We start from the raw sequence: 57671 nt of genomic DNA, 5'->3' as shown, positions 1-57671 counted from the left end.
GCGGGTGTACTCGACGAACACCACCGCGGCGCCGACGCCGGTCGCGAGCTCGCGCACGAGCCGGTCGTGGGTGCCGGCGTTGCCGAGGATCCAGCCGCCGCCGTGCACGTAGAGGACCACCGGCAGCGTGCCCGTGGTGCCCGCGGGTTTCACGATCCGCACCGGCACGTCACCGACGTCGGCGGCCACCGTGATCCACTCGTCGTCGACGGCGGGTTTGGTCACGTCGCCGGACTGCAGGTCGTCGAGCACCTTGCGGGCAGCCTCGGTACCGATCTCGTAGAGGAACGGCGGGTTCGCCGTGGCTTCGGCCAGCTCCTGAGCCGCCGCTTCGAGGATCACGTCCGGCTTTTCGTTCGCGGCCACGGGCTTCTCCTTCGGCTGGGTTTCTGCGGATTGGGTTTCTGCGGCTGGGTTTCCGTGTCTGGGGTTCGTGCGTCCAGCCTGACGCGCCGGGCGCCGCGGAGCCATCGAGCAGTCACCAGAACCGCGTGGTCACCGGTGTGGGGTAAACCCCACGGGGTGTGGAATAGGGGCGCGCGGCGGTGCCTTGCACGAGACATGAGAGCAGTCAGCTACACCCGCCACGGCGGACCCGAAGTGTTGTCGCTGACCGAGCGGGACGTCCCTTCCCCGGGCGCCGGCGAGGTGCGCGTGCGGATCGTCGTGTCGGCGGTGAACCCCACGGACTGGAAGTCCCGGCGCGGCCCCGGCTCGCCGGAGGGTGCGGCCGTGCCCAACCAGGACGGCGCGGGAGTCGTCGACGCCGTCGGGCCGGACGTCACGGACTTCGCCGCGGGTGACCGCGTGTGGGTGCTGCTGGCGGCCGCCCACTCCCCCGGGTCGGGCACGGCGCAGGAGTACACCGTGCTGCCCGCCTCGCGGCTGGTGCACCTGCCCGACGCCGTCGGCTTCGACGCGGCCGCCGCGTTCGCCATCCCCGCGCTCACGGCCCACCGTGCCCTGACGGTCGCCGAGGACGGCCCCACCCGCCTCTCGCCGGGTGCCCTGGCCGGCCGCACCGTGCTGGTCACGGGCGGCGCCGGAGCCGTCGGCAACGCCACCACCCAGCTCGCCCGCTGGGCCGGCGCCACGGTGATCACGACCGTGAGCACCCCGGCGAAGGCCGATCTCGCCCGCGCGGCCGGCGCACACCACGTCGTGCTCTACACCTCGGCCGACGTCGCCGCCGAGATCCGCGCGATCGCCCCCGACGGCGTCGACCTGATCGTCGAGGTCGCCGCCGGGGTGAACGCCGGGCTGCACGCCGACGTCCTGCGCACCCGCGGCACCGTCGCGGTGTATGGCGACGACCGCGGCACCGGCACGATCACCCTCGAGTTCGGGCGCAACCTGTGGCTCAACTCGCGCTACCAGTTCCTGGTCCTCTACACCGTCGGTCTGGACCGCCTGCGCGCCGCCGCGGCCGACGTCACCACCGCCCTGCTCGACGGTGCCCTGCGCCTGGGCGAGGACCGCGGCCTGCCCGTCCACCGCTACCCCCTGGCCGAGACCGCGCAGGCGCACGAAGCCTCGGAGAACGGCGCGACGGGCAAGATCCTGATCGACGTGACACCGGCCTAGTCCGGGCTGCCCAACCCGGCAGGCCCCACTTTCGCAGGTACCGCCCCGTCGTCACAGCCGGTATACCTGGTCACACGCACCGAGAGGTCTGGACCATTACGGCAGCCGACCGGGGCGTGGCCCGGCCGCGCCCCGGCACCGTCCTTTGTGGAGGTACCATGCGCCGGCTGGACGCGATCCGTGAGCACGCGATCGGGATTTTCCGGATCGTGGTGGGGTTTCTCTTCGCCTGTCACGGGGTCAAAACGCTCTTCGGGCTGCTCGGCGCCCACGAACCGGCGCCGGTCGGGACCTGGCCGGGGTGGTGGGCGGCGCTGATCCAGCTCGTCGCGGGGACGTGTGTGTGCCTGGGCATCGGCACGCGGGCGGCCGCGTTGCTCGGGTCGGGGTCGATGGCGTTCGCCTACTTCACCGTGCACGCGCCCAACGACGTGCTGCCGATCCGCAACGGCGGTGAACAGGCCGCGCTGTTCTGCTGGACGCTGCTGGTCCTCGCCTTCACCGGGCCTGGCCGGTTCTCGCTCACCGGAGCGATCGCGGCCGTGCGCGGCACCACCAACCCCGCGAAACGGGAAGGCCCCCGCGCGCCCGTACGGGGGTGAGGCGCGCGGGGGCCGAGTCGGACCCGGATCAGCCGACCGACGGCCCCATCCCGAGCGACTGCGGAGTGCTCGCGTCGGGCGAGGGCTGGTGCAGGCCCTCGTCCAGCGGTCCGAATTCCGTCATCAACGCCGCGCTGCCGCCCCACGGGGTCTGCTCCTCGGCGATCAGCGAGTTCGTGGTGAGCAGCAACCCGGCCACCGACGCGCCGTTCTGCAACGCCGAACGGCACACCCGCAGCGGGTCGATGATCCCGAGCTCGACCAGGTCGCCGAAGCGGCCCACCAGTGCGTCGAACCCTTCGTCGTCCCCGAGTTTCCGGGTCTGCGCCACGATCTCCTCGGCCCCGTACCCGGCGTTGCTGGCGATCAGCATCGCCGGTGCGCTCAGCGCGCGCCGCACGATGTCGGCGCCGATGGCGTAGTCGCCTTCGAGGTCGAGGCCCTCCAGCACCTTCTCCGCGTGCAGCAGGGTCGCGCCGCCGCCGGCGACCACGCCCTCCGCGATCGCGGCGCGGGTGGCCGAGAGCGCGTCCTCCACGCGGTGCTGCAGCTCCTTCAGCTCGGCCGGTGTCGCGGCGCCGACGCGGATCACCGCAACCTTGCCGGTCAGGGCCCCGATCCGCTCGGTCAGCACGTCCTCATCCACGCCGAACTGCGCGCGGTCGCGCTCGGCGCGAAGCTGGTTCACCCGGAACTCGATCGCTTCGGCCGACCCCGCGCCGCCGACGATCTGCGTCGCGTTCTCGGTGACCCGCACCTGCTTCGCGCGGCCGAGGTGCTCGAGCTTCATCGTCTCCAGCGTGAAGCCCGCGTGCCGCGACAGCACGGCCCCGCCGACCACGGCCGCGAGGTCCTCGAGCTTGTGCAGGCGCCGGTCGCCGAAGCCGGGCGCGCGGATCGCCACGGCCTGGAACGTGCGGTTCACGTGGTTGTGCACGAGCATCGACAGCGCCGTGCCCTCCACGTTCTCCGCGATCAGCACGAGCGGGCGCGGATTGCGCATCACCTTGTCCAGCACCGGCATCAGCTGCTGCACGTTGCTGATCTTCTCGCTGCACATGAGGATGTACGGGTCGTCGAGCACCGCTTCCAGGCGCCCGGGATCCGTGACGAGGTACGGCGAGAGGTACCCGTTGTCGAACTCGAAGCCCTCCACGAACTCCACCGACATGCCGATGCGCGGCGACTCCTCGATCGTGACGACGCCGGTCTCCCCCACCGTGTGCAGCGCCTTGGCGATCACCGCGCCGACCGCGCCGTCGTCGTTCGCGGAGATCGCGGCCACCCGCTGGTAGTCCTCTTCGGACTTCACCGGGTGGGCCATGGTCTCCAGGTGCTCGACGAGCCGGCCCACCGCCGCGTCGATCCCGCGCTTGACGAGCACGGGGTTGCCGCCCTGAGCGATCGCCGCCATGCCCTCGCTCACGATCGCCTGCGCGATCACGGTGGCGGTGGTGGTGCCGTCGCCCACGACGTCGTTGGTCTTGATCGCGGCTTCCTTCACCAGCTGCGCGCCCATGTTCTCGAACTGGTTGCGCAGGTGGACCTCGCGCGCGATGGTCACGCCGTCGTTGGTGACCACGGGCGAACCGGTGATCTTCTCGATGATCACGTTGCGGCCCTTGGGGCCCAGTGTCGACTTCACGGCCTCCGCGAGTTTGTCCACCCCCGCCACCAGCAGGTCGCGGGCTTCCGAGCCGAAGCGAAGTTCCTTGGCCATGCTGCTCCTCCTGTGTGTGGGACCGGGTGGCTAGGGGACGAGGATGGCGCGGCCCCGCACGCGGCCGGCGTCGAGATCGGCCAGCGCGTCGAGTGCCGCGTCGAGCGGGTACTGCCTGGTGTGCAAGGTGACCTTGCCCGCCTGCGCGAGCACCATCAGCTCCACGAGGTCGTTGTAGGTGCCCACCAGGTTGCCCACGATGTTGCGTTCCGTGGAGATGATGTCGATGGTCGGGACGTCGATGTTGCTGCCGTACCCGATCACGAAGTGCGACCCGGCGCGCCGGGTCATGGCGAACGCCTCCTGCTGCGCACCCTGCTCGGCGACGAAGTCCAGCACCACCTCGGCACCGTGGCCGCCGGTGAGGTCGAGGACCGCGTCGACGTGGGTGCCGTCGGCGACCACGGTGTGGTCGGCCCCGAGCTCCGCGGCGAGCTTGAGCGCCTCGACGTTGCGGTCCACGACCACCACCGTCGTCGCGGTCAGCGCCCGCAGCGACTGGATGCCGATGTGCCCGAGCCCGCCCGCGCCGTTGACGACGCACACCGTGCCCGGCGGCAGCAGCGGCACCGCCTTGCGCACGGCGTGGTAGGCGGTGATGCCGGCGTCGGCCAGCGCCGCGACGTCCTCCGGGCGGGTGTCCGGGTCGAGCTTGATGCACGCCCGAGCCGAGGTGAGCAGGTACTCGGCCATCCCGCCGTCGGTGTCGATGCCGGGGAAGGCGTTGTTCTCGCAGTGCATGTCGTTGCCGGCGCGGCAGGCGTGGCACAGCCCGCACGTGGGCGTCGGGTGCAGGATCACGGTGTCACCGACGGCCACGTTGGTGACCGCCGAGCCGATCTCGTGCACCCAGCCCGCGTTCTCGTGCCCGATCGTGTAAGGCAGCGCGACGCCGGACTTCGCGGCCCACTGCTCCTCGATGATGTGCAGGTCCGTGCGGCACACGCCGGCCCCGCCGATCTTCACCACCACGTCGAGCGGCCCGGTCGCCTTGGGCTCCGGCACCTGCTCGATCACGGGCTGCTGGTGGTACGCGTGCAACCGGACCGCCTTCATGGCGTCTCCTCCGTATCGGGATTGTCGGTGGCCTCCGGGTAACGGGCGCGCAGCATCCCGCGGCACACCCCCGAGTTGGCGTCCTGGCTCACGCGCGTGAGCCGCGCGACCCCCAGGTGCCGGGGCACGTCCGCCGCCGCCACGGCCTCGCCCGTGACCGGGTCCAGCACGAGCGGATCGGCGTCCGCGCCGGGCAGGCCCAGCTCACGCCGGCGCTCGCGCAGCCGTTCGCGGTCCGGCGTGGCCGGCGCGTCGGCGAGCGTGAGCCCCGCCAGGTCCTCGCGCGCGATCCCGGCCGCGACCATCGACCGGCACACGCGGTCGGTGCCGGCGAGCACGGCCTTGCGCAGGAAGTCGGCCCGCAGGCTGTCGAGCTCGTCGGCCGCCTCCTCGCCGAACGACCCGACGAACCCGGCCCGCGCGGCCACCCCGCGGTTGATCACGTCGGCGGCGAAGTGGTCCTTCAGCCGTACCACGGCGCGGGCCACGCCGGGAACGGCCGACACCGCGTCGTAGGAGTCGGCCACCATCAGGAACGCGAAGTTCGGCGCGCAGAAGTACGTCGGCAGGCACAGCTCGACGACCGCCTCGCCGTCCGGGTCCACTGTGGAGCTCGCCACGAAACCCAGGTCGGTGAGCGGCCGGTCGAGCTCGGGGTCGCGCACGGTCCCCAGCGCCGACCAGACCGCCGCGGTGACCGCGGCGGTCTGGTCGGTGCGCACGCCGGCGGAACCGGGCGCCGTCACGGCGACGGAACCCCTACCGCCTCGACGGTCTTGGGTGCCTTGAGGTCGAGCCCCTCGGGCACGTCGAGGCCGTACAGGCGGGCCGCGTTGAGACCGAGGATCTTCTTCTTGGTCTCGACCGTGAGCTTCTGGTAGTCGGCGAACTCCTCGCCGTCGGGCATCTGCCAGTCGACGAAGCCTTCCACCTGCCACTTGGGTTCCCAGATGGCGTAGTCGGCGCCGAAGATCATCTTGTCCTCACCGACCCAGAACAGCAGCTCTCCCATCACCTTCGCGAAGAACCGCGGCCGGGCGTGCATGAGCCCGCCGACGACCACCGACAAGCCGGCGTAGACGTTGGGCTCCTGCGTGGCCATGAAGCAGAAGTCCTCGATCCGCGGCAGGCCCACGTGCTCGACGATGAAGTTGAGCCCCGGGAAGTTCGTGGCCGCGTAGTCCACGTCCCGCACGTCGAACGCGTCCTTGTCCAGGGGCCAGATCGTCGGTCCCTTGTGGACGTGGATGTTCTTCACGCCGAGCTCCTGGCACTTCTCCAGGTAGCGCGCCGCCTCCGGGTCTTTGAGACTCCAGCCGCGCGAGTCGCCGTGCCACTCGGCGGTGTAGAGCTTCGCGCCCGTGCAGCCGTAGCGCTTCACGCGTTCTTCCAGCGCCTTCAGCCCGGGCTCGCCGTCACGCGGGTCCCAGTTCGTGTTGACCACGAACCGGCCCGGGTACTTCTCGGCGAGCGCGGCGTTGGCCTCGGTGGTGTTGAACCCTTCGCGGTACCACTGCCGCAGGTTGGTGGGCTGGAAGATGGCGACGTCGACGTGGCCCGCGTCGAACAGGTCGTACATCATCGTTTCTTCGTCGTACTTCTGGAACTTCTCGATCGGCCAGTGGGTCTCCTTCGGGCCGAGGCTCTGGTAGGCGTGGAAGCACTCGATCCAACCCTTGGCGTACTCCTCCTGCCCCGAAACCCAGTTGGCGGGGCTGGCATCCCAGAAGTGGGTGTGCCCGTCGACCACGAAGTACTTCTCGCCGTCCTTTTCGTACACGATGCTCCTCCCGGATTGAATCGGGTGCTTCTCCGCTTTGTTCCGGCTGGTGCTACTTGCGCGCCACGAGGTCGAAGTCGAGGTACTCGGCCGCTTCCTCGGGGTTGGCGAACATGATCGTGCGGTCGTCGAGGTGGACCATGCGCCCGTAGTGGGTGGACATGCTCTCCTCGAACTCCGCCGAGTCGAACCAGCCCTCCTCTTCGCCCGCGGCGTCGTCGACGTCCGCGTACACGACGTCCATGCGGCCCTTGGCGTCCACGCGGATCATCGAGGGCAGCGGTGTGACGGTGACGTTTTCGAGCTTGCCGACGACCTCGGCGATGATCGCGCCGACCTGGTTGTTCATCAGGGTGAAGCCGCACATGTTCGACGCGGTGTTGTCGGACTTGAACGGGCTTTCCGCGGTTTTGAAGACAGTCACTGGCTCAGCTCCTTCGGTGCCTGCAGGCCCAGCTCGGACAGGATGCCGCCGAAGCGGCTCTTGGCGCGGTCGAGGCCGTCTTCGAACCGCATGGGCTTCGCGTCGGGCTGCGACCACAGCGGCTGCAGGGTCCGGGCCGCCGAAAGGCACTTCGGCACCCACGCCGACAGCCACTTGTCCATCAGACCGCGGTTGTGGTCGGCGAACTCGCTGTCGTTGATCAACAGCTCGAACATCGCCTTGGTGTAGCGCAGGTCGCGTTCGGAGAAGTCGAACTCCTCGGCGCCGATCAGCGTCGGGGTCACGAAGTCGCCGTTCGCCGGCGCCGCCTGCTGCACGAGCCGGCTGCGGAACAGCTCGCCCACCAGCGGCTCGAACACGATGTTCGCGGCGAAGACCGCCTCACACCAGTCCCAGATCTCCGTGAGCGCCTCGGCAGTGTCCCGCACGCCCTGCCACGCGGGGTCCTCGTTCCACGTGGTGAGGTGCGCGGTGCCGTCGAAGCCCTCGATCTCCTCGGACAGCGTGAGGTTGTACAGCGCGAGGTCCTGCGCCGCGCGGATGCGGTGCATGCTGTTCACGGAGATCGCGTTGTTGTGCATGTTGGTGGGAGCGCGCCGGTTGGCGTTGGCGAACAGGTACAGCCCGAGGCCGTGGTCCACGTGCATCCACGCGCCCACGTGCTGCGAGACGAAGCTGATCCAGTTGGGGTTCCACTGCTCGAACGCCTTCGACTGGCGGGCCGCCTCGATGTTCTGGTTGAGCTGGCGCACCACGTTGGCGTTGTAGCGGTAGAGGGTGAGCTCCCACTCCTCGTTGGGGTCGCGGAACTCGTGCCAGCCGTGGGCGGGCCACGGGTAGCCCTGGCCGCCGGATCCGGGGCTGCGCACGGGCTCGGGGCGGTCGGAGCCCCACGCCTTGAGCGCGGTCCACTCGAGCGGGTAACCGCCCTTGCCGTCGGCGAAGCCGTACAACCAGCCCTGGCTCAGGTAGTGCCGCGGGTCGGGCTGCACCTCGACGGTGACGTCTTCGTAGTGGCTCTGCTTGCGCTTCTTCGGCGTGAAGTAGTTGTAATGCCGCAGCTCCGAGTCGGGAAACTCGCGGGCACCCGCCTCGGCGTCGGTGAAGACGGGCTTGGGCACACTGCGTTCTGCCGTCGATGTCATCGGTATCTTTCCTTCGCGTCGGACACGGGTCTCGTCGATACCCCGATTTCTCGGTGTTCCTGCGGCGCGGGCGCGATCACGTCTCGTCCGCGTCACCGGTGGTGGTGAACTTGTCGTAGAAGATCCGCTTCTCCGGCACGCCGAGCGCCGGCAGCAGTTCCAGGGCCGCCTCCACCATGGGTGGCGGCCCGCACACGTAGACGTCGGCCCGGTCCAGGTTCGTCTCGAGCCGCCGCACGACCTCGGTGATCAAACCGGTCTCGCCGGACCAGGCTTCACCGTCTTCCGGTTCAGACAGCGCCGGCACGAACCGGAACCCCGGGATCTTGTCCTCCAACGCCGTGAGCTCGGCCTCGAAGCACAGGTCCCTCTTGCGGCGGGCGCCGTAGTAGTAGGTCGCCTTCCGCTCGATGCCGCGCTCGGCCATGGACCGCAGCAACGAGAGGATGGGCGCCATGCCGGCGCCGCCCCCGAGGAACACCAGATCCCGCTCGGGCGCGTCCCGCAGGGTGAAGACCCCGAACGGGCCCTGGACGTGGAGCCGGTCCCCGACCGACACCGCGGTGTCCAGCAGGTGCGAGAACAACCCGTCCGGGTAGATCCTGATCACGAACTCCAACAGGCCGGAGTCCCGGCCCGGGGTGTTCGCCATCGAGAACGACCGGGTGGCCTCGTGTCCCGGTACCGCGAAGTCGAGGTACTGGCCGGGGAAGAACTTGAACGAGTCGGCGTCCACGAGTTTCACGACGAGCCGGCGGAGGTCGTGGGTGATCTCCTCGAGCGAGACCACTTCCGCGACCGCCTCCTGGATCGGCAGTCCTGAGTGGATCATCTCCTCGTCGTAGTTGAGCAGTTCGATCGTCAGGTCCTCGTACGCGTGCGCCCGGCAGAGCAGGGTGAAACCCTCCTCCTTCTCGAAGTCGGGCAACGCGAACGTGGAATACCGGTCGTGGTCGACGTCGTCGCCGTCGAGGATGAACGACTTGCAGGAGGCGCACTGCCCCTCCTTGCACCCGTGCATGAGCATGACGCCCTGCTCGGCAGCCGCACGCAGGATGTTCTGGTCCTCGTCGACCTCGATCTCGATGCCGACCGGTTCGAAGCGGACGTGGTGCTTGTTTCCCATCGCTTCCCTGCCTGAACGCCGGAGTTCCACACGCATCCCGGGGCGCCGCCGTCGGCGACCGGGGCCGCCGTGAAGGCGGCACCCGATCGCCGGCGGAGGCCGGTCATCTCATCCGGTCAGGACGCGGCCCTTGCGGGACGTCCGGCCGGACCCTGACGGTTGTAGTCGTCCTGGAACGCGGCCCGCTGCTCGGCGGTCATCTCGTTGAGCAGCACGTTCGGGCTCTGCAGCGGCGGGCACCGGCGCAGGTGGTCCAGCGTCCACATCTTCTTCGGGTCGAGGTCGAGGTGCGGCTGGGCGACCAGGGTCTTGCCGTCGTCGCGGACGAAGCCCATGTCGGACACCACGTCGGCCCAGTTCCAGCCGTGGTAGAGCGTCTCCCACTCGCGGGAACCGATGAGCTGGCCCATGTTCGGGGTCTCGCGACCCTGGTACGTGGGCCGGAACGCCTCGACGTCGGTCCACCGGCAGGCTTCGTGGCAGTACGTGCGCCACTGCCCGTCGACCTCCGCCATGACCATGTCCTCACGCACGAGGCACGGGACCATGCAGGTCCAGCACCGGTGCGGGTAGACGTAGTCGACGTCTTCCAGCGCGATCGGGTTGTGCCCGTTGGGCACGGACAGGCGGCTGTAGTTCTCCCACCACTTGCCGTACTTGTCGTACCAGCCCGGGTACTTGTACTCGAACCACTCGAAGTCCTCGTCCGTCATCGGGTCGATGCGCCAGTAGTTGGCGAGCCACCCGGTGGCGAAGAACTGCGCGACCTCGTGCACGTAGCCCTTGTCCCAGATCTGCTTCCACGCTTCTTCGATCAAGTCGTGCGGAATGACCAGACCGTACTTCTCGAGCGGGACGAGATAGCTGCGGTAGTAGTCGTCGTAGATCCACCGGCGCCACATCTCCGCGTAGCTTTCCCGGTCCTTGCGGCGGTCCTTAGTGCCGTACTCGATGAAGGTGCCGATGGCCGCGTCGACCACCCGGTGGTTGTTCCACCACGCGTAACGCAGGTCGCGTTCGAGCAGCTGGTGGTTGCTTTCATCGGAAAGTGCCATCAACAGCGTGGCGTAGCCGTTGCTGATGTGGCGGGACTCGTCGGACTGCACGGAGTGGAACACCGTCGGCAGCAGGTAGTCGCCGTTCGCCGCGGCCTCCGCGGGCATGGCGACGAACAGCGTGTTGGTGAACGCCGTCTCGGCCACGATCGTGAGGTAGATGCTCGCCGCGGTGATGGCGTCACCGGTGATGAAGCCTTCGGCGAACTGCCGGCCGATCGTGCCGCAGTAGTCCGACTGGAAGTTGCGCAGGCTCGAGTTGAAGCCGGCCGGGTCGATGTAGTTGTTCATGTAGAGGCGCTTCAGGTTCTGCTGGATCGTCGAGTGGCGGACCTCGTCGATCATCTGAATCGCCTGGCCGTTGTGCAATTCCGGGTTCGGCACCGTGCGGAACAACAGCGGCATCGCCCGCGCCGCCGAGATCTCCGGCAACGGGATGATGGACAGGAACAGCTTCTGCCACTCCAACCACCGTTCCTGGACCTGCCGGAACATGTTTCCCCGGATGGCGCCGTCCTCGGCCCCGTAAACGCGGTGGTCCTTTTCCTCCTGCATGGGGAAGTAGGAACGGAGCACCTGCTTGAGCGGGTCCTTCTTCTTGGCCTTCTGGAACGTGTAATCGGTTCCGTAGTGCGACACCGGCTGGTGGTACACCGGTTCCCACGACAGCTCCTGGATCTTCTGGTGGGCTTTCGCCACGCTCTGGCGGCTCATGGTTTCTCCTTACCCGTCGCGCCACGACGGCTGCTGCTGGCTCGCCCTACCCGTACCTCGGTACCCGGTTCACCCGGTGCGGACGGGGGCGTCAAGTCCTGCGAACACGATTAAGGGGGCGGCCCGCCGAACCGCGAGTCTCAATACGAGACAAGCCGCGGAGATTTTTCAGCGGTCCTCCATCATCGCGGCCCTCAGCTCGGCCAGCTTCGACTCCTTCTCGTGCTGAACCCGCACGTCACCCTCGGCCGTGGGGGTGATCCCCAGCGCACGCAGCAGATCCGCGGCCGGGTCACCGGGCGGACCGCCGGTGCCCAGCGTCGGGTGCAGCCCGATGTCCACGAGGTGGCGGAACACCAGGTCGACAACCGTCCACGGGTTGTACGTTTCCTCGGGTTGTTCATCCATTCGGGTCCTCCTGAGCTGCTCGTCCGGACTTCCCCATGAGAACCCCGCGCGCGCGAGGAGCGCGTCTCAACGTGAGACCTGCGCTGGACACGTGTCCTAAGCTGGGCACGACCCGGTCCGCGACACAACGGCGTGGCAGCGACAGGAGGTCGAGTCTGCGGTGAAGAGTCCACCCGCCCGCCAAGTTGGCCCCCCTCCGACCTCGGTCCTCCCGGACGAAGACGGTCTGGCCAGGACCCGGATCCGGTTCCTCACGTCGGAAACCGTTGAGCCGGACCAAGTCCGCGAGGCGATCCTCGCTTCATGGTGGCGGTCCCGGCACTTCCGCGTGCCCGCGGACCGCATCGACCTGCCCTACCTCGGCGAGGTCAACCTCGACACTCCCCTGATCCACAGCGCGAAACTTGTCATGCAACGGCTCGGCGACCAGCTGGACGGACAGCCGATCAGCATGATCCTCGCCGACCCGACGGGCACGGTGCTGAGCCAGCGCACCGGCGACACCGACCTGCACCGCCACCTCGAGCGCGTGGAACTCGTCCCCGGGTTCAGCTACGGCGAGAAGTTCGTGGGCACCAACGGCATCGGTACCGCGCTCGAGGACGACCAGCCGACGCACGTGTTCGGCCACGAGCACTACGCCGAGCACCTGGAGAACCTCGCGTGCGCGGGTGTGCCGATCCACCACCCGATCTCCGGGAAGATGATCGGCGCGATCGACCTCACGTGCTGGCGCAAGGACGCGGGCGGGCTGTTGATCGCGCTCGCGCGCAGCACGGCCGAGCAGATCCAGCAGGCGCTGCTCACGCACAGCAACCTGCGCGAGCTGATCCTCTTCCAGTCCTACCTGCAGGCCTGCCGGCGCACGACCGGGATCGTGATGGCGTTCAACGACGACATCGTGATGATGAACGACAGCGCGCGCCAACTGCTCAACTCCGCCGACCAGTCGATCCTGCTCGGGCACGCGGCGCAGGCGCTGTCGGAGTACCGGCGCAACACCGCGACCGTCACGCTTTCGGGCGGGGGCAAGGTCAAGATGCACTGCCGGCGCGTGCCCGGCCAGCACGAGGACGACGTGGTCGGCGGCGTGCTGTCGGTGAAGCTGATCGTGTCGGAGGCGGAGGCGAGCGGCGTGCCCGTGCCGATGCTGCCGATGTTCCTGCCCGGCCTGGTCGGTTCGGCTCCGTCGTGGCTGCGCTGCACGCACGACGTCGACGCCGGCTACAGCCGCGGCGAGTGGCTCGTGCTCGCGGGTGAGCCGGGCACCGGAAAGCTGAGCCTGGCCAAGGGTGTGCACCAACGGCGCAATCCGACCGGTCGGCTGCACACGCTCGACGCGCGGGACGCGGCGCAGGAGAGCTGGCTGTGCGACCTGCGGCGCGACCTGATCGACGACCCCGTGGACACGCTCGTGGTGCAGCACCTGGAGGCGTTGCGCGGTGAGCCGCTCAAGGCGTTCTCGGGGCTGCTCGAAGAGGTCCGCACCGCCTACGGCGCCAACGCGCCGTGGGTCGCGGTCACCCTGGCGCCCGAGGCCGAGACGACACCGGATCTGGCCGAGCCGCTGGCGTTCTTCCCGCGCACCGTGACCGTGCCGCCGCTGCGCCGCCACATCGACGACCTGACCGAGCTCGTGCCGTTCTTCCTGGCGAAGCTCTCGCGTGGCAGCCGCCTGTCGTGCTCGCCGACAGCACTGCACCTGCTGATGCGGGCCGACTGGCCGGAGAACACCGAGCAGCTCTACCAGGTGCTCAAGAAGGTGGCGCAGCACCGGCGGCTCGGTGCGATCCAGCCGAGCGACCTGCCGGCCGAGTACCAGGCCATCGCGAAACGGCCGTTGAAGGGACTGGAGTCGATCGAGCGGGACGCGATCGTGCGCAGCCTCGAGGAAGCACACGGCAACAAACCGCGCGCGGCGCAGCTGCTCGGCATCTCGCGGGCGACGATCTACCGCAAGATCCACGAGTACGGCATCGTGACGCCGGACCACTGAGCTCACCGCGGTCCCGCACGTGCTGGCTCATCATGGGGGCATGCGGTGGCCGGGTGTGCGAGGGGTGGGTTTTCGAACGCTGGGTTTTCGGAGGTTGAGCCCGCGGCGGCGCCTGCTCGCCGCGGGCGTGGCCCTGGTGGTCGTGGCCGGTGCGGTCACCGCGGCGGTGTCGCTGTCCGGCGGGTCGTCCGCCGTGCCGCGCGACGGGAGCCCGGCCCAGGACACGCCGGGACCGGTGCTGCTCGTGCCCGGCTACGGCGGCGGGCGCGGCGCGCTCCAGCAGCTGGCCGACCGCGTGCACCAGGCCACGGGCCGGGACACCGAGGTGCTCACCCTCGCCGGCGACGGCACCGGCGACCTGCTGCAACAGGTCGACGTCCTGGCCGCGGCGGTCGAACGCGCGTACGCCGACGGCGCCCCTTCGGTGGACGTGATCGGCTACTCGGCGGGCGGGGTCGTCGCGCGGCTGTGGGTCGCGCGCGAGGGCGGCGAGCACCAGGCCCGGCGCGTGATCACGCTCGGCGCACCGATGCACGGCACCACGCTCGCCACGGCCGGTGGCGTGCTCGCACCGGGCGCCTGCCCCACGGCGTGCCGGCAGCTCACCCCCGGCAGCGCCCTGCTTCGCGAGCTGCCGCCGATCCCGGCCGGGCTGCCGTGGCTCTCGGTGTGGACGAGCCTGGACCGGACCGTGACGCCGCCGGAGTCGGCGCGGCTCGACGGCGCGGTGAACGTGGCGCTGCAACAGGTGTGCCCCGCCGATACCGCCGCGCACGGCGACCTGCCGACGGACCCGGCCGTGACCGGTCTCGTGCTCGGCGCGCTCGGCACGGCGCCGTTGAGCGCGCCCACCTCGTGCTCGGCCCTGCGCTCATGACGGCCCTCAGCTCGTGATGTCCTTCGTCGCGAAGTTCGCCCACGCGGCACCGAAGAACACCACGATGTACCCGGCCTGCAGCAGCAGCCCGCGGTCGATGTTGTGCCACAGCACGGGATCGCGGAAGAAGTCGAGCCACGAGAGCCAGTAGTGCGTGGGCAGGTACGGCTTCACCGGCGCGGCCGCGTCGAGCGTCTCCAGCACCGAGCTCGTGATGAGCACCGCCAGCCCGCCCAGCGCCGCCCCGAGCGCGGAGTCCGCGAGCGTCGACAGGAACATCGTGATCGCGGCGAACCCCAGCATCGACAACACGATGTACGCCACGGCCCCCAGCAGCCGCAACGCGAGCGACGACGAGCTCAGCGACGTGCCCGACAACGTGACGGCCTGCGCCGCCTGGCCACCGGCGCCCGGCTGCCCGCCCGTGCCGAACAACAGGATTCCGATCACCAGCGACGTGAGCACCACGATCGCGATCGCCGCCGTCACGTACACCGCCAGCGCCACGAGCTTCGCCACCAGCAGGCGCGTCCGCCCGGCCGGGCGCGCCAGCAGGTACCGCAACGTGCCGCCCGACGCCTCGCCCGCGATCGAGTCCCCCGACACCACCGCCACCGCGATCGGCAGGAACAACGGCAGCACCAGCGCCAGCGCCGCCGCCGGGTACAGCGACCCGTCGCTCACCACCGCGGACAGGAACGCCCCGCCCTGCCCCGGCGGCGGCGCGAAGTCCGCGGTAGCCAGGAACACCGCCACGATCGCCGGCAGCAGGCACAGCAACAGCACGCTGACCCAGACGCGGGGCCGCAGGGCGAGCTTCTTCAGTTCGACGCCGATCACCCGGCACCCCCGAAGCGGTCCGAGCCGTGGCCCGTCACGTCGAGCACCACCTGCTCCAGCGTCCGGTGTTCCTCCCGCAGGTCGCTCACGCGCACGCCCGCCGTGACCAGGCGGGTGTTGAGCTCCGCGGCGTCGCCGTAGCGGACCACGAGGTGCTCGCCGTCGCGGTGTTCGAGGTGGCCGTCGAGGACGGCGGCGGCCGCGGCGGGGTCCGGGGTGCGCAGCAGGACACGGCCGGTGGCGGCGCGCAGGGTGGCGACGTCGCCGTCGAGCACGAGGCGGCCGTGGTCCACGACGCCGACGCGGGTGCAGAGCTGTTCGATCTCGGCGAGCAGGTGGCTGGACAGGAACACTGTGGTGCCGGCGCGGTTGAGGTCCAGCAGCAGCTCGCGGATCTCCTTGATGCCCTGGGGGTCGAGGCCGTTGGTGGGCTCGTCGAGGACCAGCAGGCGCGGGGCGTTGAGCAGGGCCCCGGCGAGGCCGAGGCGCTGGCGCATGCCCAGCGAGTACGCCTTGACCGGCCGCCGGTCCACGCCGGCGAGGCCCACGCGTTCCAGCGCTTCCTCGATGCGGCGCCGGCGGGTGCGCCGGGAGCCGCGGCGGCCGGTGGCGTCGAGCAGGGCGAGGTTGCGCCGGCCCGACAGGTGCGGGTAGGCGCCCGGGCCCTCGACGAGCGCGCCGACGTCGGGCAGCACGTCGGCCACGCGTTTCGGCACCGGCTGCCCGAGCACCTCGATCTCGCCGCTCGTGGCGTAGACGAGCCCGAGCAGCATCCGCACGAGCGTGGTCTTGCCGGAGCCGTTGGGACCGAGAAAGCCGTAGCGGTCGCCTTCACGCACTTCGAGATCGACGGCGTCCACCGCCAGCGTGCGGCCGTAGCGTTTGGTCAGCCCCCTCGTGACGATCATCGGCCGCTCCGGCGCAGCGTGGCCAGATCGGCCGCCGCCGCGGTGAGCACCGCCGGTGTGACGAGCCCGGCGAGCAGGTAACCGCGCCGCGAGCCCGGTGGCCGCACGATCGCCAGCGACAGCGGCGTGACCGAGAGCTGCACGGCCTGCGCTGTGGTCGTTCCGCCCGCCTTGCCCGCGGCGTCGGCGGCGCCGTCGGCGACCGCGCGCGGCACGGCGACCACGGCGAACGTCGCGAGGCCCGTGCCGTAGAGCGCGGCCCCCTGCACGCCGCCGAAGTTCGCCGTGCGCACGGGCCGGCCGCCGAGCGAGGTGGGCAGGCGGGCGCGGCCCAGCGCGCCGAGCGCCCCGGACAGGTCGGGTGCGTTGGTGATGGTGAAGCCGCTGCCCGGCACGGGTCCGGGCGCGGTCACCACCGGCGCGGTCTGCGACACGTCCTGGAACTCACTCGACAGCATCGGCGCCCGCTGCCCGCGCGCGGTCACCTCGACCCGCAGCGCCACGCCCGTCACCGGATCGGCCCACACGTCGACCCCGCCGATCGTCGTCGCCGGATCGGCCGGAACCAGGCGGAACCCGGCAGCCGGCACACCCGCGATGTTGCGCGGCGGCAGGGCGCTCACCGGGTCGGCCGGGGCCGAGCGCAGGGCCCACCGCGCCAGCTCGGGAGGCAGCAGATCCCCCGCCCGAGGCAGCCGCACGGCCGGGTCGCCGGTGAGCTGCGTGAGCATGTTCGCGCCGTAGTCCCAGGTGTACTCGCCCTCGGGCAGGTGGTAGACGTCGTGCTCGCCGGTCGTCGTCAGCACGGCCACGCGGTAGCGGTCCGGCCCGGCGTACCACGCTCGGGTGGTCGTGGTCGTGGAGAACAGGGCGGACACGTCGGCGAGGTCCGGCAGCTCGGGAATGGCCAGCGAGCCGCGGCTCTGCGCGAGCCCTTGGTACGGCTTCGCGGCCGAGGCCAGCACCAGGTCGCGCAGCCGCCCGGCGTCGGCACCCGGCCCGGCGGGCCGCAGCGCCACGACGAGCGAGGGCAGCGTCACCAGCGCGACGGCCACCACGGCGACCACCGCCCAGCGACGACCGCGCTCTGCTCGTACGACGGACACCGGCATCACCATCCCTTTGTACGCCACGAATCGACACACCTTCGTTTCTGAATCCTTACGCGGGCCCCGTCGCCCTAAGGTGAGGCGCATGCCAGATCTCGCGCGGCGGTACGCGGCGGGCACGCTCGCCGACGTCGTCCCCTCGGTCCTCGCCGGGCTCGGCGTCGCCGGCGGACGGCACACCCTCGACCTGCCCGCCACCGACCGCGTGTGCGTGCTGCTCGTCGACGGCCTGGGCTGGGCCTCGCTGCAGGAGCACGCCGACGCCGCGCCGTTCCTCTCGCGGCTGGCAGCCCGGCCGATCACCGCCGGGTTCCCCAGCACCACGGCCACGAGCGTCGCCTCGCTCGGCACCGGGCTCACGCCGGGCGAGCACGGCGTGGTCGGTTATGCGTTCGACGCCGGGCGGGACGTGCTGAACGTCCTCGGCTGGCGCCGCCACACCGGCGGCAAGCCGATCGACCTGCGCGACCGCGTCGTGCCCGAGCAGCTGCAGCCGCGGCCCACCGCGTTCGAGCGGGCGGTCGCCGCGGGCGTCGGCGTGCGCGTGGTGGGGCCCCGCGACCAGCGCGACAGCGGCCTCACCCGCGCGGCCCTGCGCGGCGGCGAGTTCCGGGGTGTGCACGCGCTCGGCGACCTCACGGCTTCGGTCGTCGAGGCGCTGGAGCGGCCCCGCAGCCTGTGCTACGCCTACCACGCCGACCTCGACCTGCTCGGGCACGTGCACGGTCCCGGCAGCACACCGTGGCTCTACCAGCTCGCCTACGTCGACCGACTCGCCGAGACCATCGCCGGCGCCCTGCCGCACGGCGCGGCGCTGGTCGTGACGGCCGACCACGGCATGGTCACCGTCGGCGAACGCGTCGACTTCGACCACGAGCCGGCGCTGCAGGCCGGCGTGCGCGCCCTCGGCGGCGAAGCCCGCGCCCGCCACGTCTACGCCGTCGAGGGCGCCGCGCCCGACGTGCTCGCGGCGTGGCGCGAAACGCTCGGCGACCGCGCCTGGGTGCTCGGGCGGAAAGAGGCCGTCGACGCGGGCTGGTTCGGGCCTCGTGTCGCCGGCGCGGTGCTCCCCCGCATCGGCGACGTCGTGGTCGCGGCCCGCGGCACGGGCGCGGTCGTGCGCACCGAGGGCGAACCCCGGCTGAGCCGGATGACGGGCCAGCACGGTTCGGTGACCGACGAGGAAATCCTGGTGCCGCTGGCGATCGCCCGCGGTTGAACCGTCCGTTAGGGACGGTCGGTGGCCGACGTGCCGCTCTCCGCGAGCTGGTCGATGGCGCCCACGAGCTCGCCCAGCGCCGGCACCGCCGAGGCGATCAGGTGCCGCCAGGCCGGGTGCAGCCGCTCGAGGGCCGCGGCGAGGATCTCGGCGTTGTGGTGCTTGTAGCGGTCCACGGCCGCGCGGCCGCTGTCGGTCAGTTCGAGCTCGACGGTCCGGCGGTCCTCGCTGCCGCTGGTGCGCGTGACGAGGTCCCGCGCCCGCAGCCCGGTGACCATGGTCGTGACGGAGTTCGGCGCGAGCTTGAGCAGCTGGGCGACGCGGCTGGGGCGCGCACCGGGGTTCTCGGCCAGGCACGAGAGCAGTTCGAGCTGCGCCACCGACAGCGTGTTGTCCGGGTCGGCGGTGCGCGCGGCGCGGCGCATGGCGCGCCGCAGCCGGGCGACCACGTCGGCGAGGTTCGGTTCGGGCGTCATGCGCGGCGAGGGGCGGCGAGTCCGCTGACCGCGGCGAGCACCGCCGCGCCGGCCAGCACGACGAGCGCGAGCGAGCGGCCGCCGGTGCCCCCGGCGTGCAGGCACAGCGTCACCAGGGCCACGCCCAGCGCGGTACCGAGTCCGCGGGCCATGTTCACCAGACCTCCTCCGGTGGCCGACATCCGGGTGGGGATGGCGCCCATGACAGCCGAGTTGTTCGCCGGGATGAACACTCCCAGACCGAGCCCGGCCGCGAACAGCGACACGCCTGTTTCCCACGGACCGGACACCCCCGCGAGCACCGCACACGCGAGGGCGGCCACGATCGCGCCGGCACCGATGCGCGCGCGGGACCCGAGCCGGGTGGGCAGGACGCGGTCGGCGGCCACCGCGGCCACGGCGAACCCCGCGGGCAGGCTCGTGAGCACCGCCCCCGTCGCGCCGTGCGCGCCCAGGACCTGCGGCAGCAACGCCAGCGGCCCGAACAGCACGAGGTAACCGCACAGCGCCCCGACCAGGCCGAGCGACACGACCGGCGGGCGCAGCACCGAGAGCCGCAGGAGGGGGCTCGCCGCCGAGTTCTCCCGCAGCACGAAGGCGCCGGCCGCCGCCACCCCCACGGCGAACAGCGCCGGCACGGCCCAGCCGGGCAGCGCGAGTCCCGACAGGCCCGAGATCGCCAGCAGCAGCGCGGTCGACGCGGTGGCCAGCAGCGCGACGCCCGCGCCGTCGAAACGGCCGAGCGGCGTGCGCTCCCGGGTGCGCGGCAGCAGGTACCGGCCGGCGATCAGGCCCAGCACGCCGACCGGCGCGTTGACCAGGAACACCCACCGCCAGCCCGCGGTGTCCACGAGCAGCCCGCCGACAGCCGGCCCGAGCGCGAGGCCCAGCGCCTGCGCGGCGGCCTGCACACCCAGCGCCGCGCGCATCTTTTCGCGGCGCACGCTGCCCACCACCAGCGCGACGCTGTTGGCCTGCAGCATCGCCGCGCCGAGCGCCTGCACCACGCGGAAGATCACGAGCGACGTCAGCGTCGGCGCCAGCCCGCACGCGACCGAGGCCAGGGTGAACACGGCGAACCCGTAGCCATACGTCAGCTTGCGGCCGTAGGCGTCGGCCAGCCGGCCCACCGCGGCGAGCAGCCCGACCAGCGTCAGCAGGTAGCCCAGCGACACCCACTGCACGGCCGCCAGCGGCTCGCCGAACTCCCGCTGCAGCGCCGGGAACGTGAGCGTGACGATGCTCGCGTCCAGCTGGCCCATGAACGCGCCGAAGCACACCGCGCCGACCGCGAACCAGCCCGCGAACCGGTGCTCGCGCACCACCCGCGGCCGCGGCCGCTCCACCAGCACCGCCACCAGGCCCCCTCTCCTGCGCCACCATTTCGTTCTCACACAGAACTACTTCAGCATCAACTCCGCCAGTCCAGCGCGACCAACACCACAAACTTGTTTCGGATCCCGAGCTATAAAGCAACTCACCAGCGAGATCGCGTCAAAGGCGATCTCGCACGCCCCGCCGGAGGCGGGGCCAAAGGCACCGCGTCGCAGATTGAGACAGTCAGCGAGGTGTTGGTGCGGTGTGATGGGAGCGACACTTTCGCCGGCAGGACAGGAGCGTCCCGGGATGTCCCAACCCACGGCACCGGTCAAGAACGCGCGCCAGCTCAGGACTCCGCTGGCGCTCGCGCTGGCCGACCTCGCGGCGATCTTCGACGATCTGCAGTTCACGCTGCGCTGTTGCGAGCGCCTGGTCCTCGAGCTCGAACGCGGCGAGGCGCAACGCGACCCTGTGCTGATCGAAGCGCTGTGGGTCTCGGCCCTGAACTCCTACGCCCGCTGCTTCCGCCCCGGCGAACGCGGCATGGGCCTGACCGAGGCCGATCTCAAGGCGACCGGCGTCGAGGGTGAGGTCGTGGAGTGGCACGGGCTGTTGCGCAAGATCCGCAAGCACCTGGTGCTGGGTGAGGCCAACCCCCGTGAGGTCTACTCGATCGGGGCGACGCAGGCCGCCGACGGGAGCCCGGAGGGCATCGTGATCACCTCGGCGATCAACCCGGTGGTCGACGACCTGACCGTGCGTCAGACCGGCCGACTCGCCTTCGAGCTGAGCCGCCTGCTCGACGAGCGGATCAAGGAGCACCAGAAGAAGGTGTTCGCCGCCGTGGAGGAGCTGCCGAAGGGCAAGCTCGACGAGCTGCCGGACATCGAGATCACCGGCTGAACCACCGCGTGACACCCGGGCCGGAAACGCACGGCCCATCGGGCACTCCCCCAAGAGAAACGGGCACACCACCCCGGTCGCGCGTGCGGCGCGGCGGGCCCGCGCGATGACCTGGACGTGGGTGCGGGTGCGCGAGCCTTCCCTCGCGCACCCGCGCCCTTGCCCAGCGGCCGGCTTCAGCGGACGCTTCGCCGCTGCGTCACGGCTTGGTCACGCCCGCAACGCGCGCGCCGCACCGCCGTCTTCCCCCGTGACAGCAAGCGAATCTGGGGGGAACGATCACATGACGCGCGCGCCCATGTTCAGAGCCGCGCTCGCCACCGCGTCCGTGTCGGCCGTGGTGCTCGCCCCCGCCTGCTCGGCCGCGCCCGACGCGCCGCCCGCGGTGTCGGCGCCGCTGCCCACCTCCGTGGCCCCGACTGCGACGCGGGCCGTGGTGACGCCGCCCTCCCGGTCGCCCTCGTCGCCGCGCAAGCCCGCCGAGGTGGCGAACGCGGGCCTGAAGTTCCCGGGCAAAACCCGGCAAGTGCGGTTCACGAGCTACGCCCGGGCGAGCGGCTTCGCGGAGTTCCACCTGGTCACGGTCGAGTCGACGGGCGGCGCCCCGCACGTGGTCGACGTGCCGGGCCTGCACCGGCTGCGGCTCACCCCGACGGCGACGATCGAGGCGAACGACCCGCAGGGGTTCCCGTTCGAGACCTGTCCGCCGGACGAGTACTCGACCGGGATCGAGCTGGAGTCCGTGCTCGGCCACTACGGAACGGGGTTGATCGCGCACGCCGCCGTGAACGCCGACGACCTGATCACCGACATCCACGAATCGGCGTACTGACCGGCCGCGGGTGCCCGGACCGCTCGCCCGGGCACCCGCGGACCTACTGCCGGTACGGCGCGGCGGCCGCCTGCGCGGCGGTGATGAAGGCGCCCTTGTTCTTCGGCCAGAAGGTGCTGTCCACACAGGAGTACTGGGGCAGGAACCCGCCGCAGGTGCCGCTGGAGGCGCCCACTTCGAAGGTGAAGCTGGCGACGCCGAGGGCCCCGTAGGTGAAGTCGTCGGTGGTGCCGCTCGTGTCGTAGCCGACGGTTTCGCGGTTGGTGCCCACGAGGTACCCGTTGGCCGCGGTGAACTTGGCGCCGAGCTTGCGGTACTGCGCGTCGTTGGGTGAGGTGGCCTGGGTGAAGCCCCACGGGATCACGATGTCGTTGCCGTAGCTGTGCAGCGTGATCATCGTGCCCCGGGCGGTCGTGGGTGCCGGGTCGTTGTTGCCGGTGCCGCGCTGCACCGGGTAGATCGCGCGGAAGAACTTCTCCAGCGCCTGGGTTTCCGGCTCCGAACCCGCGCTCACGCCCTGGTAGGTCTCGGCGCACGGCGAGTTCGAGTCGCCACCCCACTCGAAGCTGGAGTTGCGGTTCACGTCGATGCCGACGTCGGTGCCGGTGCAGCCGCCGCGGGAGTTGTCGGCGTTCTTGCGCTGCAGCTTGGGTGAATTGCCGCCCGAGGCCACGATGTCCACGCCGTCCGGGTTGGCGATCGGGATCACCCAGACCTCCGTGGTGTCCAGAATGGACTTCGCGGTCGCGTCGCTCGCGTAGCCGTTCGTGAGGTAGTCGATCCAGCGCCAGGCGAGCTCGCCGGTGGAGAGCTCACGCGCGTGGACCTGGGCCATCAGCACGAACTTCGGTTTGGCCGAGGTCGTGGACAGCGTGCAGTCGCCGGCTTGTTTCTTGCTGAGGCAGATGGCTTTCAGGTCGTGCCCGCCCTGGCCCTTGGTCTTCTTCCACGACGGGCCGAGGGAGTACACGGTCGCGAGATCCGGGTGCGCCGATGCCACCTGGGTCAGGTGTGCCTCCTGCGCGGCGACCGTGCGGTAGCCGCCGTAGAAGGTGTCCCCCGCGACGCGGGCGGCGGTCGCGGCCGCGTCCTTGTAGACGGTGTCGAAGTACGACGGCCGGTACCCCAGCGTGCGCAACCGCTGCGCCACAGCCTGGTCACCGACGACGTACGCGGCTTCGCGGTCGGACTCGGCGACGTCGAACCCGGCCCGGGCGAGCCCGGCCACCTGGCCCGCCGCCACCGGCACCCGCCAGAACACCGGTGCGCCGGCCCCGGGTTCCGGCGTGGCGGTCGCGGTGCCGCTCGCCAAGCCCGCCACCAGCACTCCGACCGCCGCCAGCGCGGCCTTCCACGACGACCTGACCTTCATCGGGGCTCCTCACGGTGCGTCGGGGGACGGACCGACGGTGACCGTCCCGCGACGCACAGTGTGGCGGGCCGCGACAAATCCGGCACACCCACGAAAGTCGGATCTCCCGGCTCACCCCTCCGTGAGGAGGGTGGCGAGCAGGTCCGCGGCGATGTTGCGTCCTGACACCACGAGCACGATCGGCCGGTCTAGCGGCACCAGGCCCGCACGCAGTGCCGCCAGCGCCGCCGCCGACGAGCCTTCCGCCACCAGCCCGGCCGACAGGGCGAACTCGCGGACCGACCGGCGGATCGCGGGCTCGTCGACGTCGACCAGCTCGACGCCGGCCGCACGCACGATGTCCGGTGTGATCGTGCCCGGTTCGAGGTTGCCGACCAGCCCGTCGGCGATCGTGTCCCCCACCGGCACGGTCACGACGCGGCCCGCCGCGACGGCCGCGGACACGGCGTGGCACGCGGCGGATTCGACCCCGATCACACGGACGTCCTGCTTCGCCCGCTGGGCACCCAGGGCCGTGCCGGCGAGGAGCCCGCCCGCACCCGTGGGCACGACGATCGTGAAGTCCTCGTCGAAAACCTCGGCGACCTCGGCCTCGAGTGTGCTCTGGCCCGCGATCACGTGCGGGTCGTTGTAGGCGGACACGAACTTCATCCCGCCGGCCGCGAGCTCCAGCGCCCGCGCCTCCGCGCCGTCGTAACCGCCCGCGGCGAGCACGAGGTCGACCGGATACGTGCGCAGGGCCGCGATCTTCGCCGGCGAGCCGTCTTCGGGAACGACCACAGTGGACTGCGCGTCGAGCAGCCGTGACGCGTGCGCGATGCCGAGCGCGTGGTTGCCGGCCGAGGCCGTGACCACCGGGGTGCCGTCGGCGGCGTACGCGGTGAGGGCGGCGACGCCCCCACGGACCTTGAACGAGCCGGTGGGCTGCGCGCCCTCGTACTTGAGGTACACCGGCACGTCGAGGCCGGCGGCGGCGAACGGCAGCAGCGGCGTCGGCACGAGGTGACGCGCCACCGTTTCCCGGGCCTGGTCGAGGAGGTCGTCGGCGATCAGGGGCATGGTTCTCCTTCTGCGAGGACCGGTCGATTCTGAAGTATTCAATACAACTGGTGACACTTCTGTCGTGGCTGCTACGGTAGTCGCACCGTACCCGCGAAGAGGGAGCCGCCTTGTCCCCGATCACCGGTGCCCTCGCCTCGCCCCACGCCCTGGCCACGCGCGCCGGTGAGCAGGCCTTCCGCGCGGGCGGCAACGCGATCGACGCGGCTCTCGCCGCCGCGACCGCGCTGACCGTCGTCTACCCGCACAACACCGCGCTCGGCGGTGACCTCGTGGCCCTCGTGCGGACACCCGACGGCTCGATCACCTGCGTGAACGCCACCGGCACGGCGCCGGCGGCCCGCGACCGCACCGCACTGAGCGCCCGCCACGGCGACCGGCTGCCGGAACGCGGGCCCGACACCGTCACCGTGCCGGGCGCCGTACGCGGCTGGGCAGCGTTGCGCGGACACGGCGCCGCCCTCGGCTGGGCCGCGCAGTTCGAGGCCGCGATCGCGTACGCGGCCGAGGGCGTCCCGGTCGCGCGCTCGCTCGCCGCCGCCTTCGTGACCGACCGCGCGCTGCTCGAAGCCGACGCCGGGTCGCGCGTGGTGTTCGCACCACGCGGCGAGTTCCTCCGCGAAGGCGACCTGCTCGTTCAGCCGAATCTGGCGCGCTCCCTCGGCGCGCTCGCGGCGGGCGGGCCCGACGAGTTCTACACCGGCGCCACGGGCACGGCGCTGGCGCGCGGCCTGCAGGACCTCGGCTGTCCCCTCACCACCGGCGACCTCGCCGGGTACACCGTCCGCGAAACGGCCGCGATTTCCGCGCCATTGGGCGGTTTCCGCGTGCACACCAGCCCGCCCAACACCCAGGGCTTCGCGCTGCTGCGGACCGTGCGGGCGCTCACCGAGCTGGGGTTCGCCGCGGCGCCGTGGACGGTCCCGGCCTCGGTCCTGGGCCGCCTGTTCCACGACGGCACCCGCGTGCGCGACACCCTGCTGGCCGATCCGGCGTTCGCCGACGAGGACGTGGACAACAACGGCTTCGCCGAACTCCTCGCGCAGCTGCGGGATCCCGGTCCCCGTGCGGCCATCGCCGTCGCCGCGCCGTCGGTGCCGCGCGGGGACACCGTGGGTGTGGCGGCGGCCGATTCGGCGGGTTACGCCGTGTCGATCATCCAGAGCGTGTTCGACAGCTTCGGCGCCGGGTTGCTGGAGCCGGAAACCGGCGTCATCGTGCAGAACCGCGGCACGAGCTTCTCCCTCGATCCCCGCTCCCCCAACGTGATCGAGCCCGGCAAGCGGCCCCGGCACACGCTGATGCCCGTGCTGGTCACCCACGCCGACGGCCGCGTCCGCTGGGTGAACTCGACGATGGGCGGACACGGCCAGCCGCAGATCCACGCGCAGGTGCTGCTGCGGCTGCTCGCGGGCGACTCGCCGGCCGCGGCTGTGAGCGCGCCGCGCTGGTTGGTCGGCGCACGGGCCGCGGGCCAGGACTCCGACACCGTGCACCACGAGGCCGACCTCGCGGCGGCGACCGTGGTGGACCTCGCCGCCGACGGCTTCCCGCTGCGCGAGGTGCCCGCGCGCACGGAGTTTCTGGGCCACACCAACGTGGTCGCGCTCGCCGCGGACGGCACCTTCACCGCCGGCAGCGACCCGCGGTCCGACGGGTCCGCCGCCGTGGTCCCGGCGTGACCGGCCGTCTGCGGCCAGGTTGAAGGGTGGCGAGCCGCGTCCGGCCCGCCACCCGGCGCGGCTCACTCCTGCGCGAGAGCCATCGCGCCCAGGAAGGTGTCGAGCGCCACGTTCCGTCCACAGAGGACTACCGCGACCTTCTTCCCCCGGTACTGCTCGGCCGTGCGGATCAACCCGGCCACCGCGACACCGGCCGCGCCTTCGACGATCCAGCGCTCGCCCTCGGCAATCTTCCGCATGGCGCGGGCGATCTCGGGCTCGGTGACCGTGACCGTGTCGGCCACGACCTCCTGGCAGATCGGGAACGTGACCGAGCCCGGCTCGACCGCGCCGGCCGAACCGTCGGACAGCGTGGGGAACTCCGGGGTCTCGATGATCCGGCCGGCCTTCAGCGAGTCGAGCAGGCACGTGGAGTTCTCCGGCCAGACGCCGACCACCTTCGTCGCGGGGCTCAGCTGTTTCAACGCCGTGCCGGTGCCGCCGATCAGGCCGCCGCCCCCGGTGCAGATGAACACCGCGTCGAGGTCCGGCGCCTGCTCGGCCAATTCGACGCCGAGCGTGCCCTGACCCGCGACGGTGTCGAGATCGTTGTAGGGCGCCACGTACGGTTTGCCGAGCCGCTCGGACTGCCGGCGTGCCTCCTGCTCGGCGTCGAGCGCACCACCCTCGACCACCACGAGCTCGGCGCCCATCGCCTCGATCGCGGCCATCTTCGCCGGCGTGGTGTACGAGGCCACGTACACCGTGACCGCGACGCCGGCGAGGTTTCCGGCGCGGGCCACGCCCTGGCCGTGGTTGCCGGTCGACGCGGTGATCACGCCGGTCTTCTTCGCGCTTTCACCGAGCACGCGGATCTTGTTGGCCGAACCGCGGACCTTGAACGAACCGGTGGGCATGAGGTGCTCGGTCTTGAGCCACACCTCACAGCCGAGCTCGGCCGACAACAGCCGGCTGCGCTCGAGCGCGCTCACCGGCACCTGCGGGCGGATGCCCTGGTGCGCGTCGAGAATGCGGTCGAAGAGGGTGGGCACGCTGGGCTCCTCGGGGCGACGGTGGTTCGGGGGCCCGGCCGCGGCCGCGGCGCCGGGGCCTCTGGTCTCACTTCCGGGCTTATTATAGCCTATAAGCTGTAGTGGAAGGAGCACCTTGAGCACAGCGTCCCAACCGAGCACAGCGTCCGAACCGGCCGACAGCTTCGGCAGCCTCGCCCACCTCGACCTCGCCGGCGAGAAGTACCGCGTGCACCGCCTCGACGCCGTGCCCGGCTCCGAGCGGCTGCCCCTGAGCCACAAGATCCTGCTCGAGAACCTGCTGCGGCACGAAGACGGCCACACCGTCACCGCCGAGCACATCACGGCTCTCGTGCGCGGTGGCTCCGATGCGGCCCACGACGTCGTCGCCTTCTCGCCTTCGCGGGTGTTCCTGCACGACACCAACGGCGTGCCCGTACTCACGGACCTGGCGGCCCTGCGCGACGCCGTCGCGGCCTCGGGCGGTGACCCGCGCAGCGTGCGCCCGCGGATCCCCAGCCACCTCACCGTGGACCACTCCGTGGCCACGGAAGTTTCGGGCCGCGCCGACGCGCTGCGCCGCAACGTCGAGATCGAGTACACCCGCAACGCCGAGCGCTACCGCTTCCTCAAGTGGGGCGAGACGCTCGACGGCGTGCACGTGGTGCCGCCCGGCACCGGGATCATGCACCAGATCAACCTCGAGTACCTGGCGAGCGTGGTCGAGCGGCGCGAAGGCTGGGCGTTCCCCGACACCTGCGCGGGCACCGATTCGCACACCACGATGGTCAACGCGCTCGGCGTGCTGGCGTGGGGCGTCGGCGGGGTCGAGGCGGAGGTGGCGCTGCTCGGCCAGCCGCTGAGCATGCTCGTGCCGCCGGTGGTCGGCGTCGAGCTCACGGGCGAGCTCGGCCCCGGCGTCACGGCGACCGACCTCGTGCTCACGGTCGTGGAAACGCTGCGCGCCCACGGCGTGGTCGGGAAGTTCGTGGAGTTCACCGGGGAAGCGGTGGCCCGGATCCCGCTCGCCCACCGCGCGACGATCTCGAACATGTGCCCCGAGTTCGGTGCCACGGCGGCGATGTTCCCCCTCGACGCCGCAACGATCGGCTACCTGCGCCTCACCGGCCGCACGTCCGACCACGTCGCTTCGGTGGAGACCTACGCGAAGGAACAGGGCCTCTGGCACGATCCGGCGGCCGGATTGCGTTACGACGAACGCCTGCGGATCGACCTCTCCACTGTGACGGCTTCACTGGCCGGCCCCCGCCGGCCCCAGGACCGCGTCCCGCTCGCCGCCGTGCCCGCCAACGCGACGGCGGCGGTCGAGCACGTGCGCGCCGCGCGTGCCGAAGAGGCGACCCACGAGCGAGATCGCTCCGGAAGCCGGCTCAAAGACGATCTCGCACGCCCCGCCGGAGGCGGGGCCAAACAACACAGCGATCGCGCAGTCGACCCCGGCGAAGCCGCGGCCGACGGAGCGATCGCGATCGCGGCCATCACGTCGTGCACCAATACGTCCAACCCGCACGTGATGGTGGCCGCGGGTCTGCTGGCGCGCAACGCTCGCGCGCGCGGCCTCACCGTGAAGCCGTGGGTGAAAACGAGTCTGGCGCCCGGGTCGAAGACGGTCACCGAATACCTGACGCGCGCCGGGCTCAGCGAGCCGCTCGACGAGCTCGGGTTCCAGCTCGTCGGCTACGGCTGCATGACGTGCATCGGCAACTCCGGGCCGCTGCTCCCGAGTGCCGCCGAAGCGGTCGCCAAGCGCGGTGCGGTCGTGGCCTCCGTGTTGTCGGGCAACCGGAACTTCGACGGCCGCATCAACAACGACGTCTCACTCAACTACCTCGCCTCTCCCCCGCTGGTGGTCGCGTACGCGCTCGCCGGGTCGGTCAAGCACGACCTGACCACCGAGCCCCTGGGCGTCGACACCGACGGCAACCCTGTGCTGCTCGCGGACCTGTGGCCGGACGACTCGGAGATCGACGAGGTCGTCCGCGCGCACCTCACGCCCGAGCTGTTCCGCGCCGCCTACACCGACGTGTTCGGCGGCGACGAGCACTGGGCGGGCGTGCCCGCGTCCGACGGCCACCACTTCGCGTGGGAACCGGACTCGACCTACCTGCGCCGCCCGCCGTTCCTCGACGGCGTGACCGGGACCGTCGAGCCGGCGCGGGACGTGACGGGCGCGCGGACGCTGTTGCTGCTGGGCGACTCCGTGACGACCGACCACATCAGCCCCGCCGGCCGCATCCCCGCGTCGAGCAGTGCCGGGCGCTACCTCACGGAGCTGGGCGAGACCGACCTCAACACCTACGCCTCGCGCCGCGGCAACTTCGAGGTGATGGTGCGCGGCGGCTTCGCCAACCCGCGGCTGCCGAACCGGCTCGCCCCCGGCGCGGGCGGCGGCGTGACCCCCGATTTCACGCGGGACGGTGCGCTGGTGCCGATCTACGAGGCTTCGCAGTCCTACGCCACGGCCGGCGTGCCGCTGATCGTGATCGCCGGGCGCGAGTACGGCACGGGGTCCTCGCGCGACTGGGCGGCGAAGACGACCGCACTGCTGAAGGTGAAAGCCGTGCTGGCGCAGTCGTTCGAGCGCATCCACCGGGCCAACCTCGTGGCGCTGGGCGTGCTGCCGCTGCAGTTCCTCGACGGCGAGAGCGCGGAAACGTTCGCGCTCGACGGCACGGAGGAGTTCGACCTCGCCGGAGTCGAGGACGTGGTGCGGGATCCCGCGCGGCCGCTGACCGTGCGCGTGCGTCCGGCGGACCGGCCGGCCTTCGAGTTCGCCGTGCGCGCCCGGCTCGACACCCCGAGGGAGGCCGCGTACTACGAGAACGGCGGGGTGTTGCCCTACGTGCACCGGCTGATCCTGCGAGGTGAGCTTGACTGATCCCGCGCCGGTCGTCGAACCGCTGCTGTTCGGGTACGGGCTCTCGTCCGAGCAGGGCAGCATCGGGTTCTGCGGCGTCTACCTCGTGCAGACGCCGCGGCGGCGCATCCTGTTCGACTGCGGGCACGCGGGCCGCCGCCGCGCGCTGCACCGGGCGCTGGCACGCCACGGCCTCGGCGTGCGGGACGTCGACACGCTCGTGCTGTCCCACGCGCACTACGACCACGTGCAGAACGCCGATCTCTTCGGCCACGCCGCGGTGTTCCTGCACCCGGCCGAACGCGAGCACGCGCCCGGCGACCCGGTCAGTCCCCCGTGGACGGACGCGATCTTCGCCGGCCTGACGCTGGACGAGGGAGCCGACGGACTCGCACTGGCGCCTGGCGTCACGATCACCGGGCTGCCCGGCCACACCGCGGGTTCGCTCGGCCTCACCGTCGAAACCACCGACGGCACGGCCGTGCTCACCGGCGATGCCGTGCCCTCCTCGCGCGCCCTGCGCGCCGGCCGGCCCACCACCGCGGCCGACGAGCACAGGGCCGCCGCGTCGATCGAGCTCGTGCGCACGCGGGCCGACGTCGTGTACCCCGGCCACGACCGGCCGTTCACGATCGAGGCCGGGCTGCCCGGCCGGTACCTGTTCCCGCGCGCGGATCTGCACCTGCTCGCACCCGATCCCCTGACCGACGACCCGCCCGCGCCGTCCTGAGGCGCGGGCCTCCGGAAAGGAACCTCCCCAGCATGACCACCGCCACCGGCATCTTCGCCGAGCCGGCACCGAAGTTCTCCCCCGAGGGCCTGCACGCCGTGCTCGGCGAGCACTGGGCGCTCACCGAGCCGATCCTGAAGCCGCTCGACAGCGAACGCGACCTCAACGTGCTCGTCGACGGCCGGTTCGTGCTCAAGATCTCCAACCCGGCCGAGCAGGCCGAGGTGGTGGAGATGGAGACCCTCGCGCTGGAACACGTGCACGCCGCCGACCCCGAGCTGCCGGTGCCCGAGACCGTCCCCACCACGGCGGGCGAGTCCGTCGCGCACCCGCGCGACGACGCCGGGCGCGAATGCCTCGCACGGCTGATCACGCTGCTGCCCGGTTCACCGCTCGAGGGCGGGCCGCTGGACCTCGCCCTGGCCGAGCAGGTGGGCGCGGTCGCGGCGCGCGTTTCCGTGGCGCTGCAAGGGTTCTTCCACCCCCGCGCCGGCCGCACGCTGATGTGGGACATCCGGCGGATGCCGGAGGTGCTCGCCGCGGCGGGCCTCGCGACCGGACGCCTCGGCGAGCTCGCCGAGCGGGTCGCCCCGGCGCTGGCGGCCACGGCCACGCTCCCGGCGGGTGTGCAGCACGCCGACGTGACCCTCACCAACGTGCTGGCCTCGCGCGGCGGCGTCACCGGCGTGATCGACTTCGGTGACATGCACCACACGGCCGCCGTGGCCGACCTCGCCGTGACGCTGACTTCGGTGCTGCGCCTCAGCGGCGGTGACGACGGCCGGTTGTGGCGCCTCACCGACGCGGTGCTGCGCGGATACCAGCGCCACCGCGCGCTGTCCCCGGCCGAGGTCGCGGTGCTGGGCGAGCTGGTGATCGCGCGGCTGCTCACCACCCTCGCGGTGTCGGCGACCCGGCGCGGGCCGCACGCCGACAACCACCGCTACATCACGCAGTACGACACCAACAGCGAGCAGGCGCTGGATCTGCTCTCGGCGTTGTCCGTGCGCGAGCTGGCCGATCGGCTGGCGCGCCTGGCGGGCACGCGGGACCTCACGGCCGCGATCGCGCCCGACCACCTCGCCACGCGGCGCGCACAGGCCATGGGCGGGCGGCTCGCCCCGCTGTTCTACCGGCGGCCCTTGGAGATCGTGGGCGGTGAAGGGCCGTGGCTGCACGCCCGCGACGGCGCGCGCTACCTCGACGCGTACAACAACGTCGCGGTCGTCGGCCACACGCACCCCGCCGTGACCCGGGCGGTGGGCTTGCAGCTGGGGCGGCTCAACACGCATTCGCGCTACCTGCACTCCGCCATCGTGGAGCTGTCCGAACGCATCCTCGCGACCATGCCGGCCCCGCTCGACACGGTGCTGTTCACCACGTCGGGGACCGAGGCCAACGAGCTGGCCTGGCGGCTGGCCACCGAGTACACCGGCGGCAGCGCGGCCGTGATCGCGGAGCACGCCTACCACGGCGCGTCGAAGTGGATGGCCGACCTGAGCTCCAACGAGTGGCCCGCGGGTTACCGGCCGGCGCACGTCGCGACGTTCGAAGCACCCCGCGGACCGGCGACCGGGCTCACGGAAACCGTTGCGGCCGAACGGATCCACCGCGCCGACGAGAAGCTGCGCGCCGCGGGCGAGCGGCCGGCGCTGGTTCTGGCCGACTCGCAGTTCACCTCCGAGGGCATCCTCGACGTGCCCGGTGCGTTCATGGCGGGTCTGCTCTCCGGCGCCCACGCGGCGGGCGCGCTGTACCTCGCCGACGAGGTCCAGTCCGGCTACGGCCGCAGCGGCCCGCAGCTGTGGCGCTTCCTGCTCGCCGGCGTGACGCCCGATCTCGTCACGCTGGGCAAGCCGATGGGCGCGGGTTACCCGATCGGCGCCGTCGTGACCCGGCGCGAGATCGCGGACGCGCTCGCGAGCGGGTACGAGTACTTCTCCACGTTCGCCGCCACCCCGGCGGCCGCCGCGGCCGGGCACGCCGTGCTCGACGTCCTCGAGCTCACCGACCTCCCGGCCCGCGCCGCCGCGACGGGCGAGAACCTCCGGGCGGGGCTGGGCGCCCTGGCCGCGGAAGAACCGCTCCTCGGCGACGTGCGCGGGGTCGGGCTGCTCGCGGGAGTCGACGTGCTGGCCACCGGCGCCTCGACCTCGCGCGAGGTCGCTCGCGCGCTCCTGTCGGAGCTCGTCGGCCAGGGTGTGCTCGCCGGCTCCACCGGCCCGCGCGGCGATGTCCTCAAGGTGCGCCCGCCGCTGGTCTGGGAGGACGAGCACGTCAGCTTGTTCCTCGAACGCCTCCGGCGGGCGCTGGCCGCGCTGCGGCCCTGACGGAAACCGGCCGTGGGATCCGCCGCCGAGGCGGCAGGCCCCACGGCCGGGAGGGTGCGCACTACTTCCGCAGCTCGCCCCGGGCCGACGGCAGCGTCGTCGGGCCCGAGTTGACGTTCGTGGCGTGCTCGACGGTCACCCCGGTGTCGTCGAAGGACAGCGTGAGCCGGTCGATGAACGGCGACTCCAGGAAGTGCCACGTGAGGCCCACGGCGTCGGCCGAGCGCCACTCGGCGCCGGCGAGCACGGCGGCGGTCGGGTCCTGGTAGGAGTGGTGCAGGCGCCACACGCTCACGCCGGTGTCCTGCCGGATCCAGGTGCCCACGCCGTGGTCGATCGGGTGGTGGCCCAGCTCGTCCTCGACGTCCACGTGCACTCGATCGTCGCGGACCTCGACCGCCAGGGAGACCAGGCCCTGCTCGTTGGGGGCGAAGTCGTAGGTCGCGGTGAAGCCCGCACGATGCGCCGTCGCGTTCGGGGTTTCCGGCTCGCGCGCGCGGTCCACCCACGCGGCGAGGGCGTCCACTTCGGACTGTTCCCGCGCCGGGTTCGTGAAGGCTGCGGTGAACGCGGACCGCAGCAGGCCCGGCAGGTCGTGGTAGCTGCCGTCGCCCATGGCACCGGTGATCACGACGACACCGCCGTGGCGCGGGAAAACCATGCACTCCTGACCGAAGATGCCCGACGCGCTGTAGATCCCGGCCGCGGTGGTCCAGAACTGGTAGCCGTAGCCCTCTTCCGTGACGACGCCGGGCGCGGGCGGCACGAGCTCCTTGCCGTTCCACTGCCCGCTGATCGCGCGGCGCACGTGCAGCGCCGAAGCCTTCTGCACCCACCCCGCCGGCAGCACACGAGCGCCTTCCCACACGCCGTCCTGCAGATGCAGCACACCGAACTTCAGCAGGTCGCGCGGGCGCAGCGAAAGACCGTTGCCGCCACTCGACACGCCTTCGGGGTCACGCTCCCACGTGTAGTCGCCGATCCCCAGCGGGGCGAACAGGCGCGGGCGCAGGTACTCGTCGACGGGTTGGCCGACCACCTCCTGCACGATGGCCGACAGGACGTGGCTCGTGGTGCTGCTGTAGGTGAAGTTGCGCCCCGGCAGCTCGACGACCGGTTCCTCGAGGAACTCCCCGACCCAGCCCGTGCGGCGCAGGCGGGTCGTGGCGCCCGACAGCCCGCGCGCGTGGCCCGTGGACATCGTGAGCAGGTCGCGCACGCGCATGCGGCTGAAGTTCTCGCTCGCCGGCGCGGGCAGCCGGTCGGCGAAGAACCCGACGACCGGGTCGTCGAGCGAGAGCAAGCCCTCGGCCTCGGCGAACGCGACGGCCGCGGCCGTGAAGCTCTTCGTGGCCGAGTGGATCTTGTGCCGCAGCTCGGGTTCGTGCGGCCACTGCCACAGGTCGAGCAGCGTCCGGCCGTGGCGGTGCACGAGCAGGGAGTGCACGCGCATGCCGCGCGAGGCCAGGGTTTCCAGCAGTGCGTGGACCGGGGCCGGGTCGAAGTCGGGGTTGGCGTTGCTCATGCTCACCGTTCTCGTGCGGAACTTGTTACAGGACTTGCGAAAGGAACGACTTCAGCCGCGGCGTGCGCGGGTCGGTCAGCAACTCGCGGGCCGGGCCCTCCTCCGCGATCACGCCGCTGTCGACGAACAGCACGCGGTCGGCGACCTCACGCGCGAAGTTCATCTCGTGCGTCACCACCATCATGGTCATCCCGGACGCCGTCGCGAGGTCGCGCATCACGTCGAGCACGCCCTTCACGAGTTCGGGGTCGAGCGCGGAGGTCGCCTCGTCGAACAGCATGATGTCGGGCTCCATGGCCAGCGACCGCGCGATCGCCACGCGCTGCTGTTGCCCACCCGAAAGGTGCGAGGGCCGTGCGGACGCGAGCGCCCGCAGGCCGACCTTGTCCAGCTGCGCCAGCGCCCGCTCGCGCGCTTCCTCGCGCGACATCTTGCGCACGCGCCGCAGTGCCAGGGCGATGTTGTCGACCGCGCTCTTGTGCTGGAACAGGTTGAAGTGCTGGAAGACCATGCCGGTGCGCGAGCGCACGGCGTTGAGGTCCACCTTGGGGTCGGTGATCGTCCGCCCGTGCAGCCGGATCGTGCCCGAAGTCGGCGGCGACAGGAGGTTCACGCACCGCAGCAGGGTCGACTTGCCGGAGCCCGAGGCACCGATGAGGCACACGGTCTCGCCGCGCGCGACCGTCGCGGACACGCCCTTGAGCACCTCGACGAGGCCGAAGGACTTGCGCAGGTCGAGCAGCTCGATCGCCGGGACGTCGGTCTCCGCGTCGGCTGAACGCTCGGGGACGGTCGTGACCTCGTCCATCCTCATGCCCCCGCTTCGAATCCGGTCGCACCGACGGGGACCAGCGGCTGTGGTGTCTCGGCGGGCCCGCCACCGCCCCCGCCGCTCGCCGGGCGGCGGCCTTCGCGCAGCCGCTTGTCGAACCAGTTCACCAGGTGCGTCAGCGGCACCGTGAACACGATGTACACCAGGCCCGCCGCCACGAACGACGACGAGTTGTACGAAATGGACTGAGCCTGCTGCGCGATGAAGTACAGCTCACGCTCCCCCACGGCCAACCCGAGCAGGTACACCAGCGAACTCTCCTTCACGGCCACGATGAACTGGTTCGCCAGCGCCGGCAGCACGTTGCGGATGCCCTGGGGCACCACCACGAGCAGCTGCGTGCTCAGGTGGCTCATGCCGAGGCTGCGCCCGGCCTCCGTCTGCCCCGGCGGCACGCTCTGGATGCCGGAGCGGAAGATCTCGGCGATGTAGGCCGCGTTGATCAGGCCCACGGCGAGGATCGCGTACCCCATCGGCGACTGGCCGAACAAGCGCACGCCCGCCGACGGCAGCCCGATGCCGATGAGGCTCACCGTGACGATGGCCGGGAGACCGCGGAACACGTCGACGTACACGCGAGCCGGCAGCCGCAGCCACCAGCGCGTGGAGATGAGCAGCAGCGCCAGCAGGAGGCCGACCACCAGTCCCAGCACCAGCGCGAGCGACGCGATGATCAGCGTGTTGCGCAGGCCCTCCCCGAGCAGCGAGGGCAGCACGGCGAGGATCTGGTGGAGGTCGAAGAAGGAATGCAGGAAATCGCCCATGGGAGCAGGTGTCCTTACCTCGGGCCGGCCGCGGACCGCCCGCAGGGCTCGCGGACCCCGGGCTCCCGGGATCGGCGACGGGTTCGGTGACCGACCGGCCGGCTATTCGCCTTATAGACTATATTTTGGCGTGGCGCTCACGGTAGCAGGTTCGACAAGATAGTCAACGGATGAAGTGCGCGCTTCAGACGGTGCGCCGGGCAGCCAACAGGCCGCCGAAGAAGTGCTGGACCACGGGGATCACCGCGCTGCCCTGGTGCGCCACCCCGGGCACCACGTCGAACCGCACGGGGATCCCGTTGCGCTCGAAGCTGTCGCGCAGCACCTCGATGCGCTCGACCCGTGTGCGGCCCGTCTTCTCGACCCCGTCCATCCAGTTCGGACCGCCCGCGTTGTTGATCTCCCAGGTCTCCACGTCGGCGGAGCCCACGACCATCTGCACCGGCACGCGGCGCAGGGCCGCCAGGTCGACATCGAACCCGAACTTCTCGCGGAAGCCCCCGGTGCCGAGCCACCACGGCAGCGAGTCGTCGAGCTGGGTGATGCGCCCCGGGGCGCCGATCGAGATCCCGGCCAGCCGGTCCGGGTGGGCGTAGCAGAACCGGTGCGCGAACTGCCCGCCACCGGAGAACCCGTGCAGGTAGAAGGTCTCGGTCTCGGTGTTGAACTCCTCACCGACCTCCTCGACCATGTGCAGCAGCTCCTCGTCGAAGCGGATCCCTTCGTACTCGAGGAACTTGAAGCTGTGCAGCTCACGCCGCCGGCCGATGCCGGCCGGGAACAGCGGCGCGAGGATCACACAGCGGTGCAGGGTCGCGAAGTCGGCCCACTGGTTGCGGTAGAGCTCGGCCGAGCGGCCGGTGCCGTGCTGCACCACGACCACCGGCAGCGGTGCGGCGTCCGGGGTGTGGTCCTTGGGCACGAACAGGCCGTAGGACAGGCGCTGGTCGTGCCCGGAGGCGAAGAACGGGGTCGCGCCGACGAAGTGGGCCCCTTGTGAATCGGGTTCGGTGGTGGCGGTCATGGCGGCCGGGCTCCTCGGAGTTCAGGGGCACGGGACGTACCCAAGTGGACTAAGCACGCGGAAGATATAGGCTATAGACGAATACACCCACTCAGTAGCCCTGTGTGAAGCGACAAGTCGGGCCGGGAGGACACCGGTGGCCGGCCGATCCGGGACGACAGAATGCAGGCCGCAGGCCACAGCCTGCCCGCCACGCGGACGCCGACACCGCTATCCTTGCGGTCCCCTTTGTCCGCGCTGAGAGATTGCCAAGCCGATGACCAACCCCCGCCCAGCCCTCACGAAGAACGCGTACGTCTACGAGGAGCTGCGCCGGCGCATCCTGGCCGGCGAGCTGATCCCGGGCCAGTCCATCTCCCAGGAACAGCTGGCGGCCGAGCTGGGCGTGAGCACCACTCCCCTGCGCGAAGCGCTGCGCCGGCTCGACGCCGAAGGTCTCGTGACGATCGACGCGCACCGCGACGCGCGGGTGAGCCGGCTCAACGCCGAGGAGGCCCGCAGCCTGTTCGAGGTCCGCGAACGCCTCGACCCGCTGGCCACCAAGCTCGCCGCCACACGGCGGACCGACGCCGACATCGCGGCGATCGAGGCCGCGCTCAAGGACCTCGAGCCGCTGAGCACGTCCACCGGCTTCGAGTCGCTGCTCGTGCACCGCGCGTTCCACCGCAGCATCTACACGGCATCGCACAACCCGCTGCTGATGACGCTGCTCGAAGGACTGTGGGACAAGGCCGACCGCTACCGCCTGATCGGTCTGCAGTCCAAACCGGACTCCCCGCAGGACCAGGAACGCGTGCGGCGAGAGCACATCGAGATCGCGCGGGCCGTGATCGCGGGCGACGCGCGCACGGCCGAGCGGACCATGAAAAAGCACGTGCTCGGCAGTCTCGGCCGCCGGGCGATCGCCGCGCTGGAGGCCTGAGCGCGCTCACAGCAGCGCCAGCGGGTTGACCGGCGAACCCGTCCCGCCCTCGACCACGAGCGGCGCCACCAGGAAGAGGAACTCGTGACGGCCTTCCTCGGCACACACGGCGGCCAGCGGTTCGAGCGCGCAGTTGTCCACCACGGCCAGGCCGTAGGCGAAGATCGCGCCGTGCACGGTCCACGGCACTCCCCCGTCGTTCGGGGCGCGGTCGAGCATGTCCCAGGCCAGCACCGCACAGTCGTGGTCACGCAGGAACTCCAGGCACGAAACGTGCAGGCCAGGCCGGGTTTCCTCGGTGCCCCACGGCGGGTTCGCGCGGTCCCACGCGTCGCGGCCGCAGTGCACGACCAGCGCGTCGCCGGGACCGACGGTCACGTCCTGGGCCTTCGCGATCTCCGCGAGCTCCTCGCCGGTCACCGGGTCCTCGAGCGACACGAACGGCTCGCCGCGGAAGGCGGGCACGTCGAGCAGCACCCCGCGGGTGACGATGCCTTCGCGCCAGTGGTCCACCGAACCCCAGCGGCTGCCGCGCGAGGTCAGCTCCGCATCGGGGTCGCGGCCCTGCCACAGACCACGCTCGTCCCACACGTGGCACAGCGCGTCGACGTGGGTGGCGGCCACGCCGTGGTACTCGATGCCGTAGTAGTCGCCCGAGATCCCGCCGGTGCCCCGCGGGGTTTTGGTCGTGTAGTGCGAAGCCGGGCGCGGGTTGTCCACGTCGGGCCGGGTCGGGAACGCCCGGGACAGCGACACCGTGCGGCCCGCGCGCACGAGCCGCGCCGCCTCGGCCTTCTTGGCGGCCGTGATCAGGTTGACCGTGCCGAGCTGGTCGCGCGGACCCCAGCGGCCCCAGTTGCTGCGGCCGTGGAGCTGCCGCTCCACTTCGGCGCGGGTCCAGTCACGCGCCACCGCTCCACCTCTTCCGGTTCGCTTCCAGGTGTTGGTATTTTCTAAGCGACAAGTACCAGAAAGTCAACCACGAGAGTCCACCAGGAGGAAGGCGGCAGCCGGTGCGCAAGATCGTCCTGTTCGGCGACAGCATGCTGGGCCGGTTCACCAAACCCCGCATCGACCAGCTCGAGGAAGAAGCCGGCGACGTGCTCGTGTTCAACTGCGCCGCGGGCGGCTGGAAGAGCGACGACGGGGCGCGGCGCGCGGCCACGATCGCGAAAACCGAGCCCGACGTCGTGGTGTTGTCCTTCGGCGCCAACGACTGCGCACCCGACCGGCTCGTGGAGCTCGGCGCGTACACGAAGAACCTGCGCGTGATCGCCGACGCCTTCGCCCCGGCCACGTTGATCGGTTTCCTGCCGCCCTCGATCGAGGAGATCGACGGCATCGGCCGGCGCGGCCGCACGAACGCCGTGCTCGACACCTACCGCCAGGCGCTGCGCGAGGTCGTGTCGGCCCCGAATGCCGTGGACACCGACGCCTCGATCGCCCCGCTGATCGCCGCCGGCGAACCGGTGCACGAGGACGGCCTGCACCTCACCGGCGCCGCCTACCGGCTCGTGATCTCCGCGCTCGCCCAGCGGATCGCGGCGCTTCCGAACCTCTCCGATCTGCACTGATCCACCGGCGGGCGAGCCCGTGAAGCCGGAACTACAAGTCGTTGACCGCCTGAAGTTCTATAGCCTATAGTTCCGCCCCATCGTCAGCGCTCCCCCACTTTTCCCTGCCAGGACTGGCGAAGGAGACCCATGAACCGACTTCCCCTCAGGCGTGCGCTCGGCGCACTCGGCCTCGCCGCCCTCACCGCCGCGTCCGTCACCGCATGCGGCGGGGGCGACTCCGCAGCCGGTGACGACTTCGGCCTCGCGCAGCCCGGCACGATCACGGCGGCGGTCACGGCGGGCGACTACCCGTTCGTCTCGCCCGACGCCACCGGCAAGCCGGTCGGGTTGCTCGTGGACCTCAACAACCTCATCGCCGAGCGGATGCACCTGAAGATCGTCTACAAGACGACCACCGTCCAAGCCGGACTGCCGGGTCTCACCAGCGGTCAGTACGACCTGATGTCGGTGGGCCTGGTCGCGAGCGCGGAACGCAAGAAGAGCGTGGCCTTCACGGTGCCGATCTTCTGGGGCCAGAACGTGGTCGTGGTCCCGAACGGCTCGACCGCGAAGTCCATTCCGGACCTGGCCGGCAAGCGCGTCGGCGCGGGCGCGAACAGCACGCAGGAAGACTTCGCCAAGAAGAAGATGACGACCTCGCAGCTCGTGTCCGAAGCCACCGACGGCGCGGGTGTGAACCAGTTGCTGGCCGGCAACCTCGACGCGATGGTGCTCGGCTCGACCCACGTGGGCCAGATCTTCACCGAGCACCCGGGCAAGCTCAAGGTCGCGCTGACCTCACCGCAGGACCAGCCGGGCGCCGAGGCGGTCAACAAGAAGCTGACCAAGTTCCTCGACGCCTACAACAAGGAGCTCACCGCGCTCGCCAACGACGGGACGTTCCTGAAGCTGTACCAGAAGTACTTCCCCAACCTGCCGTACCCGACGCAGATGTACCAGTTCTGGCCGTCGATCCAGCAGCAGATCGAGAAGCAGGGCAAGCCGACCCCCTAGCCGGACGGGACTCGGTGCCGGATCAGGGTGTCCTGCGTGAGAGCAGGACACCCTGATCGGTTCCGGGGTCAGCAGGTCACGGACACCTTGGCGCCGGCCTTGAAGGACACGTGGACGTGGTCGAAGTGGTTCGCGGTGGGGCTGCCGCGGTCCTCCATCGCCTTCCAGCCACTGCCGGTGTTGATGCGCTGGCGCCAGATCACGTAGGTCACGCCGAACTCGCCCTGGTGGGCCAGCACATACGCGGCGAGCGCGTTGCCGGTCGCGGTGTCGACCATGAAGTCGAGCGCGAGCCCGGAGGGGTGGTCGCTCTGGCCCGCGCGACCGGCACGGCCGCCGACCGAGCTCACCTTGAACTTCGTGAGGATGTGGTTGCCCACCTGGGCGGCGTTCGGTTGCGCGCCGGCCAAAGTGGACGAACACGCCTTGCCGGCCGAAACGGTTTCCTTCGCCGCGGCCGTGACTGGCGGTTTCGGCTTGGGCTTCACGACCGGGTTCGTCGTGGTCGGCTTCGGGGACTCGGCCGACGTGCTGGAAGTGCTCGAAGTGCTCGGGGTGGGGCTCGCGGTCGTGGGTGTCGTGACCGGCGTCGGGGTGGTGGTCGACGTGGCGCTCGGCGAGGGCCGGGGCGCGCTGAGGGCGAGGCGGTCGGCGGCGGAGACCTGTCCGCCGCCCGGGGTACCGCCGGTGAGCCACACGAGAGCCACCAGCCCGAGGGCGGCGAGCAGACCGGCTCCGGCGGGCAGCCGCCACGACCGCGACCGGTGACGATGTCGTCCGGACATCCTGGTGCACCATTTTCTTCGCTCGGGGAACACACGCCGCGAATTCGGGGGATACGGCGCGGGCAAAGCGGCCTCGACATTACGAATCGGACACGACACTGTCACGGCCAAGTGATGGTCCACACAGATCAACACGGATCGATGCAGGTCAGCGGGCGTGTCGAAGTTCCGGGTACCTGGCATTGACAGCACCGGTCCAGCCATTTCGCATCGCTCGAAACACGGCTCGCGAGGGTGTTGTCACCGCAGTTCGGCGCGCGATTCCCTTGATCATTCATGTTCGGTGGTGCACCGCCGTTCCGGCTTCGGAACCGATCCTGACCACCGCTCCGGTTGACGTGCGGTCGTTTTGGATCCAAACTTCCGGGGATTCCGACCCGAACCCGTGGAGGCGGCATGTCGTTCTCGTTCCTCAGCCACCTGGAGTGCTCCCGCACCGGAGAGCGGTCCGAGGCCGACCGGGTGGCCGGCACGTCGGCCGTGGGCGCGCCGCTGCTCGCGCGCTACGACCTGGAACGAGTGCGGGAAACGGTGACGCGCGAGGACATCGCGGCCCGCGAGCCCAGTCTCTGGCGCTACCACGAGGTGCTGCCGGTCCGCTCGCGCGACAACATCGTGAGCCTGGGCGAAGGCCTCACTCCCCTGCTGGCGCTGCCGAACCAGGGCAAGCAGTCCGGGGTGCCGAAACTGCTGATGAAGGACGAGGGCCTCGTGCCCACCGGGTCGTTCAAGGCCCGCGGCGCGGCGGTGGGCGTCTCGCGCGCGGCCGAACTCGGCGTGCGCGGCGTGGCCATGCCGACCAACGGCAACGCCGGCGCGGCCTGGGCGCTCTACGCCGCCCGCGCCGGCATGGACAGCCTCATCGCGATGCCCGACGACGCCCCGGCGATCACCATGAAGGAGTGCCTCGCCGCCGGCGCCGAACTGTACCGGGTGGACGGTCTGATCGGCGACGCGGGCAAGCTCGTCGGCGCCGCGGTGGCCGAGCGCGAGGGCTACCAGGACGTGTCCACCCTCAAGGAGCCCTACCGGCTCGAGGGCAAGAAGACGATGGGCTACGAGATCGTCGAGCAGCTCGGCTGGCGGGTGCCGGACGTGATCCTCTACCCGACCGGCGGCGGGGTCGGCATCATCGGCATCTACAAGGCCCTACTGGAGATGCGCGAGCTGGGCTGGATCTCCGGTGACCTGCCGCGGCTTGTCGCGGTCCAGGCCACCGGGTGCGCGCCGATCGTCGAAGCGTTCAAGTCCGGCGCCACGGAGAGCACGCTCTTCCCGAACGCGCACACCGTGGCGTTCGGCATCACCGTGCCGAAGGCGCTGGGCGACTTCCTCGTGCTCGACGCCGTTCGCGCCACCGAGGGCACCGCGATCGCGGTGACCGACGAGGAACTGCTGGCCGCGCAGCGCCGGCTGGCCGCACTGGAGGGCGCCTTCGTGTGCCCCGAGGGCGCGGCGTGCTTCGCCGCGCTGGACCAGCTCCGGGAATCCGGCTGGGTGAGCGAGGACGACGAGGTCGTGGTGCTCAACACCGGTGCCGGCATCAAGTACCCCGAGACCGTGGAGGTCGACGCGCCGCTGCTGGCGAAGACCGACGCGATCCCGCCGCGGGGTGCGTTGCGCGTGCGTTAACTCTGCTCACGCGCCCTTGTGGCGCCGATTGGATCTGATCTGATGTCCCCACCTCAGCAGCCGATCTGACAGGACCGAGCCGATGAACCGACGACGTTTCCGTGCGGCGCTCCTCCTGGCCACCGCTCTCGCCCTGGGTGCCGCCTCGTGCGGCATCCAGCCGGCGAGCGCCGGCCGTGGCCCCGGCACGATTACGATCGACACCGCCAACTACCCGTCCACACTGGACCCCGGCAAGCAGTACGACACCGACACGTATTCGGTGTACCGCAACATCTTCGACCAGCTGCTGCGCCGCAACCCCAAGACGAACGCGGTCGTACCGTGGCTCGCCACGAAGTGGCGGCAGACCGATCCGCTCACCTGGCGCTTCACCATGCGCCCGGGCGTGACCTTCAGCGACGGCAGCCCGCTCACGGCCGAGGACGCGGCGTTCTCGATCAGCCGGATCCTGGACAAGAAGTTCGCCAGCCAGCAGTACGCGAACTTCTCCGTGATCGACAAGGCCACGGCCGACGGCGGCGACCTCGTCGTGCACACCTCGGTGCCCTCCCCCACGCTGCTGAGCTACCTCACCACGCTCTCGGTGGTGCCGAAGGCCTACGTGCAGCGGGTCGGGGCCAAGCAGTTCGCCGTGAAGCCGATCGGGTCCGGCCCGTTCACCTTGCAGTCGGCCACGGCCGGGTCCGAGGTCGTGCTCACGGCCAACCCGAAGTGGTGGGGTCCGCCCACGCAGATCCGCACGGCGGTGTTCCGCGCGGTGCCCAACGTGGCCAGCCGCGTGGCCGACCTGCAGTCCCGCAAGGTCGACCTCGCGACCACGCTCACGCCGGACGCCGCGGACCAGATCCGCCGCGACCCGACGCTGGCGATCCTGTCCACGCCGACGGAACGCGTGGCCTACCTCGCCTACAACACGATCAAGGGTGGCGCGACCAACGACCCGCGCGTGCGCAAGGCCATCGCCGAGGCGATCGACTACGACGCGCTGATCAAGAACCTCCAGCGCGGGTACGCGAAGCCGATCAACTCGATGGCCACGCCGCTCGCCTTCGGGTACGACAAATCGCTGCCGGACAACCACCACGATCCCGAAGACGCGAAAAAGCTGCTGCAGCAGGCAAACGCGGTCGGGGCGAAGCTGGTGATGGCGACCTCGCCGTCGTTCGACCCGCAGGTGGTGCAGGCGATCCAGGGTGACCTCGCGGCGATTGGGCTGCAGGTGGAGATCCAGAACAGCGACCAGGCGACGTACCTGAAGAAGGTGCAGGACCCGTCGCACGAGTGGGGGTCCATCCGGTTCGGCAAGTGGTCGTGCTCGTGCCTCGACTCCGACGGCGTGATCTACCCGCTGTTCCACACCGGGGAGATCTGGAGCTCCTACAGCAACCCGGACTTCGACAAGATCGTGGAGCGGGCCCGCGAGACGATCGATCCCGGGCAGCGCACCAAGCTGTACTCGCAGGCGTTCGACCTGCTCAACCGCGACCTGCCCGGCATCGGGTTGTTCCAGGCCTACGCGGTGTACGGGGCGAACTCGCGTCTGCAGTGGACACCCGACGCGTCGGAAAGCCTGTTCCTCGACCAGATGAAGGTGAGCTGACATGACGGCGACCGCGGTGCCCGCCCGCCGCAAGCGGACGAGGAGCCTGCCCGCGACACCCCGGTACGTCGCGGGGCGCCTCGGCCAGGCCGTGCTCGCGCTGTTCGGGGTGACCACCATCGTGTTCTTCGCGCTGCGCCTCTCCGGCGACCCGGCGCGCCTGCTGGTGCCCGAGGGTGCCACGGCGGCCGACATCGAGCGGGTGCGCGAGCAGCTCGGGCTGAGTGATTCCCTGTGGCACCAGTACCTTTCGTTCCTCGGCAACGCGGTGCGCGGCGACCTCGGCTACTCGTACGTGCAGAACCGGCCGGCCACGGCGCTCATCGCCGAGCGGCTGCCCTACACCGCGAACCTCGCGGTGGCCGCGCTGATCCTGTCTGTGGTGTTCGGTGTGGTGATCGGGGTGATCACGGCGCTGAAACGCGGCCGGTGGCAGGAGCGCGTGCTGATGCCGATCGTCCTCATCGGACAGGCGATGCCCGCGTTCTGGACCGGGCTGCTGCTCGTGCTCGTGTTCTCGGTGGCGTTGCGCTGGCTGCCCTCGACCGGGTACGACGGCCCGCTCTCCCTGCTGTTGCCCGCGGTCACGCTCGCCTCGCTGTCGGCTGCGGCGATCGCGCGGGTCACGCGCGGCGCGGTGCTGGAACAGCTGTCGCAGGACTACGTGCGCACCGCGCGGGCCAAGGGCGCGAGCACCACGCGGCTGGTGCTGCGCCACCTCGCCCGCAACAGCGCGATCCCGGTGCTCACCGTCGCCGCGCTCGAACTGGCGAACCTGCTGGGCGGCGCGGTGGTGACCGAGGTGATCTTCGCGTGGCCGGGGATCGGGCAGCTGACGATCCAGTCGGTGTCGGCCCGCGACTTCCCTGTGGTGCAGGCGATCGTGCTGTTCGCCTCCGCCGTGTACATCCTGATCAACTTGCTGACCGACCTGCTCTACGGCGTGATCGACCGGCGCGTCGCCACCGGTGCCCGAGGAGGTGCGGCATGACCCGGCGGGCCATCCTGATTCCCCTGGTCGTGCTGGCGATCTACGTGCTGGCCGCGATCTTCGCGCCGGTGCTGGCGCCGTTCGACCCCGACAAGGTCACCCTCGCGCAGCGGCTGCTGCCGCCGGGCGGACACCACTGGCTCGGCACCGACGCCCTCGGGCGCGACGTGCTCTCGCGGGTCATCTACGGCACGCAGGTGTCTCTGCTCGTGGCCATCGGCGCCGTGGTGGCGGGCGGCGTGGTCGGTGTCGCGCTCGGCGTGCTCGCGGGCTGGCGCGGCGGCTGGCTCGGCGCGGTGATCATGCGCCTGGTCGACATCGTGCTCTCGGTGCCGTTTTTCCTGCTCGCGATCCTCGTGGTCGCGGTGCTCGGCCCGAGCCTCGCCAACGTGGTGGTGTGCCTGGCACTCGTGCGCTGGCCGCGCTACGCCCGCGTGGCCCACTCGGCGACGCTGCAGGCGCGCGGCCGCGGGTTCGTCCGCGCGGCCACCGCGACGGGCGCGCCCGCGTGGTGGATCGTGCTGCGCCACGTGCTGCCCGAGGTGCTGCCGGTGTCCATTGTGGTCGCCACGCTCGAGCTGGGACTGATGGTGATCTACGAGGCCTCGCTGTCGTTCCTGGGCCTCGGCGTGCAGCCGCCCACCGCGTCGTGGGGCTCGATCCTGTCCGACGGCCAGCAGTACATCGCGTCGGCCTGGTGGCTCGCGACCTTCCCGGGCATCGCGTTGTTCCTGCTCGTGCTGGCCGTGAACCTGCTGGGCGACGCGGCCCGCGACCGATTGGACCCTTCGAAGCGCGCCGAGGTGGCCCGTCCGCGGCTGCTGCGCAGGATGGCGAGGCAGGCCGCATGATCCCCGACTACCGAGGCGAGTTCACCGGCAAGCGCGTGGTCATCACGGGCGCGGCCGGCCTGATCGGCACGTGGACGGCCGAGGCCTTCCACGCCCAAGGCGCCGAACTGCTGTTGTCCGACAACCGGCCCGGGCCGGTGCGGGAGCTGGCCGACCGGCTCGGCGCGCACGCGGCCGTGGCCGACGTCAGCACCGGCACCGGCGTCGACGAGCTGATCGCGGCCATCGACGACCGCTGGCCGACGGCCGACATCCTGATCAACAACGCCGGCGTGTACCCACGCACCCCCGTGGCCACCACGGACCGCGAGACGGTGGAGACGATCTTCGCGATCAACGTGCTGGCGCCGTATCAGCTGGCGCGGCACGTGATCGCGACGATGACCCGCACCGGCACACCCGGCTGCATCGTCAACCTGTCCTCGGGCGCGGCGAAACGCCCGACCCGCACGGGCGGCGTGTACTCCGCGAGCAAAGCGGCGCTGGAGATGCTCACGCGCTCGCTCGCCCTCGAAACCGGTGAGGCCGGGATCCGCGTGAACAGCGTGGGCCCGGGTTTCGCGCCCGGCAGCGAGGTCAGCGCGCTGCCCGAGGAGCACGTGGCCAAGATGCGGCGTGCGATCCCGCTGGGCCGCACCTCCGGGCCCCAGGACGCGCCGTCGGCGATCCTCTGGCTGTGCTCGAGCGCCGCGTCGTTCGTGACCGGCACCACCCTCGACGTCGACGGCGGCCGCACCGCCGGCGACTTCACCCCGGCGCCGTCCCCCACCACCCCGGCAGGTGCGTCGTGACCTACCCCTGGCCCGGCGGCGCCCGCGCGGCCGTCTGCTTCACCCTCGATTTCGACGGCGAATCCCCGCACCTGTGGCGGACACGGGAAAACCCGCCCGTGTCCGTCGGCGAGCTCGAACAACGCCGCTACGGCCCGCGGCGCGGGATCCGCAACCTGCTGTCCATGATGGACAACCTGCACCTGCGTGCCACGGTGTTCGTACCCGGCTGGATCGCCGCGAAGTACCCGGAGCAGGTCGCCGAGGTGCACGCGCGGGGCCACGAGCTCGCGCTGCACGGCTGGTGCCACGAGGCCCCGACCGGCCTGGCGCGCGACGAGCTGTACCGCACGCTGGCCCGCGCGGCCGACACGCTCGCCGCGATCACCGGCGAACGGCCCGCCGGCTACCGCTCCCCCAGCTGGGACATGACGACGGAGGTCTTCCCCGTCCTGCGCGAGCTCGGCGTGACCTACGACAGCTCGCTGATGGGCGACGACCGGCCCTACGTCGTCGACGGGATCGTGGAGGTCCCCGTCGACTGGGCCACCGACGACGCGCCGTACTACCGGTACGTCGGCGGTGATCCGCGCCCGCCCACGACCACCCCCGAGGTGCTGGCCGGCTGGGCCGCCGAGATCGCCGCGGCGAAGAAGCTCGGCTCGCTGTGCATGATCACCGTCCACCCGTGGCTCTCCGGTCGGCCCGCTCGCGTGGCCGCGCTGGAAGCGCTGCTCGCCCCCGTCGTCGCCGATCCGCGGCTGGCCACGCCGACGGCCGGTGAGCTCGCCGAGCACCACCGTGAACACGGTGTCGGCGATACCGTCCCCCTCGAACAGTTGGGCAGGCCCGCTCATGACTGAGCTGCTCGAAGTGCAGGACCTGAAGGTGTCCTTCGGCGCCGGCCGCGAAGCCGTGCGCGGCGTCGACCTCACCGTCGGCCGCGGCGAAACCCTGGCCGTGGTCGGGGAATCCGGGTGCGGCAAGAGCCTCACCGCGCTGTCGTTGCTCGGCCTCGAACCCGCCGCCGCGCGGGTCACGGGGTCGGCGACGCTCGCCGGCACGGAGCTGATCGGCCGCGGCGAACGCGAGCTGCGGCGCCTGCGCGGCACGCGGGCGGCGATGATCTTCCAGGACCCGATGAGCTCGCTCAACCCGACGACCCGCATCGGCACGCAGATCGCCGAGGTGCTCGCGATCCACTCGCCGATGCGGCGTTCGGCCCGGTTGCGCCAGGCCGTGGAGCTGATGGAGTCGGTCGGCATCACCGACGCGGCGGCGCGCGCCAAGCAGATGCCGCACGAGCTCTCCGGCGGCATGCGCCAGCGCGTGATGATCTCGATCGCGCTCGCCGGCAGCCCCGAGCTGCTCATCGCCGACGAGCCGACCACCGCGCTCGACGTGACGGTGCAGGCCCAGGTGCTCGCGTTGCTGCGGGAACGCACGCGGGACACCGCGCTGCTGTTCATCACCCACGACATGGGTGTGGTCGCCGAGATCGCCGACCGCGTGGCCGTGATGTACGCGGGCAAGGTCGTGGAAACCGGCTCCGTGCACGAGGTTCTCGAAGCTCCGCGCCACCCGTACACCGCGGCGCTGCTGCGCTCGGTGCCCGACCCGGACCGTCCGGTGGACGGGGAACTGCCCACCATCCCCGGGCAGGTCCCCGCCGTCGGCGCGGTGATCGAGGGCTGCCCCTTCCGGCCCCGGTGCGACCACGCCGACGACACCTGTGCCACCGCCCCGTCCCTCACCGACGGGGTCGCCTGCTGGCACCCCGTTTCCCGCACGGCACAGGAGGTCGCGTGATGTCGGATCTCGTGGTCGCGGAAGGACTGGTCAAGCGCTACGCCGTGCGCGGCGGCACGATGGCGGCCGTCGACGGCGTGAGCCTGCGGGTCGAGCGCGGCACCACGCTCGCGCTCGTCGGCGAGTCCGGCTGTGGGAAGTCGACCACCGGGCGGCTGCTGCTCGCGCTGGAACGGCCCGACGAGGGCAGCGTCGAGGTCGCCGGGCAGAGCGTGCACTCGATCGGCAAGAAGGACCTGCGCGATCTGCGGCGCACGATGCAGCCGGTGTTCCAGGACCCGTACGACTCGCTCAACGGCCGCATGACCGTGGGGCAGATCGTCGCGGAACCGCTGCGGGTGCACCGGTTCCGCGGTGATCTCGAGGCCCGCGTGCGTGAGCTGCTCGAAGCCGTGACCCTCGCGCCGGAGCTGGCGCAGCGCTACCCGCACGAGCTGTCCGGCGGGCAGCGCCAGCGCGTGGCGATCGCACGGGCCATCGCGCTCGACCCGGAGTTCCTCGTGTGCGACGAGCCGGTGTCCGCCTTGGACGTCTCGGTGCAGGCGCAGGTGGTGAACCTGTTGCGGCGCCTGCAGGACGAGCGCGGGATCACCTACCTGTTCATCAGCCACGACCTCGCGCTGGTGCGCCACCTCGCGCACCGCGTGGCCGTGATGTACCTCGGCCGGATCGTGGAGGAGGGTGACACCGAGGAGCTGTTCGCGGATCCGCGCCACCCGTACACCCAGCTGCTGCTCGCCGCCGCGCCACGCCCGCGTGTGCGCGACCACACCCGTGAGGACCCGGTGGCCCACCTCGGCGAAGCCACCAGCGTGCTGACCCGCTCGGGCGGGTGCGCGTTCGCTCCGCGCTGCCCATTGGCGACGGACCGGTGCCGCACCGAGGATCCCGCGCTGCGCCCGCTCGCGGACACGCGGGCCGCGGCGTGCCACTACGCCGAGACCGCGCGAGTCGGGGCCGCATGATCACGCGCGACGCGTACGGGATCCCGACGGTGGTGGCGGAAACCGAGGACCAGGCGTGGTTCGAACTGGGCCGCGCCGCCGCCGAGGACCGGCTGTGGCAACTGGAGTACGACCGCCGCCGCGCGGCCGGGCGGTGGGCCGAGGTCGTCGGCGAGCCGGCCGTGGCCGCCGACCGGCTCGCCCGCCGGCTGCGCCTGGTCGACGCCGCCGAGCGCGACCTGGCGGCGATGGACACCCGGACACTGGGCACCTTCGAGGCGTACGCGGCGGGCGTCAACGCCTGGGTCGCCGACCACGGCACCACCGTCGAGTACGACCGCGGCGGCATCGGCTGGGAACCGTGGACACCGCGGGATTCGCTGCTGATGTTCAAGATCCGGCACGTGCTGATGGGCGTGTGGCAGTACAAGATCGCCCGGGCGGCGCTGCGGGCGACGGCGGGCGCCGAGGTGGCCGCGAAGCTCGATCCGCGGCCGCTGCCGGGCATGCGCGTGACGGTGCCGCCGTTCGGCCGCGTCGACGAAGCCCGCGGCGAGCTGGTCGAGCAGGCCCGCGCCGACGTCGAGGCGGCGGCCGAGCACCTCGGCTTCCTCGCCGAGTCCGAGGGCGGCTCCAACGCGTGGGTGCTCGGGGGTGGCCGTACGGCGAGCGGGAAACCGTTGCTGGTCAACGACTCCCACCGCGCCCTCGACGTGCCCAACGCCTACTGGCAGGCGCACGTGCGCTGCCCCGAGTTCACCGTGTCCGGCGCGACCTTCCCCGGGCTGCCCGGGTTCCCGCACTTCGGGCACAACGGCCGCGTCGGCTGGGCGATCACCAACGCGGCGGCCGATGCGCAGGACCTCTACGTGGAGCACTTCGACGGCGAGCGCGTGCGCACCGCCGAGGGCTGGGCCCCGGCTTCGGTGCGCGACGAGGTCATCCACGTGCGCGACGGCGAAGACCGCGTCGAGCGCTGCTGGCTGACGCCGAACGGTCCCGTGGTGCACGGCGATCCCGCACGCGGTGCCGCGCTGTCGCTGCGCTGGACGGCCACCGACGGGCCGTGCGAACAGTTCGGCGTGCTGCGCCGGATGCTCCTCGCCGGCGACGTGCGCACACTGCTCGACGCGCAGGACGGCTGGGTCGACCCGGTCAACAACCTCGTGGCCGCCGACATCGGGGGCGACATCGGCTACCTGCTGCGCGGGCAGCTGCCCGCCCGCGACCGCGCGGCGGCCACGCAGGTGCCCGTGCCCGGCTGGGACCCCGCGTTCGGCTGGCGGGGCCGCGTGCCCTTCGGCGAGATGCCGCGCACGGAGAACCCACCCGAAGACCTGATCGTCACGTCGAACAACACCGTGACCGCCGCCGCCCACCCCGTCGTGTCGCACGCGGTGAACGACGCCTACCGCGTGGAACGCATCCACGAACTGGCCGCGGCGACCGAGCGCGCGACCGCGGAGGACATGCGGGCGTGGCAGGGCGACACGACGTCGGTCGCGGCCCGGCGCTGGGGACAGCTGCTCGCCGAGCGCGGGCCGTACACCGGGGCCGCCGAGCAGGCGCGAGCGGCGCTCGTGGCCGGTGCGGGTGACCTCGGCCCGGCCGGCACCACCGGTCTCGTCCACGCGTGCTTCCGGCGTGAAATCGCGGCCCGCGTGCTCGACGAGGAGATCGGCTCGGCCGCGCGCGCATGGCTGATGAAGAGCGGGCTGCCCGGGATGCCCGTGGTGCTGCGGCGCTGGTTCGCGAGCCTGACCTGGCCGCGTGACGGGGTCTGGCCCGCGCGGGCGCTGTCGGACGAGCTGCTGTCCGACGCGCTGGCGGCAGGCTGGCGAAGGGCCCTCGAAAGCAGCGCCTCAGAAGCCGGGCTGCGGCCGTGGGGCGAGGTGCACCGCACAGCCGCGAAGCACCCGCTGCACCCCGTGGCCGGCACGGAGTTCGACCCGCCGTCGGTCGGGCTCGGCGGGGACAACGAGACGATCCAGAACGGCGCGTACGGCTGGGTCCGGGGCGGGCGCTTCGACATCACGAACCTCTCGGTGTACCGGCAGGTGCTCGACCTGGCCGACCTCGGCGCCGCCGGGTGGGTGATTCCTGGCGGAGCGTCCGGCGTGCCCGGTTCGGCGCACTACGCTGACCAGCTGACCTCGTGGCAGGTCCACGAGCTGATCCCGATGCAGCCGCAAGGAGTCGCGAACCGGTGAGTGACGAGCCCTCCGAACCGGCCAGCCTGGTCCGCACCGCGTACCGGGCGATCCGCGAGGCCGTGCTGGACCGGCAGCTGCGGCCCGGCGAACGCGTCACGGTCCGGCCGCTGACCGAGCGCCTCGGCATCTCGCCGACGCCGGTGAAGGCCGCGCTCGCGATCCTCGAACGCGAAGGGTTCCTCGTGGCGCGGCAGCACTCGGGGTACTTCGTGGCCGAGCTGACCGTGGCCGACATGCGCGACATCTACGAGCTGCGCTCGGCCGTCGACACACTCGCCGCGCGCGACTTCGCCCGCACCCGCCCGCCCCAGCTGCTCGCCCGGCTCACGGACCTGGTCGCGGGCCAGCGCGCCGCCCTGGCGTCCGGCGACGTGCCGCGCTACGCCGAGCTCGACCGCGAGTTCCACGCCCTGATCTGGCAGGGCTCGGCGAACCGGCGGCTGCTGGCCATCGCCGACCTGCTCGGCGCGCAGCTGCAGCTGGGCCAGAACGTGACGATCGCGGTCCCCGGCCGTCCGGAAGCCAGTCTCGACGAGCACACCGAGATCCTGGACGCACTGCGGTCGGGCGACACCGCGGCCGCGGAACAGGCGACGCGCCGGCACGTCGCCCAGGTCATCCGGGCGCTGGAAGCGGCGCTGCCGGAGTGAGGAACGGAGGTGAGCGACCGTGGACTTCGGGCTGACCGAAGACCAGGAAGCACTGCGCCGCGGTGCGGTCGAGCTGGCGGCGAAGTTCCCCGACGAGTACTGGGCCCGCTGCGACGCCGAGGGTGAGTTCCCGTGGGAGTTCTACCGCGCGTTCGCCGACGCGGGCTGGCTCGGCATCGCGATCCCCGAGGAGTACGGCGGCGGCGGGCTCGGGATCTTCGAGGCCGCGCTGCTGCTGGAAGAGGTAGCGGCGTCGGGCGCCGGGATGAACGGGTGCAGCACCATGCACCTCACGATCTTCGGGCTCAACACCATCGTGAAACACGGCAGCGCGGGCATGCGCGAGGAGATCCTCCCCCGCGCCGCCGACGGGTCCCTGCACGTGTGCTTCGGCGTGACCGAACCGGACGCCGGCACCGACACCACCCGCATCCGCACTTTCGCGCGCCGCGAAGGCGACGATTACGTGATCAACGGCCGCAAGGTCTGGATCACCAAGGCCGGCCAGTCGCAGAAGATGGTGCTCATCGCGCGCACCACCCCGCTGGCCGAGGTCGAGCGGCCCACCGACGGCATGTCGTTGTTCCTCGTGGACGTCGACCCGGACGCGATCACGCTCACCCCGATCCCGAAGCTCGGGCGCAACGCCGTGAGCTCGTACGAGGTCGCGATCGACGACCTGCGCGTCCCCGCCTCGGCCCGCATCGGCGAGGAGGGCAAGGGCTTCCGGTACCTGCTCGACGGACTGAACCCCGAACGCATCCTGCTCGCCCACGAGGCGCTGGGCCTCGGCCGCGCCGCCGTGGCCAAGGCCGTGGCCTACGCCCGCGAACGCGTGGTGTTCGACCGGCCGATCGGGCAGAACCAGGGCATCGCGTTCCCGCTCGCCGAAGCGCAGACCCGGCTCGACGCCGCCGCGCTCATGGCCCGCAACGCCGCCTGGCGCTACGACCGGGGCCTGTCCTGCGGCCGCGAGGCCAACATGGCCAAGTTCCTGTGCGCCGACGCGGGCTTCCAGGCCGCCGACCGCGCCCTCCAGACGCTGGGCGGGATGGGTTATGCGAAGGAGTACCACGTGGAGCGGTACTTCCGCGAAGCCCGCCTGCTGCGCATCGCGCCGGTGAGCCAGGAAATGGTGCTGAACTACGTGTCCACCCACGTGCTCGGGCTGCCGAAGTCCTATTGAGACGTTGCCCGGATCCGACGCCCGAGCGGGTCAGGGCGCCGAGGTGGTGTACAGCCAGTTGTGCCAGGGATCGGCGTGGGGATCCGCTCCGCAGCGGTGCATCGCCGCCGTCATGGGGTGGTTGTCCACGTCGACCAGGGACTGCACCGCGGCAAAGCCGCGGGCGCGGCCGGCGCGGTAAGCCGCCATGAGGAGCTGGTCCACGTAGCGGTGACCACGCTGCTCGGGCAGGACACCGATGAGCACGATCGTGCCCACGCCCGGATCACCGTCCCGTTCGGCCAGACCCACGAACCCGACCGGCACACCATCGGTCGTCTCGGCGTACAGCCACGACTGGGCGTCCGCGCCGGAAGCGTGGTGGTCCAGGAACGTGGTCGCCCACTGCCGGGGCTGCTGCCGGCCGAACACCAGGGCGTCGGTCCGGTCCAGGGTCTGGGCCACGCACCGCTCGATCACGGAGGTGAACGCCTCCCGTCCGATCCGCGACATCGGCGCCAGCCGCAGTCCGACGGGCTCGGGCAGCACCTGGCCGGTGTCGGCCCACCGGAAGCCCTCCTTCTCCTGGAACAACTCGAACCTGCACGCCTTCGCGACGTCACGCCGAGCGGCGTGGTCGGAACTCACCGACGCGCTGATCGGCAGGTAGACCGAGGTGCCGCGCGGGACCGAGGCCACGGCCGCGGTCACCGCCGCCTGCGCGGCATCCAGCCCGCCCTCGGTCCAGGACAGCCGGGCCACCGCGTACTCGATGGGCTCGCGCTCGAAGATCTCCGCCCGCCCCAGCACCGCCGATGCCACTTCCCGACCGTCGCGCTCCACCACGAACCGCGCGATCGGCCGCAACGTCGATCCCGGCTGCACCCGCACAGGATCAAGCGCGACCCGACGAACCCCACTCAGCGCACAACCCCGTCTCCCGATGCACCGGCCAGGACCATCCAACACCGCGCACCCACATTCCGATCAAGGGCTGCGGCGAAACCGCCGAAGCGGTCCCACCCGGGGGATGCCGGGTGGGACCGCTTCGGTTCGCCGCGCCTAGATCTTCGGCAGCGCCACGTCCGTGACCGTGGCCGCGCCCGCCTGCACCTTCACCTGCCTGAACTGCGGCTGGTAGCCGTTGGCGGCGACGGTGACCATCAGCGGGTTGTACCCCTTGTCCAGCCACAGCCGGTAATGGCCCTGCGCGTCGGTCTTCAGGGTGTACGACACCTCGCCGCACACTCCGTTGTGGACCATCGTGCAGACCTGCACCGTGGCGTCGGCGATCCCGGCGCCCGTCGCGGTGTCGGTGACCGTGCCCGAGAGCTCGCCCCACGCCTTGGGCGGCGTGGCCTGAAGCGAGACCGGCAGGGCCGGCACGGCGTAGGGCGAGTCCGTGTCGAACGTGACCGTGGCCGTGTACTTGCCGGGCTGGGTGACCTTGCCCGAGTCGGCCGTCACCGTGACCTTCGCGGTGGCGCCGGGGGCGAGATCCAGCTCGGTGCTGCTCTCCGAGAGCCAGCCGGCGTCGTCGTCACCGCACTGGTCGTAGCCCGGCAGCATCTGCGTGGTGCGCAGGGCCGGGACCAGCGAGCCGATCTGGTAGAGCGCGCAGGCACCGCGACCGCCGTCGTAGTAGGCGTTCGGCAGGTCGGGCAGCGACGACCACTTGTCGCTCACCGGGTCGTACTCGACGGTGCGCGCGGTTTCGCCGACCGGCGTGTTCAACTTGCCGTTGCCGGTCTCGCCGCCGGCGAGCTGCAAGCGGCCGTTCGCCCCGCTGTAGGCCATCTGGCCGACCTCGTACGGCGCGTCGGCGACCTTGGTCCACGCCGCGGTACCCGGCTTGAACACGTACGTCGACTTGATGTTGTCGAACAGGCCGAGCATCCCGCCGGCGCACACGATCTCGCCGTGGATTCCGGCGCAGCCCGCGTCGCTCTGGGCCTCCGGGTAGTCGGGCTGCGCCGACCAGGTGTTGTGCACCGGGTCGTAGGCGTACACCGACTTGAGCAAGCCCGTGCCGCAGTCGTTCCCGCAGCCGCCGACCACGTACAGCTTCCCGCCGAGGGTGGTGGCGGTGGCGTTGTAGATCTTCGTCGGCAGGTCCGCCAGCCGCGACCACGAGTTCGTCTCCGGGTGGTAGGCGTACGTCGTGGCCAGCACGCTGGTCTTGCCGACGCCGCCGACGACGTAGAACGCGCCGTTGAGGAACGCCGCCGCCGACTCCTTCACCGGCTGCGGCAGGTCCGCGATGGACGACCACTCCGCGGTGACCGGGTCGTACACGTAGCTGCGCGCCGAGGGGTACAGCTGGTGCGCGGGCATGCCGCCCACGCTGTAGACCTTGCCCTGGTAGCCGCCGATCGCGCCCTCGTAGGTGAACTCCGGCACGTTCGCCATCGGCTGCCAGCCGGCGGCCGACGCGTCGACCCCGCTGAACCCGGTGACGTGCTCGCCGAGCGACACGTGCACGGGTGCCGTGCCGGTGTTGGTGAGCTTCACCGTCTGGCTCGCGACCTGGCCGATCGACTTGGTCACGTCGAGGCTCGTGGACCCGACCGCGAGCTGCCCCGCCTTGAGCTTGACGTCCAGGCGGGCCACGGAGTTCAGGCCGGTTGTCGTCGACAACGCCGGTGAGGTGTACCGCGGCAGGCTCGCCGTGTACTTGTGCGCACCGGTGGTGTCGAACAGCTGGTAGAAGCCGTCCGGCAAGGCCGCGTCGTCGGGCGTCGGCCCGCTGACGGCCGAACGGGCCGCGGCGGTGGTGTCGGCCACCGTCACGTCGTTGCGGGCCGCACCGGTGTTGGCGTCGGTGACGACACCGGCGACCAGGCCGCCCTCACTCGGCGCGCACGAGCCGATCGCGATGTCGTCGAGCTCGGCCAGCGAGTTGTCGTGGCCCGCGTAGTGAAAGCGCACGCGCACCGACTGCGCACCGGCGACCTGTGGCAACGGAAGAGCCACGGTGGTCTGCACGACGTCCGTGGTCTGGTGCCACACCGTGCTCCACGTCGCTCCGCCGTCGAGGCTGAGGTCGGCGTCGAGCAGCGTGCCGGTGTCGGGCGCGTACACCGCGCCGAACGAGAGCACCGGCGCGGGGTCGTCGCCCAGGTCGAGCACCGGGGACACCAAGGTGGTGTCCTCGGGCTTGCCGCCCCGGGTGGCCGGTGCGGCGAGGGCGTAGTTGCCCGTGCTGATGAGGTTCCCCAGCTCGGTCGCGTCGTCGAACGTCCAGCCGGTCGACGCCGGATCCGCGTTGGTGATCGTCCACCCGTCCTTCGGGGTGGTGCCGAGCCAGCCGTCGAAGTGGGTCAGCGCGGCGTGGCCGTAGCCGAGCGCACTGCACGCTGTCGGGTCGACCTTGGCGCTGAAGTTCTTGCGCACGGCCGAAGTACCGACCGCCAGCGTCTGGTCGATCGGCTGGTAACCGGGCTGG

General features: G+C 71.4%; 52 protein-coding genes (1 of these 52 running past the window's edge). 26 read left to right on the top strand and 26 right to left on the bottom strand.

The window, feature by feature from the left end; translation table 11 throughout:
• Positions 1-366, bottom strand: the 5' portion of a protein-coding gene (locus tag ACWEOE_RS25630) for an alpha/beta hydrolase (RefSeq protein WP_452013228.1). The gene continues 594 nt to the left of window position 1, outside the view; the window shows 366 of its 960 coding nt (coding positions 1-366); it begins with the start codon at positions 364-366; the stop codon falls past the left edge of the window.
• Between the two features lie 195 nt (positions 367-561).
• Here ACWEOE_RS25630 and ACWEOE_RS25625 point away from each other — a divergent pair, with 195 nt between their 5' ends.
• Both ACWEOE_RS25625 and ACWEOE_RS25620 read left to right on the top strand, forming a co-directional pair.
• Positions 562-1584: an NADPH:quinone reductase gene (locus tag ACWEOE_RS25625; RefSeq protein WP_452013224.1), complete on the top strand. Its 1023-nt coding sequence runs from the start codon at positions 562-564 to the stop codon at positions 1582-1584.
• 158 nt (positions 1585-1742) lie between these two features.
• Positions 1743-2186 carry a DoxX family protein gene (locus ACWEOE_RS25620; protein ID WP_452013221.1) on the top strand — a complete coding sequence of 148 codons (444 nt, stop codon included), beginning with the start codon at positions 1743-1745 and terminating at the stop codon, positions 2184-2186.
• Between the two features lie 28 nt (positions 2187-2214).
• On the opposite strand, the gene groL is transcribed toward ACWEOE_RS25620, so the two are convergent.
• The 9 genes from groL to ACWEOE_RS25575 all read right to left on the bottom strand — a co-directional run bounded on the left by groL (position 2215) and on the right by ACWEOE_RS25575 (position 11635).
• Complete coding sequence (gene groL / locus ACWEOE_RS25615; protein WP_452013219.1) at positions 2215-3906, bottom strand: chaperonin GroEL; 1692 nt, start codon at positions 3904-3906, stop codon at positions 2215-2217.
• 30 nt (positions 3907-3936) lie between these two features.
• Entirely contained in the window at positions 3937-4962 is a 1026-nt protein-coding gene (locus ACWEOE_RS25610; RefSeq protein ID WP_452013217.1) for an NAD(P)-dependent alcohol dehydrogenase, read from the bottom strand.
• Positions 4959-5708 carry an iron-sulfur cluster assembly protein gene (locus tag ACWEOE_RS25605; protein ID WP_452013214.1) on the bottom strand — a complete coding sequence of 250 codons (750 nt, stop codon included), beginning with the start codon at positions 5706-5708 and terminating at the stop codon, positions 4959-4961. Before ACWEOE_RS25605 ends, ACWEOE_RS25610 begins: the two co-directional genes overlap by 4 nt.
• Entirely contained in the window at positions 5705-6742 is a 1038-nt protein-coding gene (locus tag ACWEOE_RS25600) for an amidohydrolase family protein (RefSeq protein ID WP_452013211.1), read from the bottom strand. The genes ACWEOE_RS25605 and ACWEOE_RS25600 overlap by 4 nt, the downstream gene beginning before the upstream one ends.
• A 52-nt stretch (positions 6743-6794) precedes the next feature.
• Complete coding sequence (gene mimD, locus ACWEOE_RS25595) at positions 6795-7166, bottom strand: propane 2-monooxygenase effector subunit MimD (RefSeq protein ID WP_452013209.1); 372 nt, start codon at positions 7164-7166, stop codon at positions 6795-6797.
• Positions 7163-8332, bottom strand: a complete 1170-nt coding sequence (locus tag ACWEOE_RS25590) for a toluene hydroxylase (RefSeq protein WP_452013207.1) — start codon at positions 8330-8332, stop codon at positions 7163-7165. Before ACWEOE_RS25590 ends, mimD begins: the two co-directional genes overlap by 4 nt.
• A gap of 76 nt (positions 8333-8408) precedes the next feature.
• A complete protein-coding gene (locus ACWEOE_RS25585; protein WP_452013205.1) occupies positions 8409-9458 on the bottom strand; it encodes an FAD-binding oxidoreductase in 1050 nt (349 codons plus the stop codon).
• Positions 9459-9574: 116 nt separating this feature from the next.
• Positions 9575-11227, bottom strand: a complete 1653-nt coding sequence (locus tag ACWEOE_RS25580; protein ID WP_452013202.1) for a methane monooxygenase — start codon at positions 11225-11227, stop codon at positions 9575-9577.
• Between the two features lie 168 nt (positions 11228-11395).
• On the bottom strand, positions 11396-11635 hold the full coding sequence (locus ACWEOE_RS25575; protein ID WP_452013199.1) for a hypothetical protein: 240 nt from the start codon (positions 11633-11635) through the stop codon (positions 11396-11398).
• Between the two features lie 160 nt (positions 11636-11795).
• Between ACWEOE_RS25575 and ACWEOE_RS25570 the strand changes: the two genes are divergently transcribed.
• Both ACWEOE_RS25570 and ACWEOE_RS25565 read left to right on the top strand, forming a co-directional pair.
• Positions 11796-13631 carry a sigma-54-dependent Fis family transcriptional regulator gene (locus tag ACWEOE_RS25570; protein ID WP_452013197.1) on the top strand — a complete coding sequence of 612 codons (1836 nt, stop codon included), beginning with the start codon at positions 11796-11798 and terminating at the stop codon, positions 13629-13631.
• Positions 13632-13725: 94 nt separating this feature from the next.
• Positions 13726-14508, top strand: a complete 783-nt coding sequence (locus tag ACWEOE_RS25565) for an esterase/lipase family protein (RefSeq protein ID WP_452013195.1) — start codon at positions 13726-13728, stop codon at positions 14506-14508.
• Positions 14509-14514: 6 nt separating this feature from the next.
• On the opposite strand, the gene ACWEOE_RS25560 is transcribed toward ACWEOE_RS25565, so the two are convergent.
• The 3 genes from ACWEOE_RS25560 to ACWEOE_RS25550 are packed head-to-tail and all read right to left on the bottom strand — an operon-like array spanning position 14515 to position 17389.
• Positions 14515-15348, bottom strand: a complete 834-nt coding sequence (locus ACWEOE_RS25560) for an ABC transporter permease (RefSeq protein ID WP_452013192.1) — start codon at positions 15346-15348, stop codon at positions 14515-14517.
• Positions 15345-16256: an ABC transporter ATP-binding protein gene (locus ACWEOE_RS25555; RefSeq protein WP_452013189.1), complete on the bottom strand. Its 912-nt coding sequence runs from the start codon at positions 16254-16256 to the stop codon at positions 15345-15347. Before ACWEOE_RS25555 ends, ACWEOE_RS25560 begins: the two co-directional genes overlap by 4 nt.
• Positions 16253-17389, bottom strand: coding sequence for a hypothetical protein (locus ACWEOE_RS25550; protein WP_452013187.1), 1137 nt, complete (start codon positions 17387-17389; stop codon positions 16253-16255). The genes ACWEOE_RS25555 and ACWEOE_RS25550 overlap by 4 nt, the downstream gene beginning before the upstream one ends.
• A gap of 61 nt (positions 17390-17450) precedes the next feature.
• On the opposite strand from ACWEOE_RS25550, the gene ACWEOE_RS25545 reads away from it, so the two are divergent.
• Positions 17451-18584: an alkaline phosphatase family protein gene (locus tag ACWEOE_RS25545; RefSeq protein ID WP_452013185.1), complete on the top strand. Its 1134-nt coding sequence runs from the start codon at positions 17451-17453 to the stop codon at positions 18582-18584.
• Positions 18585-18592: 8 nt separating this feature from the next.
• Here the strand turns inward: ACWEOE_RS25545 and ACWEOE_RS25540 are convergent, their stop codons facing one another.
• Positions 18593-19060 (bottom strand): MarR family winged helix-turn-helix transcriptional regulator, encoded by a 468-nt coding sequence (locus ACWEOE_RS25540; RefSeq protein ID WP_452013182.1) that lies wholly within the window; start codon positions 19058-19060, stop codon positions 18593-18595.
• Complete coding sequence (locus ACWEOE_RS25535) at positions 19057-20418, bottom strand: MFS transporter (protein WP_452013179.1); 1362 nt, start codon at positions 20416-20418, stop codon at positions 19057-19059. Before ACWEOE_RS25535 ends, ACWEOE_RS25540 begins: the two co-directional genes overlap by 4 nt.
• A 268-nt stretch (positions 20419-20686) precedes the next feature.
• Between ACWEOE_RS25535 and ACWEOE_RS25530 the strand changes: the two genes are divergently transcribed.
• Complete coding sequence (locus tag ACWEOE_RS25530; protein WP_452013176.1) at positions 20687-21283, top strand: hypothetical protein; 597 nt, start codon at positions 20687-20689, stop codon at positions 21281-21283.
• A gap of 283 nt (positions 21284-21566) precedes the next feature.
• The gene (locus tag ACWEOE_RS25525; RefSeq protein WP_452013174.1) at positions 21567-22115 is read left to right on the top strand and encodes a hypothetical protein; all 549 of its coding nucleotides are present in this window, start codon (positions 21567-21569) and stop codon (positions 22113-22115) included.
• Positions 22116-22158: 43 nt separating this feature from the next.
• On the opposite strand, the gene ACWEOE_RS25520 is transcribed toward ACWEOE_RS25525, so the two are convergent.
• Together ACWEOE_RS25520 and ACWEOE_RS25515 are read right to left on the bottom strand one after the other, a co-directional pair.
• Positions 22159-23487, bottom strand: a complete 1329-nt coding sequence (locus ACWEOE_RS25520; protein WP_452013172.1) for a M14 family zinc carboxypeptidase — start codon at positions 23485-23487, stop codon at positions 22159-22161.
• Between the two features lie 111 nt (positions 23488-23598).
• Positions 23599-24546 carry a threonine ammonia-lyase gene (locus ACWEOE_RS25515; RefSeq protein ID WP_452013170.1) on the bottom strand — a complete coding sequence of 316 codons (948 nt, stop codon included), beginning with the start codon at positions 24544-24546 and terminating at the stop codon, positions 23599-23601.
• Between the two features lie 110 nt (positions 24547-24656).
• Between ACWEOE_RS25515 and ACWEOE_RS25510 the strand changes: the two genes are divergently transcribed.
• Positions 24657-26228, top strand: a complete 1572-nt coding sequence (locus tag ACWEOE_RS25510; protein WP_452013168.1) for a gamma-glutamyltransferase family protein — start codon at positions 24657-24659, stop codon at positions 26226-26228.
• A 62-nt stretch (positions 26229-26290) separates the two neighbouring features.
• On the opposite strand, the gene ACWEOE_RS25505 is transcribed toward ACWEOE_RS25510, so the two are convergent.
• Positions 26291-27259: a threonine/serine dehydratase gene (locus tag ACWEOE_RS25505; protein ID WP_452013165.1), complete on the bottom strand. Its 969-nt coding sequence runs from the start codon at positions 27257-27259 to the stop codon at positions 26291-26293.
• A 115-nt stretch (positions 27260-27374) separates the two neighbouring features.
• Here ACWEOE_RS25505 and acnA point away from each other — a divergent pair, with 115 nt between their 5' ends.
• Genes acnA through ACWEOE_RS25490 form a run of 3 tightly spaced genes read left to right on the top strand, consistent with a single transcriptional unit; the run spans position 27375 to position 33176 of the window.
• The gene (acnA, locus tag ACWEOE_RS25500; protein ID WP_452013163.1) at positions 27375-30137 is read left to right on the top strand and encodes an aconitate hydratase AcnA; all 2763 of its coding nucleotides are present in this window, start codon (positions 27375-27377) and stop codon (positions 30135-30137) included.
• On the top strand, positions 30130-30846 hold the full coding sequence (locus tag ACWEOE_RS25495) for an MBL fold metallo-hydrolase (protein WP_452013161.1): 717 nt from the start codon (positions 30130-30132) through the stop codon (positions 30844-30846). The genes acnA and ACWEOE_RS25495 overlap by 8 nt, the downstream gene beginning before the upstream one ends.
• Before the next feature lie 32 nt (positions 30847-30878).
• On the top strand, positions 30879-33176 hold the full coding sequence (locus tag ACWEOE_RS25490) for an aminotransferase class III-fold pyridoxal phosphate-dependent enzyme (protein ID WP_452013159.1): 2298 nt from the start codon (positions 30879-30881) through the stop codon (positions 33174-33176).
• 61 nt (positions 33177-33237) lie between these two features.
• On the opposite strand, the gene ACWEOE_RS25485 is transcribed toward ACWEOE_RS25490, so the two are convergent.
• The 4 genes from ACWEOE_RS25485 to ACWEOE_RS25470 all read right to left on the bottom strand — a co-directional run bounded on the left by ACWEOE_RS25485 (position 33238) and on the right by ACWEOE_RS25470 (position 37321).
• Complete coding sequence (locus tag ACWEOE_RS25485) at positions 33238-34701, bottom strand: serine hydrolase domain-containing protein (RefSeq protein ID WP_452013156.1); 1464 nt, start codon at positions 34699-34701, stop codon at positions 33238-33240.
• A gap of 25 nt (positions 34702-34726) precedes the next feature.
• Positions 34727-35509, bottom strand: coding sequence for an amino acid ABC transporter ATP-binding protein (locus ACWEOE_RS25480; protein WP_452013474.1), 783 nt, complete (start codon positions 35507-35509; stop codon positions 34727-34729).
• A 2-nt stretch (positions 35510-35511) separates the two neighbouring features.
• Positions 35512-36297: an amino acid ABC transporter permease gene (locus ACWEOE_RS25475; RefSeq protein ID WP_452013153.1), complete on the bottom strand. Its 786-nt coding sequence runs from the start codon at positions 36295-36297 to the stop codon at positions 35512-35514.
• Positions 36298-36481: 184 nt separating this feature from the next.
• Positions 36482-37321, bottom strand: coding sequence for an alpha/beta hydrolase (locus tag ACWEOE_RS25470; protein ID WP_452013150.1), 840 nt, complete (start codon positions 37319-37321; stop codon positions 36482-36484).
• A 256-nt stretch (positions 37322-37577) separates the two neighbouring features.
• Between ACWEOE_RS25470 and ACWEOE_RS25465 the strand changes: the two genes are divergently transcribed.
• On the top strand, positions 37578-38243 hold the full coding sequence (locus ACWEOE_RS25465) for a GntR family transcriptional regulator (RefSeq protein WP_452013147.1): 666 nt from the start codon (positions 37578-37580) through the stop codon (positions 38241-38243).
• 6 nt (positions 38244-38249) lie between these two features.
• Here ACWEOE_RS25465 and ACWEOE_RS25460 read toward each other — a convergent pair whose 3' ends face one another.
• On the bottom strand, positions 38250-39155 hold the full coding sequence (locus ACWEOE_RS25460) for a cyclase family protein (RefSeq protein ID WP_452013144.1): 906 nt from the start codon (positions 39153-39155) through the stop codon (positions 38250-38252).
• A gap of 101 nt (positions 39156-39256) precedes the next feature.
• Between ACWEOE_RS25460 and ACWEOE_RS25455 the strand changes: the two genes are divergently transcribed.
• A complete protein-coding gene (locus ACWEOE_RS25455; protein ID WP_452013141.1) occupies positions 39257-39817 on the top strand; it encodes an SGNH/GDSL hydrolase family protein in 561 nt (186 codons plus the stop codon).
• A gap of 129 nt (positions 39818-39946) precedes the next feature.
• Positions 39947-40813, top strand: coding sequence for a substrate-binding periplasmic protein (locus ACWEOE_RS25450; RefSeq protein WP_452013138.1), 867 nt, complete (start codon positions 39947-39949; stop codon positions 40811-40813).
• 68 nt (positions 40814-40881) lie between these two features.
• Here the strand turns inward: ACWEOE_RS25450 and ACWEOE_RS25445 are convergent, their stop codons facing one another.
• Positions 40882-41301, bottom strand: a complete 420-nt coding sequence (locus ACWEOE_RS25445; RefSeq protein WP_452013136.1) for a hypothetical protein — start codon at positions 41299-41301, stop codon at positions 40882-40884.
• Between ACWEOE_RS25445 and ACWEOE_RS25440 the strand changes: the two genes are divergently transcribed.
• From ACWEOE_RS25440 to ACWEOE_RS25385, 12 genes are all read left to right on the top strand, one after another.
• Complete coding sequence (locus ACWEOE_RS25440; protein WP_452013133.1) at positions 41291-41581, top strand: hypothetical protein; 291 nt, start codon at positions 41291-41293, stop codon at positions 41579-41581. The two genes, ACWEOE_RS25445 and ACWEOE_RS25440, sit on opposite strands and share 11 nt — an antisense overlap.
• Before the next feature lie 413 nt (positions 41582-41994).
• Complete coding sequence (locus ACWEOE_RS25435; protein WP_452013130.1) at positions 41995-43230, top strand: threonine synthase; 1236 nt, start codon at positions 41995-41997, stop codon at positions 43228-43230.
• Positions 43231-43312: 82 nt separating this feature from the next.
• Positions 43313-44833: an ABC transporter substrate-binding protein gene (locus ACWEOE_RS25430; RefSeq protein WP_452013128.1), complete on the top strand. Its 1521-nt coding sequence runs from the start codon at positions 43313-43315 to the stop codon at positions 44831-44833.
• 1 nt (position 44834) lies between these two features.
• On the top strand, positions 44835-45824 hold the full coding sequence (locus ACWEOE_RS25425) for an ABC transporter permease (protein WP_452013125.1): 990 nt from the start codon (positions 44835-44837) through the stop codon (positions 45822-45824).
• Complete coding sequence (locus ACWEOE_RS25420; protein WP_452013122.1) at positions 45821-46675, top strand: ABC transporter permease; 855 nt, start codon at positions 45821-45823, stop codon at positions 46673-46675. The genes ACWEOE_RS25425 and ACWEOE_RS25420 overlap by 4 nt, the downstream gene beginning before the upstream one ends.
• On the top strand, positions 46672-47466 hold the full coding sequence (locus tag ACWEOE_RS25415; RefSeq protein ID WP_452013119.1) for an SDR family NAD(P)-dependent oxidoreductase: 795 nt from the start codon (positions 46672-46674) through the stop codon (positions 47464-47466). Before ACWEOE_RS25420 ends, ACWEOE_RS25415 begins: the two co-directional genes overlap by 4 nt.
• Positions 47463-48308 (top strand): polysaccharide deacetylase family protein, encoded by an 846-nt coding sequence (locus ACWEOE_RS25410; RefSeq protein WP_452013116.1) that lies wholly within the window; start codon positions 47463-47465, stop codon positions 48306-48308. Before ACWEOE_RS25415 ends, ACWEOE_RS25410 begins: the two co-directional genes overlap by 4 nt.
• Positions 48301-49254 carry an ABC transporter ATP-binding protein gene (locus ACWEOE_RS25405; RefSeq protein WP_452013113.1) on the top strand — a complete coding sequence of 318 codons (954 nt, stop codon included), beginning with the start codon at positions 48301-48303 and terminating at the stop codon, positions 49252-49254. Before ACWEOE_RS25410 ends, ACWEOE_RS25405 begins: the two co-directional genes overlap by 8 nt.
• Positions 49254-50219 carry an ABC transporter ATP-binding protein gene (locus ACWEOE_RS25400; protein WP_452013110.1) on the top strand — a complete coding sequence of 322 codons (966 nt, stop codon included), beginning with the start codon at positions 49254-49256 and terminating at the stop codon, positions 50217-50219. The genes ACWEOE_RS25405 and ACWEOE_RS25400 overlap by 1 nt, the downstream gene beginning before the upstream one ends.
• Positions 50216-52408, top strand: a complete 2193-nt coding sequence (locus ACWEOE_RS25395) for a penicillin acylase family protein (protein ID WP_452013107.1) — start codon at positions 50216-50218, stop codon at positions 52406-52408. The genes ACWEOE_RS25400 and ACWEOE_RS25395 overlap by 4 nt, the downstream gene beginning before the upstream one ends.
• Positions 52405-53061, top strand: coding sequence for a GntR family transcriptional regulator (locus ACWEOE_RS25390; RefSeq protein WP_452013104.1), 657 nt, complete (start codon positions 52405-52407; stop codon positions 53059-53061). Before ACWEOE_RS25395 ends, ACWEOE_RS25390 begins: the two co-directional genes overlap by 4 nt.
• Positions 53062-53080: 19 nt before the next feature.
• A complete protein-coding gene (locus ACWEOE_RS25385; RefSeq protein ID WP_452013101.1) occupies positions 53081-54247 on the top strand; it encodes an acyl-CoA dehydrogenase family protein in 1167 nt (388 codons plus the stop codon).
• 30 nt (positions 54248-54277) lie between these two features.
• Here ACWEOE_RS25385 and ACWEOE_RS25380 read toward each other — a convergent pair whose 3' ends face one another.
• On the bottom strand, positions 54278-55111 hold the full coding sequence (locus ACWEOE_RS25380) for a GNAT family N-acetyltransferase (RefSeq protein WP_452013098.1): 834 nt from the start codon (positions 55109-55111) through the stop codon (positions 54278-54280).
• A gap of 177 nt (positions 55112-55288) precedes the next feature.
• A partial coding sequence (locus ACWEOE_RS25375) for a Kelch repeat-containing protein (protein ID WP_452013096.1) occupies positions 55289-57671 on the bottom strand: 2383 nt, incomplete at its 5' end.

This window comes from Amycolatopsis sp. NPDC004368, assembly GCF_053602515.1.
Note: the sequence above shows the minus strand (reverse complement) of the source record. Positions and strands in the feature narration are given on the sequence as shown.

Coding starts and splice junctions, on each gene's coding strand:
- ACWEOE_RS25625 (WP_452013224.1), top strand. CDS start 562: ATGAGAGCAGTCAGCTACACCCGCCACGGCGGACCCGAAGTGTTGTCG.
- ACWEOE_RS25620 (WP_452013221.1), top strand. CDS start 1,743: ATGCGCCGGCTGGACGCGATCCGTGAGCACGCGATCGGGATTTTCCGG.
- groL (WP_452013219.1), bottom strand. CDS start 3,906: ATGGCCAAGGAACTTCGCTTCGGCTCGGAAGCCCGCGACCTGCTGGTG.
- ACWEOE_RS25610 (WP_452013217.1), bottom strand. CDS start 4,962: ATGAAGGCGGTCCGGTTGCACGCGTACCACCAGCAGCCCGTGATCGAG.
- ACWEOE_RS25590 (WP_452013207.1), bottom strand. CDS start 8,332: ATGACATCGACGGCAGAACGCAGTGTGCCCAAGCCCGTCTTCACCGAC.
- ACWEOE_RS25585 (WP_452013205.1), bottom strand. CDS start 9,458: ATGGGAAACAAGCACCACGTCCGCTTCGAACCGGTCGGCATCGAGATC.
- ACWEOE_RS25580 (WP_452013202.1), bottom strand. CDS start 11,227: ATGAGCCGCCAGAGCGTGGCGAAAGCCCACCAGAAGATCCAGGAGCTG.
- ACWEOE_RS25575 (WP_452013199.1), bottom strand. CDS start 11,635: ATGGATGAACAACCCGAGGAAACGTACAACCCGTGGACGGTTGTCGAC.
- ACWEOE_RS25555 (WP_452013189.1), bottom strand. CDS start 16,256: ATGATCGTCACGAGGGGGCTGACCAAACGCTACGGCCGCACGCTGGCG.
- ACWEOE_RS25545 (WP_452013185.1), top strand. CDS start 17,451: ATGCCAGATCTCGCGCGGCGGTACGCGGCGGGCACGCTCGCCGACGTC.
- ACWEOE_RS25540 (WP_452013182.1), bottom strand. CDS start 19,060: ATGACGCCCGAACCGAACCTCGCCGACGTGGTCGCCCGGCTGCGGCGC.
- ACWEOE_RS25530 (WP_452013176.1), top strand. CDS start 20,687: ATGTCCCAACCCACGGCACCGGTCAAGAACGCGCGCCAGCTCAGGACT.
- ACWEOE_RS25525 (WP_452013174.1), top strand. CDS start 21,567: ATGACGCGCGCGCCCATGTTCAGAGCCGCGCTCGCCACCGCGTCCGTG.
- ACWEOE_RS25520 (WP_452013172.1), bottom strand. CDS start 23,487: ATGAAGGTCAGGTCGTCGTGGAAGGCCGCGCTGGCGGCGGTCGGAGTG.
- ACWEOE_RS25515 (WP_452013170.1), bottom strand. CDS start 24,546: ATGCCCCTGATCGCCGACGACCTCCTCGACCAGGCCCGGGAAACGGTG.
- ACWEOE_RS25490 (WP_452013159.1), top strand. CDS start 30,879: ATGACCACCGCCACCGGCATCTTCGCCGAGCCGGCACCGAAGTTCTCC.
- ACWEOE_RS25485 (WP_452013156.1), bottom strand. CDS start 34,701: ATGAGCAACGCCAACCCCGACTTCGACCCGGCCCCGGTCCACGCACTG.
- ACWEOE_RS25480 (WP_452013474.1), bottom strand. CDS start 35,509: ATGGACGAGGTCACGACCGTCCCCGAGCGTTCAGCCGACGCGGAGACC.
- ACWEOE_RS25475 (WP_452013153.1), bottom strand. CDS start 36,297: ATGGGCGATTTCCTGCATTCCTTCTTCGACCTCCACCAGATCCTCGCC.
- ACWEOE_RS25470 (WP_452013150.1), bottom strand. CDS start 37,321: ATGACCGCCACCACCGAACCCGATTCACAAGGGGCCCACTTCGTCGGC.
- ACWEOE_RS25465 (WP_452013147.1), top strand. CDS start 37,578: ATGACCAACCCCCGCCCAGCCCTCACGAAGAACGCGTACGTCTACGAG.
- ACWEOE_RS25450 (WP_452013138.1), top strand. CDS start 39,947: ATGAACCGACTTCCCCTCAGGCGTGCGCTCGGCGCACTCGGCCTCGCC.
- ACWEOE_RS25435 (WP_452013130.1), top strand. CDS start 41,995: ATGTCGTTCTCGTTCCTCAGCCACCTGGAGTGCTCCCGCACCGGAGAG.
- ACWEOE_RS25430 (WP_452013128.1), top strand. CDS start 43,313: ATGAACCGACGACGTTTCCGTGCGGCGCTCCTCCTGGCCACCGCTCTC.
- ACWEOE_RS25425 (WP_452013125.1), top strand. CDS start 44,835: ATGACGGCGACCGCGGTGCCCGCCCGCCGCAAGCGGACGAGGAGCCTG.
- ACWEOE_RS25420 (WP_452013122.1), top strand. CDS start 45,821: ATGACCCGGCGGGCCATCCTGATTCCCCTGGTCGTGCTGGCGATCTAC.
- ACWEOE_RS25415 (WP_452013119.1), top strand. CDS start 46,672: ATGATCCCCGACTACCGAGGCGAGTTCACCGGCAAGCGCGTGGTCATC.
- ACWEOE_RS25405 (WP_452013113.1), top strand. CDS start 48,301: ATGACTGAGCTGCTCGAAGTGCAGGACCTGAAGGTGTCCTTCGGCGCC.
- ACWEOE_RS25400 (WP_452013110.1), top strand. CDS start 49,254: ATGTCGGATCTCGTGGTCGCGGAAGGACTGGTCAAGCGCTACGCCGTG.
- ACWEOE_RS25395 (WP_452013107.1), top strand. CDS start 50,216: ATGATCACGCGCGACGCGTACGGGATCCCGACGGTGGTGGCGGAAACC.